Below are 48862 nucleotides of genomic sequence, written 5' to 3'. Positions count from 1 at the left end.
CCTTACCCACGAAAGAGCCGGATCAGACGATGAAGATTAATCCGGAATACGCAGCACCTGCCCCGGATAGATCTTGTCCGGATGCTTGAGCATCGGCTTGTTCGCCTCGAAGATCTTGTTGTACTTGTTGGCGTCGCCATACTCGGCCTTGGCGATGGCACTCAGCGTATCGCCCTTCTTGACCGTAACGAACCGCGCCGCCTGGGCGATGGGCCCGGTGACAGTGATCTGGTCATCCACCGAAGCCACCCCCGCGATATTGCCGGCGGCCAGTATGATCTTCTCCTTCTCTTCCTGGCTGGCCACCTCGCCCTTGAGAATGACCTTGTCACCCTCTACAGTGGCCGAAATGTTCGGGTTACCCAGGCCAACGTCCTGGACGTGCTTCTTCAACTGTTCCTCGGCATTGGCATTGCCCGGCGTCAGCAGGTCGATCAACTTCTCGCCGGCTTCCTTCACGAAACTGAACAGGCTCATGTGGCGCTCCTTTGATGGTGAATCCATGGAAGCAGGAGTCTAGGCCAGGATCCCTCATCCCGCCCCACTGCGACCAATCGACGCGCTCTATCACGGCATAGACGCTAGCGATTAGACGCCACCGGCACAGGGGCCTAGGCTTGTGGGGTCAAACTGCCAGCCGGTATTCGCCCCGATGAACAGCAAGCCACCGGTCTGCGCGGCGTCCACGTCTTTTGCGCTGCCCGCCGCCAGTAACACCTACGACTACGTCCAGCTCACCGACACAGCTCGCGAAAGCACGCCGTTGGCCGAGGAAGTGGCCCTGGCCATCGTCTACAACGGCCTGAACCAGGCGGTGATGCTGGTCAGCCCGACCGACCTGGAAGACTTCGCCGTCGGTTTCAGCGTGGGCAGTGGCATCGTCGCCGGTACCGAAGAAATCTACGACGTGAAGCTCTCCGGCAGCGGCTCGGCGCTGTATGCCGACCTGGAGATCTCCAGCCGCGCCTTCTGGAACCTGAAGAACCAGCGCCGTCAGCTGGCCGGCACCAGCGGCTGCGGCCTGTGCGGCGTCGAGGCCCTGGAGCAGGCATTGCCCGAGCTGGACGTGCTGCCTGGCGCGCCGCTGCCGCCCGCGCACTGGCTGAAGGACCTGCGCCAGCGCATCGACGCCTTCCAGCCCCTCGGCCAGCACTGCGGCGCGGTGCACGCGGCGCTGTTCATGGACCGCGACGGCCAGTTGCTGCTGGGCCGCGAAGACATCGGCCGGCACAACGCCCTGGACAAGCTGATCGGCGCCCTGCTGCGCCAGCGCATCGATACCGCGGGCGGCCTGGCCATCGTCACCAGCCGCTGCAGCCTGGAGCTGATCCAGAAAGTCCTGCGCGCCGGTATCCAGACCCTGGTCAGCCTCTCCGCACCTACGGGCCTGGCCCTGCAATGGGCGCGCAAGCACAACCTCAACCTTATCCATCTGCCCAAACACAGCGCACCGCGGGTGTTCAGCCCAGCGGCGGAGTAGCAACAGCCGTGACCTCCTACGAAAAACTGCCAGACAACGCCCCCGCCTCCACCCCTCGCTACAAGCCCTACCCCGGACCCGCCGGCGGCTGGGGCGCGCTGCGCAGCGTGGCCAAGGCCTGGGTGGGCAGCGACAACGCCCTGAAGAACATTCGCGCCCTGCTCAAGACCAACCAGAACGGTGGCTTCGACTGCCCCGGCTGCGCCTGGGGCGACTCGCCCGAAAGCGGCATGGTCAAGTTCTGCGAGAACGGCGCCAAGGCGGTCAACTGGGAGGCCACCAAGCGTCGCGTCGATGCGGCGTTCTTCGCCCGTTACAGCGTCAGCGCGCTGCTCGAGCAAAGCGACTACTGGCTCGAATACCAGGGCCGCCTGACCGAGCCGATGGTCTACGACCCAGTCACCGACCGTTACCGGCCGATCGACTGGGACGCGGCCTTCGCCCTGATCGCCCGTCACCTGAACAACCTGTCCAGCCCTGATCAGGCCGAGTTCTACACCTCCGGCCGGGCCAGCAACGAGGCGGCGTACCTGTACCAGCTGTTCGTGCGCGCCTACGGCACCAACAACTTCCCCGACTGCTCGAACATGTGCCACGAGGCCAGTGGCGTGGCGCTGGGTCAAAGCGTCGGCGTGGGCAAGGGCACGGTCACCTACGACGATTTCGAGCACGCCGACACGATCTTCGTCCTGGGTCAGAACCCCGGCACCAACCACCCGCGCATGCTCGACCCGCTGCGTGACGCGGTGAAGCGCGGTGCCCAGGTGGTCTGCGTCAACCCGCTCAAGGAGCGTGGCCTGGAGCGCTTCCAGCATCCGCAGAACCCGCTGGAAATGCTGACCAACACTGACCGCCCGACCAACACGGCGTTCTTCCGACCGGCCCTGGGCGGCGACATGGCGCTGCTGCGCGGCATGGCCAAGTTCCTGCTGCAGTGGGAGCGTGAAGCCCAGGCCAAGGGCGAGCCGGCGATCTTCGACCATGCCTTCATCGCCGAGCACGGCCATGGCGTGGACGAGTACCTGGCAGCGGTCGATGCCACCCCGTGGGAGCAGATCCAGGCGCAATCGGGCCTGACCCTGGCCGACATCGAACTGTCGGCGCGCATGTACTGCAAAGGCAAGCGGGTGATCATGTGCTGGGCCATGGGCATCACCCAGCACCGCCATTCGGTGCCGACCATCCAGGAAATCGTCAACCTGATGCTGCTGCGCGGCAACCTCGGCGTGCCGGGCGCCGGCCTGTGCCCGGTGCGCGGCCACAGCAACGTGCAGGGCGACCGCACCATGGGCATCAACGAACGCCCGCCAGTCTTCCTGCTCGACGCCCTCGAAAAGCGCTTCGGCTTCCCGGTGCCGCGCCACAACGGCCACAACACCGTCGAGGCGATCCACGCCATGCTCGACGGCCGGGCCAAGGTGTTCATCGGCCTGGGCGGCAACTTCGCCCAGGCCACGCCGGACACCGAGCGCACCGCGCAGGCGCTGCGCAACTGCGAGCTGACCGTGCACATCAGCACCAAGCTCAACCGCAGCCACCTGGTTCACGGTAAGCAAGCGCTGCTCCTGCCGTGCCTGGGCCGCACCGATATCGACCTGCAGGGCGAAGGCCCGCAGGCGGTGACGGTGGAGGACTCGTTCAGCATGGTCCATGCCTCCAACGGCCAGCTCAAGCCGCTGTCCCGGCAGATGCGCTCGGAGCCGGCCGTGGTCGCCGGCATCGCCGCCGCCACCTTGGGCAAGCAGCTGGTGGACTGGCACTGGCTGGTGGCCGACTACGCGCGCATCCGCGACCTGATCGCCGACACCATCCCCGGCTTTGCCGACTTCAATGAACGCCTGCGCCTGCCCGGCGGCTTCTACCTGGGCAACAGCGCCGGCAGCCGCCAGTGGAAGACCGCCAGCGGCCGCGCCAACTTCAAGGCCAACCTGCTGCCCGACAGCCTGCTCGACGAGCGCGTGCGCGCCAGCGGCCAGTTGCCGGACCTGATCATGCAGTCGATGCGTTCGCACGATCAGTACAACACCACCATCTATGGCATGGACGACCGCTACCGCGGCGTGCGCGGCCAGCGCGACGTGCTGTTCGTCAACGAAGCCGACATCGTCCGCCTGGGCTTCCAGCCAGGGCAGAAGGTCGACATCGTGTCGCTGTGGGGCGATGAGCATGTGCGCCGGGTGCATGGCTTCACCCTGCTGGCGTTCGACATTCCCGCCGGCCAGGCGGCGGCCTACTACCCGGAGGTGAACCCGCTGGTGCCGCTGGAAAGCATCGGCGACGGCAGCCATACGCCGACGTCGAAGTTCATCGCCATCAAGCTGGAGCGGGCGCGGGACGACGGGCGCATCATCTGAACCGTCCTGTAGGAGCGGCCTTGCCGAGGCGTCGGACCGGCCGGAAAGGGCCGCGCAGCGGCCCCGGCAATATCTGCTTGATGCACAAATCGTGGGGCTGCTTCGCACCCCTTTCGCGGTACAAGGCCGCTCCTACAGGGGCAAAGCGCTCCGCCCACAAAAAAGCCCTGTTCCGCAACGGTTCAGGGCTTCGTCATAAATAGCTCAGACAACCGAAAATCGAGAAAGTTTCATACATAATTCAATAACTTAGAGAATTGTGTACAACTCGTGCTACTCGTCGGATTCCGATTGCCAGGCGCCTCGGCGAGCCTCAAATTCCGCTTCGTCATCCCTCTGAGGCTCTCTTGATGAAGAAGTACTCCTCGATTCTGTTGTTGTCTTTTGGTCTGCTCAGCGGCGTTGCCATGGCAGGCGGCACCACCGAAGCCGGCATTGGCGGCGCATTGGGTGGGGTACTGGGCTCCGTGGTGGGCAACTCCATCGGCGGTAGCACCGGTGGCGCCATCGGTGCCGGTCTGGGCGGCGCGGCCGGCGGTGCGCTGGGTGCCGACAAGCGCCAGCGTGGCGAAGCGGCCATCGGTGGCGCACTGGGCGCCGCAGGCGGCAACGTGGTGGGTCGCTCCGTGGGCGGCACCACCGGTAGCTACATCGGCGCAGCCGCCGGTGGTGGCGCTGGTGGCGCACTGGGCAACTACATGGGCAACAAGGCCGACGAAGACGAACGCCACGAACGTCGCTACCGTCGCGACTACGACGATCGCCGCTACTACGACCGCGGCCACCACTACGGCCATCGCAAGCACAAGCGCCACTGGCGCCATGACTGATGGCCAGGCTTACGCCCGAGGCCTAAGGCCCTGCCCTCATCGGCAGGGCCTTTTCGTTTGCATACCCGCCAGAGGATTAGGGGCTGCCCCGATATGGAGGCCACTAGCCACTAGTTATCATCGCTGTTTCGATCAAGCACAGGACGCAGGGAATGCGCACGATCATCACCGACCCCGTCTGTCTGCCCCGGGCCAGGAGAGGCTGAAGGATGCCCGGTCGTCGCCCGCCACTGCTCGGCGAAGCCAGCTTTGCATCAATTCGCCAGCGGGTCGTGCAGGCCACCGGCGTGCAACTGGCCGACGATCGCCGTGCCGTGGTCGCGGCGCGCCTGCACAAGCGCCTCAAGGCCCTGGGCCTGACGGACTTCGAACGCTACCTCGCCCTGCTCGACAGCCCCCGAGGCGCGGAGGAGCACGAGCACCTGCTGCGCCTGCTGGTCGCCCGTGACAGCTACTTCTTTCGCGAGCATCGCCACTTCGAATGCCTGGCCCGCTGGCTGGCCGACCTTGACCACCCCGCACGCCTGTGGAGCGCCGCCTGCGCCACCGGGGAGGAAGCCTGGAGCCTGGCCATGGTCGCCGCCGAAAACGCCCGCCATCCCGACTGGCAGGTGCTGGCCAGCGACTTCGACCCACAACTGCTGGAGACCGCCGCTGCCGGCATCTACGACATCGCCCAGGCACGCTACTTCCCCGAAGGCTGGCTGGCCCGCCACTGCCTGTGCGGCGTCGACGAGATGGCTGGCCGGCTGCGGGTCACGGCGGCCCTGCGCGAGCAGGTGCGCTTCGAGGCGCTCAACCTGATCCGGCCCCTGCCCGAACAGCTCGGCCGCTTCGACGTCATCCTGCTGCGCAACCTGTTGTCGAACCTGGCGCCACGGTACAAGAACGAGGTACTCCAGCGCCTGCTGGCACACTTGCGCCCCGGTGGCCTGATGATCATCGGTCACAGCGAGAGCGTCCACGCCCTGGGCCTGCCCCTGCGTCCACTACTGCCGTCGGTGTTCGAACGCCTATGATAAGAGGCACTGCCGCGCCCATCGGCAGACAAGGACTGATCGCGCAACCGCGCGGCAGTGCGCTTTCGGATCGAGCAGGCCTGCCGCCCCCCTTCCCTTGCGAAACAGGCCCTTATCCATGCCCTGCCGAATCCTGCTTGCCGATCACTCGCCGCTCTTCCGCGCCGGCCTGCGTGCCCTGCTTGAACAGAAGAAAGATTTCGTCGTGGTGGGCGACACCGGCGATGCCATGACGGCCGTGAGCCTTGCGGAAAAACTCAAGCCGGACATCGTGGTGCTCGACATGAGCGGCGAGCTGGACAGCCAGCAGGCCCTGCAGGAGCTGTTCATCCGCGCCCCTGCCTGCCGGGTGCTGATGTTCTCGCCACGCTCGGAGCTCGAGCATGTGATGAGCTGCCTGCAACTGGGCGCCCATGGCTTCCTGCTCAAGAGCGCCACGGTGAGCGAACTGGAGCAGGCCCTGCAGACCCTGCGTGGTGGCGGCCAGTACCTGTCGTCGGCGGTGCTGCCGATGGTCATCGGCCAGGCCCTGAAGCACAGCCGCAAGCGCGTCGTCAGTCAGGTCCAGACACCGCCGCTGACCACCCGCCAACTGGAGATCCTGCGCCTGATCGCCCGTGGCGAGACCACTCGCTCCATCGCCGACGGCCTGGGCCTGAGCATCAAGACCGTCGAGGCTCACCGCTCGCAGATCATGCACCGCCTGCAGATCCACGACGTGCCCGGCCTGGTGCTGTTCGCCGTGCGCGAGGGGATCATTCGCCTCAACGATTGAGCGACAGCCCGGCGAGGATCAGCTGCAGCGTCTCCGGTAGCGCCACAGGACGCCCCGAGGCCCGCTCGATGAACACCTGCACCACACTCCCCGCCGCGCAGGCCTCGGCCTCGCCCGGGCGGAACAGCGCCAGGCGGAACTCCACGGTACTGCCCGCCAGGCGTGTCACGCCCAGGCCCACCTCGAGCACGTCGGGAAAGCCCGGCAAGGCGAAGAAGTCCGCCGCCGAGCTGACGACGAAGCCGGCCAGCTCACCGTCGCGCAGGTCCAGCTCGGCCTGTTCGACCAGGAAGGCCTGGATGGCGGTTTCGAAGAAGGCATGCACGGTGGCGCCGGCGAGGTGACCGTTATGGTCGTTGTCCTGCGGGCGCGTAAGGATGGGGTGAAAATGAGAGAAGGCGGAGCGTTGGGGGGATTCTGTCATGAGGCATCTGCTTTCTGGTGGGTGCCCTGCAAGTGAAACAGATTCTGGCCGTGCTGTATTGATGCGGCTATCCGACAAACCTTCAGGAACGGTGTGTAAATCCTGTAGGAGCTGGCCTTCCCTGCGATAGCCTCAGTAGACACAGCACCCAAAGCGGGCTTTCAGATACGAAAAAGCCGCCCCGAAGGGCGGCTTTTCTTCCGAACCGGCAGCAGCTTAGAGCTGCGGACCAGCGGCCTTGATGGCGTCGGAAACGTCGAACTTCTTGAAGTTCTCGGTGAACAGCGTGGCCAGGCCCTTGGCGGCTTCGTCGTAGGCAGCCTTGTCAGCCCAGGTGTTGCGTGGGTTGAGCAGTTCGGTCTCGACGCCTGGAACAGCCTTCGGCACGTCCAGGTTGATGATGTCCAGGTGCTCGGTTTCGGCACCGACCAGAGCGCCGCTCTGGATGGCAGCGATCACGCCACGGGTGGTCGGGATGCTGAAACGCTTGCCGACGCCGTAGCCACCACCGGTCCAGCCGGTGTTGACCAGGTAGACCTTGGAACCGAACGCCTTGATACGCTTGATCAGCAGTTCGGCGTAAACGCCGGCCGGACGCGGGAAGAACGGTGCGCCGAAGCAGGTGGAGAAGGTCGACTTGATGCCGCCGCCCGAACCCATTTCGGTGGAACCGACCAGCGCGGTGTAGCCGGACAGGAAGTGGTAGGCCGCCTGCTCGTTGTTCAGGATCGACACCGGAGGCAGTACGCCGGTCAGGTCGCAGGTCAGGAAGATGACCGCGTTCGGCTCGCCGCCCAGGTTCTCTGCCGAGACCTTCTCGACGTGCGCCAACGGATAGGCGGCACGGCTGTTCTGGGTCAGGCTCACGTCGGCGTAGTCGGCGTGCTTGTTGGCGTCGATCACGACGTTTTCCAGCACCGCGCCGTGCTTGATGGCTTTCCAGATGACCGGCTCGTTCTTCTCGGAGAGGTCGATGCACTTGGCATAGCAACCGCCTTCGATGTTGAACACCACGCCCTCACCCCAGCCGTGCTCGTCGTCACCGATCAGGTAACGGCTTTCGTCGGCCGACAGGGTGGTCTTGCCGGTGCCGGACAGGCCGAAGAACAGGGTGACGTCACCCTCTTCGCCGATGTTGGCGGCGCAGTGCATCGGCAGCACGTCGGCGGCCGGCAGCAGGAAGTTCTGCACCGAGAACATGGCTTTCTTCATTTCACCGGCGTAACGCATGCCGGCGATCAGCACCTTCTTCTGGGCGAAGTTGATGATCACGCAGCCATCGGAGTTGGTGCCGTCACGCTCAGGCACGCACTCGAAGTTGGCAACGTTGAGGATCTGCCACTCACCACGGCCAGCCGGGTTGTACTGCTCGGGGTTGATGAACAGGCAACGGCCGAACAGGTTCTGCCAGGCGGTCTGGGTGGTCATCTTGACCGGCAGGTAGTGCTCGGCCGCAGCGCCTACGTGAACGTAGGAAACGAAGTGATCCTGGGCGTTGTTGAACGCCTCGACGCGGTCCCACAGGGCATCGAACTTGTCGGCCGGGAACTTGCGGTTGATCGGGCCCCAGCCAATCTGGTCCTGGGTGGACGGTTCTTCGACGATGAAACGGTCAGCCGGCGAACGGCCGGTGCGATGACCGGTTTCCACCACCAGCGCGCCAGTATCGGCCAGCACGCCTTCACCGCGGGACAGCGCTTCTTTTACCAGCTCATCGACGCTCAGGTCGGTGTACACGGTGTTGTTGGCTTGCGTCATGAGATACCCCATCCGGCCCGAGGCCGAGTGCTCCAAACGTTTTGTAGTCGTCTCGAAAAAACTACTACAGCGAAAAAAGTGGCCGGATTATGCCAGAAACGCCCAAAAAAAGTAGGCCCCTCCTGTCAGAACTGCGTTTTTGCGCAATTCGACAGGAGTTTTTCCTGTAGTTAACCGTTTCAGTGCTGAGTTTCTGACGGCGCCTCGGTGCCGCCACCGGCAAACAATTGCGCGACATCGCTTGCATCGAAGAGATAGCGCTCGTTGCAGAACTGGCAATCGATCTCGACCTGGCCGCCGCATTCGGCCACCAGCGCCTTGGCATCCTGCTCGCCGAGGCTGACCAGGGCGTTGGCGGAACGCTCGCGCGAGCAGCTGCAACGGAAGCGTAGCGGCTGGATATCGAACAGGCGAACCGCGTCCTCGTGGTACAGGCGGTGCAGCACGGTTTCGTTGTCCAGACCGAGCAGTTCCTCGGTCTTCACGGTGCTGGCCAGGGCCTTGACGTGGGCCCAGCTTTCCTCGCGGTCCTCGCTGTCCTTGTGGATCTCGGCCGGCAGTTGCTGCACCAGCAGGCCACGGGCGCGAGCACCATCGGCGGCCAGGGAGATGCAGGTGTTCACCTGCTGTGACATGACGAAGTAGTTGGTGAAGCACTCCGACAAGTCCTTGCCGTCCAGTTCGACGGTGCCCTGGTAGCGCTGGCCGTTGACCGGAATGATGGTCAGCACCAGGTGACCGCCCGGCATCAGGTCGGCCAGATTGGCATCCACCTTGATCTGCTCGGCTTCATAGCGCGCCAGGCCACGGATGTCGTGCTCGCTGGTGTACTCGATGGCCAGCAGCGGCACCGGGCCCTGGGACTGCGCCTGGAGCACCAGCAGCCCGTCGAACTTCAGGGTGCCGACCAGCAGCGCGGCGGCGGCCATCAGTTCACCGAGCAGATGCTTTACCGGCTGCGGGTAGGCGTGCTTGGCCAGCACCTCGGCGTAGCTGCGTTCCAGCGCGACCATCTCGCCGCGCACGTCGCGGTCGTCGAACAGGAAGCGTTGAGTGAAATCGGTATCTGGCAAGTCGCTCATGGTTGTCTGGCTTTCTAAAAATGATTACAAAATAATTACAGGAGACCGAAAGGTCCGTCGCAGAGCGCTCACAAGGCGCTCACTTCCTGCTGGATATCGAGGTATTTTATGGACAATCGACCACTGTTCCAAGCAAGGTGGTCCTGGGGACCATTGGCAGCCTGCACCCTGCTGCCCATCGCACTACTGTGTTTCTGGTTGTGGCCCGTTGGCCAGATCCTGTGCCTGACTTTCGACGAATGGCTATTCCACAGCCTCAATGCGCCACTGGCCGACAACCTGGTCTGGCGGTCGATCTGGGCAGTCGGCAGCCTGCGCCCCTTCGACATCCTGGTCGGCCTGATCATGCTGTCGCTGCTGATCCGCGGCGATTGGGTATTCAGGGCTACCCAAGCGCGCCAGGCTTTTTTCGGCTTTTTGGTGACCCTACTCCTCTTAGTGGTGATTCGCGCGCTGTTTTCCAAGTGGGTCAGCGCAATGGGCTGGCAACACAACAGCCCGTCGATGGTGTTCGACGACGCCGTGCACCTGAGCGACTTCTATCCGCACATGGAAGCGAAGTGGGAACTGAAGGACCGCTCCAGCCAGAGTTTCCCGGGTGACCACGCCTCGGTGCTGCTGATCTGGGCGCTGTTCATGAGCCTGTTCAGCCGTCGCCTGGTGCAGCACCTGGTGATCTGGGCACTGGCCTTGCTGTTCATGCTGCCGCGCCTGGTGGCCGGCGCCCATTGGGGGCAGGACGACTACATCGGCGGCCTGTTGATGGCGGTGCTGGCACTGGGCTGGAGCTGCCACACGCCCCTGGCGGCCAAGGCCAGCGAGGCGTTGGTGCGCTGGACGGTGCCGCTGTTCGGCCTGCTCGGCAAGCTGCCGCTGGTCGGGCGCATGAGCGTGATGCGCACCGCCTGATCCATTGCCGGGGCCGCCAGGCGGCCCCGGCCCTCAAGCCCTGGCCAGCTCCGGCAAGTCCCCGGACAACCCCAGGGCCTGGCGCACGAACAGCGCCTTGGCCTCGGGCATCTGCTCTACCAGCTTCAAGCCGCTGTTGCGCAGCCAGCGCAGGGGCAGCGGATTGGCCTGGAACAAACGCTCGAAGCCCTCCATCGCCGCCATCAACGCCAGGTTGTGCGGCATCCGTCGCCGCTCGAAGCGGCTCAGCACCTTCACATCGGCCAGGCGCTCGCCACGCTCGCAGGCACGGACCAGTTCCTCGGCCAGCACCGCGGCGTCGAGAAAGCCCAGGTTGACTCCCTGCCCGGCCAATGGGTGGATGGTGTGAGCCGCATCACCGATCAGCGCCAGCCCCTCCTCCACGTAGCGCTTGGCATGGCGCTGGCGCAGCGGCACGCAGACCCGCGGATCTGCCTCCAGCACATCGCCCAGACGCCCCTCGAAAGCCCGCTCAAGAGCCTGACGGAAGGCCGCGTCGTCCATCGCCATGGCCTGCTCGGCCTGCTCCGGGGTGGTCGACCAGACGATCGAGCACCAGTCCTGGCGACCATCGCGGCTGAGCGGCAGGAACGCCAGCGGGCCTTCGTCGGTGAAACGCTGCCAGGCCGTGGCCCTGTGTGCCTCGCTGCAGCGCACGCTGGTGACGATGGCGTGGTGCAGGTAATCCCACTCACGTGTTGCACAGCCGGCCAGGCGGCGTACCGCCGAGTTGGCGCCATCGGCGGCGATCACCAGCGGCGCGCGCAGCTTGCGGCCATCGGCCAGGGTCAGCAGCCACTCATCACCGGAGCGGCGCAGTTGCTCCAGGCGAGCGTTGGCCAGCAGCCCGACATCGCTGTCGTGCAGACGCTCCAGCAGGCCATCCTGGACCACGCGGTTCTCGACGATATGACCCAGCACCTCGGCATGCACGCTGGCCGCGGAGAAATGGATCTCGCCAGTGCCGCTGCCGTCCCAGACATGCATGTCCGAGTACGGCGAGACACGCCGCCGGGCGATGCCGTCCCAGGCGCCGAGGCGCTCGAGAATGCGCTGGCTGGCGGCCGACAGGGCACTGACCCGTGGTTCGAAAGGTGCCTCGCCGTCAAACGGCTTGACCGTCATCGGGCCGCCATCAAGCAGGAGCACCTCCAGACCACTGTGGCGCAAGGCCAGGGCCAGGGCGCTGCCGACCATACCGGCACCGACAATCAACAGATCTGCGCGCATTTCCATGCCTTACGCCTGCCTCGCTTGCGGCTTGAGCCGCACGTATAGGGTTTTGTCGACCCGCGCCACCAGCTCACCGGCGCCGTCGCGAATCTCCACCTGCAACCGCGGCAGGTATTTCTTGCCGCTGGCGGTCTGCTGGCGGATCTCGTCCAGCAGCGCGTCGTCGACGTGGAATTGGGCATACACCGGGCCCTTGCCCGGCGAGATGAAATCGATGCTGGCGGCCTTGTCCCAGACGATGTATTCACGCCCCAACTGCTCGATCAGCAGCAGCATGTAGAACGGATCGACCATCGCGTACAGGCTGCCGCCGAACTGGGTGCCGACGTAGTTGCGATTCCACCGTGTCAGCTTCATGCGCACCTTGACGCTGCGCATGTCCGGGCTGATTTCCTGGATATGGATGCCGGCGCCCAGGTAGGGCGGGTAGAAGTTCAACAACCAGCGCAGCATCCGTGCCCGCCGTGCGAACCGGCGAACATCGCTCATGGGCGGCCTCGCGGGTCGGGACGGGTACCCAGGCCCATGGCCTGGCGGGCGAACCAGCTTTTTGCCGGCGGCAGCAGGTCCAGGCCAAGCAGGCCGAGGTTGCGCCCGGCCGCCAGCAACGGCTGGCTGCTGCCGAACAGACGGGTGACCTGGTCGGAGAAGCCGATGGTCAGGGCCTGGTCGAGGCGCTGGCGCTGGTGATAGGCCTGCAGCGTGGCCAGGTCGCCCGGCAGGGCCGGGCCGGCCAGCAGGGCGTCCGCCAGCGACTGCACGTCGCGCAACGACAGGTTGAAGCCCTGGCCGGCGATGGGGTGCAGGCTGTGGGCGGCATTGCCCAGCACCACCAGGTGCGGGCGTACCTGCTCCTCGGCCTCGACCAGCGACAGTGGGTAGAGATGACGGGCACCGACCTGGCGCAGGGCGCCGAGGCGGTAGCCAAAGGCCTCCTGCAGCTCGCGCAGGAAGCTGCGCTCGTCGAGCTCGGCCAGGCGCCTGGCGTCCATCCCCTGGCGGGTCCAGACCAGCGCGCAGCGGTTGTCCGCCAGTGGCAGCAAGGCCATCGGGCCTTGCTCGGTGAAACGCTCGAAAGCCTGGCCGGCGTGGGCTTCACCCGGGGTGATGTTGGCGATCAGCGCGCTCTGGTCATAGGGCGTGTTGCGCACATGGATGCCCAGCTGCTCGCGCAGGCCCGAACGGCCGCCGTCGGCCAGCACCGCCAGATCGCACTCCAGCGAGGTGTCGTCATCCAACTGCAGGCGGTAGCCACCGGCGATGGCCTGCATCGCCTGCACCTGCGCCGGGCAGCGCCAGCTGATCACTTCGTTGTCGATCGCCTGCCACAGGCACTGGCCAAGCCAGGCGTTCTCGACCACGTAGCCGAGTGCCGGCACGCCCTCCTCCAGGGCGTCCAGGCGGGTGCCGCCAAAGCGGCCGCGGTCGGACACCTGGATCTGCCGGATCGGCTCGGCGCGGCGGCTGATGGTCTGCCACAGCCCCAGGCGCTCATAGATCTGCCGGGTGCCGTAGGACAGCGCCGAGGACCGTGCGTCATAGCTGGGCTGGAAGCTGTCGCCGGGGGCGAACGGCTCGATCAGCAGGATCTTCCAGCCACGGGCCTTGGCCGCGGCCTGCAGCGTCAGGGCCAGGCTCGCGCCCACCAGGCCGCCACCGATGATCGCCAGGTTGACCCGGTTCATGCGGCGTCCTTGCGGGCGTCGTGCATCAGCGCCTCGATCTCGGCGACCGTGCGCGGCACGCCTGAAGTCAGGATTTCACAGCCTTGCCTGGTCACCACCACGTCGTCCTCGATCCTTACCCCGATGCCACGCCACTTCTTCGCCACCGCCTGGTTGTCGGCGGCGATGTAGATGCCGGGTTCGACGGTCAGCGCCATGCCCGGTTCGAGCACGCGCCACTGGCCACCGACCTTGTATTCGCCCACGTCGTGCACATCCATGCCCAGCCAGTGTCCGGCGCGGTGCATGTAGAAGGCACGGTAGGCCTCGCTGTCGATCAAGGCCTGCACCTCACCCTTGAGCAGCCCCAGCGTCACCAACCCTTCGGTGATCACCCGCACGGTCGCCTCGTGGGCGTGGTTCCAGTGCTTGCCCGGGGCAATCTCGGCGAACGCCGCGGCCTGGGCCGCCAGCACCAGCTCGTAGATGGCTTTCTGTTCCGGCGAGAACCGCCCGCTGACCGGGAAGGTGCGGGTGATGTCGCTGGCGTAGCAGTCGATCTCGCAACCGGCGTCGATCAGGACCAGGTCGCCGTCCTTGAGCGGCGCGTCGTTCTGCTGGTAGTGCAGGATGCAGCCATTGCGCCCGGCGGCGACGATCGAGCCGTAGGCCGGCATCTTCGCTCCGCCCTTGCGGAACTCGTAGTCCAGCTCGGCTTCCAGGCTGTACTCGTGCAGCCCGGCGCGGCAGGCCTGCATGGCACGCACGTGGGCTCGGGCGGAGATCGCCGCGGCCTCGCGCATGACCTTCACTTCCGCCGCCGATTTATACAGGCGCATGTCGTGCAGCAGATGATCCAGGGCAACGAACTCGTTCGGCGGCTGGGCGCCGAGGCGGGCCTTGGAGCGGATCACGTTGATCCACTCCATCAGCCGGCGGTCGAACTCGGCGTTGCTGCCCATGTTGCTGTAGACCCGCTCGCGGCCTTCGATCAGGCCCGGCAGGATCTCGTCGATATCACTGATGGGGAAGGCATCGTCGGCGCCGAAATCACGCACTGCGCCTTCCTGGCCAGCACGCAGGCCGTCCCACTGCTCGCGCTCGGGGTTGCGCTCGCGGCAGAACAATACGTACTCGCCATGCTCGCGCCCCGGAATCAGGGCAATCACCGCCTCGGGTTCGGGGAAGCCGCTCAGGTACTGGAAATCGCTGTCCTGGCGATAGACATGCTCGACGTCGCGGTTGCGGATAGCGACCGCCGCGGCCGGCAGGATGGCGATGCTGTTGGGGACCATCTGCGCCATCAGCGCCTTGCGCCGACGGGCGTACTCCGCCTTGGGTATGTGGCTCATGGGCAAACGACCCCGTTCAGATCAGTGCAGCGATGGCTTTGGCGCGGGCGCGGCGGGTGCGGCCAGCTCCGTGTACAGCAGCAGCGGGGCGACGCGCAGGTACTCCATGACCTCCATGTAGTCGCTCTCGCCGTCCTCGGACTCTTCCAGCGCTTCCTGGACCTGGGAGATGGCCACCAGGTCCTGGAGCACTTCCTTGGCATCGGTGGACAGGTCCTTGCCGCCGGCGTTCAGGCCGAAGCCGGTGATGAAGCCCTGGCACCACTGCCCCAGCGCGGTGGCGCGGTCGCTGAGTGCGGCATCATCGGAAGGCAGCAGCAGGACGATGGCGACGTCCTCGCCGGTCAGCTCGGCCTTGACCATCTCTTGCAGGCCGACCAGGGCATTGCGCACCGAGTCACCGGGCTCGGTCTCGAGCAACTGGGCGGCATCGGCCAGCCAGGCATCGGCATCGAAGCCGGCGCCGGCGCAACTGCGACCGATCAGCAGGCCATGCAGCTCGGCAGGGGTGACGGGGTGGCCATTGCTCGAAAGCAACATGGCGAAGGCGATGTAGGGCGATTGGGTATTGGGCATGGGCAGCTAGGCGCCAGACGGCGCAATGACTAGAATGGAGACCTTGTATCCTAGCACCGGCAGGCGCGCCAAGACCATCGGCACTGGCCGTCGCGCCCTTGGGGCAGGCATGATCGCCAGGCGAGTGAAGGAATCGAGTGCAACCCATGCAAGAGAACGACCTGCAAGCACTGATGAGCCGGTTCGAGTTGCTGATCGAACGGGTCGAGCAACTAAAGCGGCAAAACGCACTCTTAGTAGCTCAGGAACGATCCTGGCGCGAGGAACGCGCCCACCTGATCGAAAAGAACGAGATCGCCAAACGCAAGATCGAATCGATGATCCTGCGCCTCAAGGCCCTGGAGCAAGACTCATGAGTTCAAGCAATAGCGTCACCGTCCAGATCCTCGACAAGGAATACTCGATCATCTGCCCGCCCGAGGAGCGCAACAACCTGGTCGGCGCCGCTCGTTACCTGGACGGCAAGATGCGCGAGATCCGCAGCAGCGGCAAGGTGATCGGCGCTGACCGCATCGCCGTGATGGCCGCGCTGAACATCACCCACGAGCTGCTGCACCGCCAGGAACGCCCCGAAGCGACCAGCGGCGGCACCACCCGCGAGCAGGTGCGCGACCTGCTGGAACGGGTCGATCAGGCCCTGTCCGACGATCCGGTTAGCAAAAGCGACTGAGATTGGTATACTGGCGCCACTCCCTGGGGGATGCGCCAGTCGGTTATGTCCCTGAGCCGATACGCACAACCACGGGGGTTGCACGCTGGGGCCGGTGTGCATGTCCGCCCGACGGAAAGCCTTAACGCCCCCTGCAATCTCCACCTTGAACTTTCGGGTTCAAGGGCTACACCGATAGCGGTCTTGTCGGGGAGCCTGCATTCAGAACTGCCCGCCTCCAACGGCGGGCTTTTCGTTTCTTCTGGGATCGCCCGTGCCATGACCGACACCGCGCCGCTCACCCGCCCCCAGCTTCGCCGATTCCTGCGCAATGCCCGCCGCGCACTTACACCCGCCCAGCAACGCCAGGCCGCCGAAGGTCTGTATCGCCAACTGGCGCAGGATCCGCTGTTCCGCCGCGCCCGGCATATCGCCCTGTACCTGCCCAATGACGGCGAGATCGACCCACGCCTGCTGCTGCGCGAAGCGCACAAGCGCGGCAAGCGCGTCTACCTGCCGGTGCTGCATGCCTGGCCGCGCACGCGCATGGTGTTCCAGCGCTTCGAGGCCGGCGAGGCACTGCGGCCCAACCGTTTTCGCATCCTGGAGCCGGTGATCGAACGCAAGCGGCAACGGCCGATCTGGGCGCTGGACCTGATCCTGCTGCCGCTGGTCGGTTTCGACGAGGTGGGGGGGCGCCTGGGCATGGGCGGTGGCTTCTATGACCGCAGCCTGGCCTACCAGGGCCGGCGCCAGACATGGAAAAAGCCATTGCTGCTGGGGCTGGCGCACGAATGCCAGAAAGTGGAGCGACTCAACCAGGCGAGCTGGGATGTACCGTTGCAAGGCACGGTCTCGGACCGTGGCTGGTACCTGGCGCCGAAGTGAGGTGCGATCAGCGGTGCTGTTGCTGCGTCGGATCAACAGGCGCCTGCTGGTAGGCGGCATCCAGCTTGCGCTCCCAGAAGCCTTGCGCGTAACCGGTGGTGACCACGCCCAGCCCGAAGACGAAGGCCAGGATCCAGAGCAGGTCCGGTTTACGTTGTTTCATTGATCGTCCCCCAAGAACAACTGTCCAGGCTCGGCGGCTTTCTTGATGGCGGCCGGAGCGTATAGCTTAAAATCGGCGCATTTTCCGACAACATGAGTCGCCAGGCAAACGTTGACGCCAACCGACTGTCGGTTTCATGCAACGAGTTATTTCAAACTCTTTCAGGAGCAGCATCCATGGCCTACTGGCTGATGAAATCCGAGCCCGACGAGCTCTCCATCGAAGCCTTGGCACGCCTGGGCAACGCCCGTTGGGACGGGGTGCGCAACTACCAGGCACGCAATTTCCTGCGGGCCATGAGCGTAGGCGACGAATTCTTCTTCTACCACTCCAGCTGCCCGCAACCGGGGATCGCCGGCATCGCCCGGATCAGCGCCGCCGCCTACCCGGATCCAACCGCCCTGGATCCGCACAGCCACTACCACGACGCCAAGGCCAGCGCCGAGAAGAACCCGTGGAGCGCGGTGGACGTCGAGCATGTGCGGACCTTCCGCCAGGTGCTTGGCCTGGGCCTGCTCAAGCAGCAGGCGGCGCTCGAGGAACTGCCACTGGTGCAAAAGGGCAGCCGCCTGTCGGTGATGCCGGTGACCGCAGAACAATGGGCGGCGATCCTCGCGCTGAGCTGATTGTGCGGCTATTGTCAGGGGTTTGACCAATATCAACGCGCAAGGAAGCGCGTCGCGCCAGGATAAGGCGTGCTAGCCGCAGGATGCAGACCGATGAATCGAAAAGCCCCCAGAATCTTCGCCTCCGCCTTGGTATTGCTGTTGCTGGCGGCAGGCGGGCTGGGCTACTGGAAGTCCCTTCACGATCGCCTGCCCGAAGGCCTGAGCATGGGTAACGGGCGCCTCGAATCCACCGAGGTGCAGATCGCCAGCAAGATCCCCGGGCGCCTGGCCGAGGTGCTGGTCGATGAAGGCGACAAGGTCACCCGCGGCCAGTTGCTGGCACGCATCGACACCCGCACGATGGAGGCCCAGCGTAGCCAGGCCGAGGCCGAAGTGCTGCGCGCCCGCGAGAATTATGCCGCCGCCCAGGCCAGCGTGCAGCTGCGCCAGAGCGAACTGTTGCTGGCCAGCCAGGAACTCAAGCGGGTGCGCGAGATCTACCAGCGCAAGTTCGCCAGCCAGCAGTTGCTCGACCAGCAGCAGGCCCGCTACGACACCGCCACCGCGGCCGTGGTCGCGGCCCGGGCCCAGTTGGCGGCGATCAAGGCCGCCATCGGCGCCGCCGAGGCCCAGGTCGCCCAGCTCACCAGCGAGATCGACGACAGCAGCCTGCGCGCGCCCATCGACGGCATCATCCAGCTGCGCCTGGCCGAACCCGGCGAAGTGCTCGGCGCCGGTGGCCGGGTGCTGATGCTGATCGACCCCAGCGACCAGTACATGAACCTCTACCTGCCCGCCGCCACCACCGGCCGGCTGACCGTCGGCGACCAGGCGCGGATCGTGCTCGACGCCCTGCCGGACAAGGCCCTGCCGGCCAAGGTGGCGTTCGTCGCGGCCAAGGCGCAGTTCACTCCGAAACAGGTCGAGACCCGCGATGAGCGGCAGAAGCTGGTGTTCCGGGTCAAGCTGCGCCTGACCGAACCAAGTGCCGTGCCCCAGGCCAAGCCAGGCATGCCCGGCGCCGGGTACGTGCGCACCGCCGATGTGGGCTGGCCGGCCAACCTGCAATGAACGCGGCGATCGCCCTGCGGGCCGAGGGTGTCAGCCATCGCTATGGCGACCTGCAGTCCTTGCACACCCTCGCGTTCAGCCTGCCGGCCGGGACCCGCTGCGGCCTGATCGGCCCGGACGGCGCCGGCAAGTCGACCCTGCTCGGACTGATCGCCGGGGTCAAGCGCCTGCAACAAGGCGAGTTGCAGGTGCTCGGTGGCTCGATCCGCCAGCGCCGCCACCGCACCGCGCTGTATCCCAAGGTTGCCTTCATGCCCCAGGGCCTGGGCAACAACCTGTACCCGGAGCTGTCGATCCGCGAGAACATCCGTTTCTTCGCCACCCTGTTCGGCCTGGGCCGCGCCGAATGCGAGCAACGCATGGCCAGCCTGCTACGCGCCACCGACCTGGAGCGCTTCGCCGAGCGCCCGGCCGGCAAGCTCTCGGGCGGCATGAAGCAGAAGCTGGGGCTGTGCTGCGCGCTGATCCACGAGCCGGACCTGCTGATCCTCGACGAGCCGACCACCGGCGTCGACCCGCTGTCGCGACGGCGCTTCTGGGAGCTGGTCGAGCAGGTGCGCGCCCAGCGCCCGCAGCTGACCCTGCTGGTGGCCACCGCCTACATGGAAGAGGCCGAGCAGTTCGAGCATTGCCTGATGCTCGACGCTGGCCGCCTGCTGGCCGCCGGCCTCAGCCGCGAACTGGCGGCGGTTACGCCCAGCGGCAAGCTGGACGACGCCTTCACCCACTTCCAGGGCGCCGGCCGCGCACAGCCCGAGCCCCTGCGCATTCCGCAACGCCAGGCCGACGACGGGCCGATCGCCATCGAGGCCCACGACCTGACCCTGCGCTTCGGTGACTTCACTGCAGTGAACAAGGTCAGCTTCGCCATCGGCCGCGGCGAGATCTTCGGTTTCCTCGGCTCCAACGGCTGCGGCAAGACCACCACCATGAAGGTGCTCACCGGCCTGATGCCGGCCAGCGAGGGTAGCGCCAGCCTGCTCGGCCGCCCGGTGGATGCCGGCGACCTGGCCACGCGCAAGCGGGTCGGCTTCATGTCCCAGAGCTATTCGCTGTATGGCGAACTGAGCGCCCGACAGAACCTCGAACTGCACGCCCGCCTGTTCGACCTGGCCAAGGCCGACAGCGCGCCGCGCATCGCCGAGCTCATCGAACGCTTCGACTTAGGCGCCATTGCCGACCAGCCGTCCGGCGCCCTGCCCCTGGGCCTGCGCCAACGCCTGTCGCTGGCCGTGGCGGTATTGCACCGCCCGGAAGTGCTGATCCTCGACGAGCCGACCTCGGGGGTCGACCCGGCGGCCCGCGACGACTTCTGGCGCCTGCTGGTGGAGTTGTCCCGCGAGCAGGGCGTAACCATCTTCCTGTCCACCCATTTCATGAACGAGGCCCTGCGCTGCGACCGCATCTCGCTGATGCACGCCGGTCGGGTGCTGGCCTGCGACACCCCGCTGGCGCTGCAGCGCCAGTTCGGCGGCGAGACCCTGGAAGACGCCTTCGTGCGCTGCCTCGAACAAGCCCAGGACGCGCCCGCCCAGGCGCAGGCCGATGCAGGGTTGGAACAGGCCGCCGCCCCAGCGCCCGCCTTGCGCCAGGCCTTCAGCCTGCGCCGCCTGCTGGCGGTGGCCAGCCGCGAAGGCAAGGAGCTGCTGCGCGACAAGGTGCGCCTGGCCTTCGCCCTGCTTGGCGCGCTGTTCATGATGGTGATCTTCGGCTACGGCATCTCGCTGGATGTAGAGAACCTCGCCTTCGCCGTATACGACCAGGACCAAAGTCCGCAGAGCCGCACCTACCTCGAGGCCTTCCGGGGCTCGCGCTACTTCGCCGAGCAGGCGCCGATTCGCGATGCCCGCCAGCTGCACCAGCGCCTGCAACGCTCGGAGATCAAGCTGGCCCTGGAAATCCCGCCGGGTTTCGGCCGCGACCTGCATGCCGGGCGCCAGCCGGTGGTGGCCGCCTGGCTGGATGGCGGCATGCCGTTTCGCGCCGAGACCAGCCGCAACTATGTGGAGGCCGTGCACCAGGCCAACCTTGAGCAGCTGGCCGCCCTCGGCCCGCACCCGGTGGCGCGCCAGCAGCCGGTACGCCTGGAAACACGCTTTCGCTACAACCAGGACGTGGTCAGCGTGAACGCCATCGGCCCCGGGGTCATGGCGCTGATCCTGGCCTTCATCCCGGCCATGCTCACCGCGCTGGGCATCGTGCGGGAAAAGGAACTGGGCTCGATCACCAATTTCTACGCCACCCCGCTGACCCGCCTGGAGTTCCTGCTCGGCAAGCAGGCGCCCTATCTCGCGGTGAGCCTGGTCAACCTGGCGCTGCTGGTGGCGATGAACCGCTGGCTGTTCGGCGTGCCGCTCAAGGGCAGCCCGCTGGCCCTGGCCTGCGGCGGCCTGGCCTACCTGCTGGCGACCACCAGCCTGGGCCTGCTGATCTCGGCCTTCACCCGCACGCAGATCGCGGCGATCCTCGGCACCATGATCATCACCAGCCTGCCGACCATCCAGTTCTCCGGCCTGATCGTGCCGCGCTCGTCGCTGGACGGCGCGGCGGCGCTGATGGGCCAGCTGTTCCCGGCCGGCTATTTCCTCGACATCGCCGTCGGCACCTTCACCAAGGCCCTGGGCCTGCGTGAGCTGTGGCCGCAGTGCCTGGCGCTGCTGGGCTTCTTCGCCGCCTTCACCGGGCTGAGCCTGGCCATGCTGAAAAAACAGGAGGCCTGAGATGAGCCGCCTCTCCCACACCCTGCGCCTGGGCCTGAAGGAACTCACCAGCCTGCGCCACGACAGCGTGTTGCTGCTGTTCCTGCTGTACGCCTTCAGCGTGGCGATCTACATGCCCGCCGCCGGCTCCGTGATCGGCGTGCACAACGCCAGTGTCGCGGTGGTCGACGAAGACCACGGCGCCGTCTCGCGCAAGCTCGCCGAATCGCTGCAGCCGCCGGAGTTCCAGCCCGCCGTGGCACTGCCGGCGGATCGCCTGGACCAGGCCATGGACAGCGGCCAGTACACCTTCGTGGTCAACGTGCCGGTGAACTTCCAGGCCGACCTGCTGGCCGGGCGCTCACCGGAGCTGCAGGTCAACGTCGATGCCACGGCCATGAGCCAGGCCTTCATGGGGGCCGGCTACATCGGCCGGATCTTCGAACGCGAACTGCTGGAGTATGCAGGCCGCAGCACCGGCAGCCCGGCCCTGCTCAACCCGAAAGCCCTGTTCAACCCCAACCTGGAAGGCGGCTGGTTCCTGGCGGTGATCCAGATCGTCAACAACATCACCATCCTGGCCATCGTCCTCACCGGCACCGCGCTGCTGCGCGAGCGTGAGCACGGCACCCTCGATCACCTGCTGGTGCTGCCGCTGACGGCGCTGGAAATCATGCTGGCGAAGATCGCCAGCAACGCCCTGGTGGTGGTGGCCTGTACCTGGATATCGCTTGAAGTGGTGGTCAAGGGCGCCCTGGGCGTGCCGCTGGCGGGCTCCATGGGGCTGTTCCTGGGGGTGACCGCGCTGTACCTGTTCGCCAGCACGGCGCTGGGTATCTTCCTCGCCACCCTGGCGCGCTCGACGCCGCAGTTCGGCCTGTTGGCGATCCCGGTGATCATCCCGATGCTGCTGCTCTCGGGGGGCAGCACGCCGCTGGACAGCATGCCGCAGTGGCTGCAGTGGGTCATGCAGGGCTCGCCCTCGACCCACTTCGTCAGCCTCGGCGCGGCGATCCTGTTCCGCGACGCCGGACTGAACGTGGTGTGGCCGGATGTGGCGGCCCTGGCCGCGATCGGCCTGGTGTTCTTCGGCGTGGCCCTGGCGCGCTTTCGCCGCAGCCTCGCCGCCTGATCACTGCACGATCAGGTTGTTGAACAGCAGGTCCTCGACGATCGGCTTGCCCTCTTCGGACTCCATCACCTGCTGCACCTGCTTCAGGGCTTCCTGGCGCAGTTTTTCCTTGGCCTCGACGTTGCTCATGTTATCCACGCCCTGCTGGGTGAACAGCGCCACCAGCTGGTTGCGGATCAGCGGCTCGTGGTGCTTGACCGCGGTGGCGGCGGCATCGCCAGTCACGCGCAGGGCGACGTCGGCCTTGAACACACGCAGCTTGGGGCTGCCGTCGAGGGCGTAGTTGCCGACGAAGGGCGGGCTGAGGCTGATGTAGGCGACCTTGGGCTCGCCTTCCTTTTCCTCGGCCATCGCCGCCACTGGCAGCATCAGGGCCAGCACCATCAAGATCCACGCTTTCACGAATTCGCTCCTCAATACAGTTGGCGCCAGCTTACCCAGCGCGCCGGCCAAACCCAAGCCCGGGCTTATGCCGGCTCATCAGGGCCGGCCATGCTCGTTGACCCTGGGGGTGGCCCTCCTACACTTATCGGCCACCACACGCAAAGGAATAGCCCTGATGAAAGCCTTGTTGTGCAAAGCCCTGGGCCCGGCGCGGGACCTGGTCCTGGAAGAGGTCGCCAGCCCCGCGCCCAAGAAGAACGAGATCCTCCTCGACGTGCACGCCGCCGGGGTCAACTTCCCCGACACCCTGATCATCGAAGGCAAGTACCAGTTCCAGCCGCCGCTGCCGTTCGCCCCGGGTGGTGAGGCGGCCGGCGTGGTGGCCGCGGTCGGCGAGAAGGCCGGCGCGTTCAAGGTCGGCGACCGGGTCATGGCCCTGACCGGCTGGGGCGCCTTCGCCGAGCGGGTGGCGGTGCCGTTCTACAACGTGCTGCCGATCCCGGCGGGCATGGACTTCACCACCGCCGCCGCGTTCGGCATGACCTACGGCACCTCGATGCACGCCCTGACCCAGCGCGGCCAGCTCAAGGCCGGCGAAACCCTGCTGGTGCTCGGCGCCTCGGGCGGCGTCGGGCTGGCGGCGGTGGAAATCGGCAAGGCCCTGGGCGCGCGGGTGATCGCCGCGGCCAGCAGCGCCGAGAAACTGGCAATCGCCCAGGCGGCCGGGGCCGACGAACTGATCGACTACAGCCAGGCCAACCTCAAGGACGAGATCAAGCGCCTGACCGGCGGCCAGGGCGTGGACGTGATCTACGACCCGGTCGGCGGCGCGCTGTTCGACCAGGCCGTGCGCGGGCTGGCGTGGAACGGGCGGTTGCTGGTGGTGGGCTTTGCCAGCGGCACGATCCCGCAACTACCGGTGAACCTGACCCTGCTCAAGGGCGCGGCGGTGCTCGGGGTGTTCTGGGGCGCCTTCGCCCAGCGCCAGCCGGAGGACAACGCGGCCAACTTCCGCCAGCTGTTCGCCTGGCACGCCGAAGGCAAGTTGAAGCCCCTGGTGTCGCAGACCTTTGCACTGGCCGAGGGTGGCGCGGCGATCGAACGCCTGGCGCAGCGCCAGGCGGTGGGCAAGCTGGTGGTGACGATCCGGTAACGCCATACGACGTGGGAGCAACTGTCTTGCCGAGACCTCTCAACTGGCGTGATCTCTGTAGGAGCGGCCTTGCGCCGCGAAAGGGCTGCGCAGCAGCCCCGGGATTTTAGCGGTGTTGCAAAGATCGCCGGGGCCGCGTTGCGGCCCTTTCGCGGCGCAAGGCCGCTCCTACAGGTTGGCGTGATACCTGTGGGAGCATCGCCTGAATCGCGGGGCTAGCCCGCTCCCACGACAGGTACACTTCTATCCATATTCCTAAACGGTAGTTCATAAACTTTTTCTAAACGAATAGGGTATATCGACCGGACCACCGGACCAGCAAACGTCTGTCGCCATCAGCTGAGGCGACGCTTTCAACTTTGTGAGGTTAGGAATGGTCAGGATCACAATCACCCCAGTGCATAACGCCAGGGCATTGAGTGCAGCCAAGGAGCGGTACTGATGTCCAGCCAACCAACTACTACCCGATTCCACAGCGATCTCGACAGCTCGCCGCTGCTGCTGCCGGCCACGGTGTTGCGCAACGACGAAGAGGCCCTGCAGGCCGCCCGCGAACTGGCCGAGGTGGCCCGCCAGCAGGCCGCCAAACGTGACCAGCAGCGCAAGCTGCCCTGGGCCGAGATCGAACAGTTCACCCGCAGCGGCCTGGGCAGCATCAGCGTGCCCAAGGCCTTCGGCGGCCCCGAGGTGTCCTTCGCCACCATCGCCGAAGTGTTCCGCCTGATCAGTGCCGCCGACCCGGCGCTGGGGCAGATTCCGCAGAACCAGTTCGGCATCCTGCAACTGGTCCGCCTGACCGCCACCCAGGCCCAGCAGGAACTGATCTTCCGCTCGGTGCTCGACGGCTGGCGCATCGGCAATGCCGGCCCCGAGCGCGGGACCAAGGACACCCTGACGCTCAAGGCGCGCCTTACCCGTGATGGCGATGGCTATCGCATCAGCGGCGAGAAGTTCTATTCCACCGGTGCCTTGTACGCCCACTGGGTGGCGGTCAAGGCGCTGGACGACGATGGTCGCCAGCGCCTGGCGTTCGTCCGTCGCGGCAGCCCTGGGCTGCGCATCGTCGACGACTGGTCCGGCTTCGGCCAGCGCACCACCGCCAGCGGCACCGTGCTGCTCGACCAGGTGCCGGTGGACGCCGACCTGGTGGTGGACAACTGGCGCCTGCGTGAGGAACCCAGCATCCAGGGCGCCGCCTCGCAGTTGATCCAGGCGGCGATCGACGCCGGCATCGCCGAAGCGGCGATCGAGGACACAATCCAGTTCGTTCGGGAGAAGTCCCGGCCGTGGATCGAGGCCAAGGTCGAACGCAACAGCGACGACCCCTATGTGATCGCCGACATCGGTCGCCTGAAGCTCGAACTGCATGCCGCCGAGGCCCTGCTGCGCAAGGCTGCCAAGGTGCTCGACGAGGTGAACGCCGGCGTGATCGATGCCGCCGCCGCGGCCCGTGCCTCGATTGCCGTGGCCGAAGCCAAGGTGCTCACCACCGAGATCTCGCTGCAGGCCAGCGAGAAGCTGTTCGAGCTGGCCGGCAGCCGCGCCAGCCTGGCCGAGTTCAACCTCGACCGGCACTGGCGCAACGCCCGGGTCCACACCCTGCACGACCCGGTGCGCTGGAAGTACCACGCCGTCGGCGCCTACCACCTCAACGGCACCCTGCCTGCCCGCCATTCCTGGATCTGATTTCGAGCCTTGGGGCTGCTGCGCAGCCCTTCGCGGGTAAACCCGCTCCCACAGGGATCGCACTGATTCCGATAACAGCGCTGTACCTGTGGGAGCGGGTTTACCCGTGAAGAGGCGCACGACGTCCCCAGGCTCCGGAGAGCAAAATGACTGCATCCATCATCACCACCGACGCCCAGGCCCTGGCCGTCGCCGACGAACTCGCCCAACACCTGCGCCAGGACAGCGCCCTGCGCGACCGCGAGCGCCGCCTGCCCCATGCCGAACTCGAACGCTTCGTGCAATCTGGCCTGTGGGGCATCAGCGTGCCCAAGGCCTTTGGCGGCGCCGGGGTGTCCAACGTCACCCTGGCCAAGGTCATCGCCCGCATCGCCCAGGCCGACGCCTCGCTCGGGCAGATCCCGCAGAACCACTTCTACGCCCTGGAAGTGCTGCGGGTGAACGGCAGCCCCGAACAGCAGAAACGCCTCTACGCCGAAGTCCTCGCTGGCCGCCGCTTCGGCAACGCCCTGGCCGAGCTAGGCACCAAGAACGCCCACGAGCGCACCACCCGCCTGAGCCGCGACGGCGACCACTATCGCATCGACGGCCGCAAGTTCTATTGCACCGGCGCGATCTACGCCCAGCGCATCCCGACCCTGGTGATCGACGAGCAGGATGTGTCGCACCTGGCCTTCGTGCCCGCCGACAGCCAAGGCATCGAGGTGATCGACGACTGGAGCGGCTTCGGCCAGCGCACCACCGGCAGCGGCTCGGTGGTGTTCAACCACGTGGCGGTCCGCGCCGAGGACGTGGTGCCGTTCCAGAGCGCCTTCGAACGCCCGACCACGGTCGGCCCGCTGGCGCAGATCCTCCATGCCGCCATCGACACCGGTATCGCCCGCGCCGCCTACGAGGACGCCCTGCACTTCGTGCGCACCCGCAGCCGCCCCTGGATCGACTCCGGCCTCGACAAGGCCAGCGACGACCCGCTGACCCTGAAGAGCTTCGGCCACCTGGCGATCCGCCTGCACGCCACCGAGGCGCTGCTCGAGCGCGCCGGGGAAATCCTCGACATTGCCCAGGCCGACAGCAACGCCCAGACCCTGGCCGCCGCTTCCATCGCCGTGGCCGAGGCCCGGGCGATCAGCACCGAGATTTCCCTGGCCGCCGGTACCACGCTGTTCGAGCTGGCCGGCAGCCAGGCCACCCTGGCCGAGCACAACCTCGACCGCCACTGGCGCAACGCCCGGGTGCACACCCTGCACGACCCGGTGCGCTGGAAGTACCACGCCATTGGCAACTACTACCTCAACGACGAGAAGCCGCCGCGCCGGGGGACCATCTGATGGCCAAGGAGATCCTGCTCAATGCCTTCAACATGAACTGCATCGGGCACATCAACCACGGTTTGTGGACCCACCCACGGGACACCTCCACGCGCTACAAGACCCTCGACTACTGGACCGACCTGGCTCGCCTGCTGGAGCGGGGGCTGTTTGACGGGCTGTTCATCGCCGATATCGTCGGCACCTACGACGTCTATGGCCAGTCGCTGGACGTGACGCTAAAGGAGTCGATCCAGCTGCCAGTCAACGATCCGCTGCTGCTGGTTTCGGCCATGGCGGCGGTGACGAAGCACCTGGGCTTCGGCCTTACCGCCAACCTGACCTACGAGGCGCCCTACCTGTTCGCCCGCCGCCTTTCCACCCTCGACCACCTGAGCAATGGCCGGGTCGGCTGGAACATCGTCACCGGCTACCTCGACAGCGCCGCCCGGGCCATGGGCCTGGAGCAGCAACCCGAGCACGACCGCCGCTACGACCAGGCCGACGAGTACCTGCAGGTGCTGTACAAGCTGCTCGAAGGCAGCTGGGCCGACGATGCCGTGGTCGCCGACCGCGAGCAGCGGGTCTATGCCCGCCCCGACAGGGTGCGCAAGGTCGAGCACCACGGCGAGTTCTACAAGGTCGAGGGCTACCACCTGTGCGAGCCTTCGCCGCAGCGCACGCCCGTGCTGTTCCAGGCCGGCAGTTCGCCACGCGGGCTGGCCTTCGCCGGCAACCATGCCGAGTGCGTGTTCATCAGCGGCCAGAACAAGGTCGCCACCCGCGCCCAGGTCGACAAGGTGCGCGCCGCGGCCAAGGCGGCCGGGCGCGACCCACAGGCGGTCAAGGTGTTCATGGGCATCACCGTGATCGTCGCCTCGACCGAGGCCCAGGCACAGGCCAAGCACGCCGAGTACCTGCATTACGCCAGCGCCGAGGCCGGGGTCGCGCACTTTGCCAGCTCCACCGGTATCGACTTCTCGCGCTACGAACTGGACGAGCCCATCGGTTTCGCCAAGGGCAACGCCATCCAGTCCGCCACCCGCCAGTTGCAGGAAAGCGCATGGACCCGCCGCCGCCTGCTCGAACAGCACGCCCTGGGCGGTCGCTACGTGACCCTGGTAGGCGACGCCGAGCAGGTGGCCGAGCAACTGATCGCCTGGATCGACGAAACCGGCCTGGACGGTTTCAACCTGACCCGCACCGTCACCCCGGAAAGCTACGAGGACTTCATCGAGCTGGTGGTCCCCGCCCTGCAACGCCGCGGGCGCTACAAGACCGCCTACGCCGAGGGCACCCTGCGCGAGAAGCTGTTCGCCAGCGGCGAGCCGCGCCTGCCCGGCGGACACCCCGGCGCCCGCTACCGCAACACCCCCGACCCTGCCCCGACTGGAGCCCTGCACCATGCTTGAGAAACTGTTCCGGCCCGTCGCGGCCATTGCCCTGGGCCTCGGCCTGTCCGCCGCCGCCTTTGCCGCCGAGCCGCTGAAGATCGGCACCACCGCCGCCTTTGCCATCCCCCTGGAGGCGGCGGTGGAGGAGGCCCATAAACAAGGCCTGGAAGTGAAACTGATCGAGTTCAGCGACTGGATCGCGCCCAACGTCAGCCTCAACAGCGGCGATATCGACGTGAACTACTTCCAGCACATCCCGTTCCTGGAAAACGCCAAGGCCGCCGCCGGCTTCGACCTGGTCCCGTACGCGCCGGGGATCATCAACAACGTCGGCCTGTACTCGAAAAAATACAAGAGTCTCCAGGAACTGCCCGAGGGCGCCAGCGTGGCCATCGCCAACGACCCGATCAACAGTGGCCGTGGCCTGCAGTTGCTGGCCAAGGCCGGGCTGATCACCCTCAAGCCGGGCGTGGGCTACAAAGCCACCGAGGACGACATTGTCGCCAACCCGAAGCAGATCCGGATTCTCCAGGTCGAAGCCGTGCAGCTGGTACGCGCCTACGATGACGCCGACCTGGTCCAGGGCTACCCGGCCTACATCCGCCTGGCCAACAGCTTCGACGCCACCTCGGCGCTGCTGTTCGACGGCCTGGAGAACAAGGAATACGTGATCCAGTTCGTCATCCGCCCGCAGGAGAAGAACGACCCGCGCCTGGCCAAGTTCGTCGATATCTACCAACACTCGCCGGTCGTGCGCGCCGCCCTGGACAAGGCCCATGGCAAGCTCTACCAGGCCGGGTGGGAAGGCTGACATGGCCCAGGCCAGCGCCCTCAGGGCGCCCATCCCGCCCGCCGAACCGCTCAAGGCCGAGGAAACGGCCCTGCGCCCGGAGGTGAACCAGGCGCACATACGTTTCCTCGGCCTGGGAAAGACTTATCCGGGCCAGGGCCAGCCGGCACTGCAAGGCATCGACCTGAACATCCGCCGGGGCGAGATCTTCGGCATCATCGGCCGCAGCGGCGCCGGCAAGTCCTCGCTGCTGCGCACCATCAACCGCCTGGAGCAACCCAGCCAGGGCCGGGTGCTGATCGACCAGGTGGATATCGCGCCGTTCGACGAGGACCGCCTGGTGGCCTTGCGCCAGCGCATCGGCATGATTTTCCAGCACTTCAACCTGATGTCGGCCAAGACCGTGTGGCAGAACGTCGAGCTCCCGCTGAAGGTGGCCGGCGTGGCCAAGGCCAAGCGCCAGCGCAAGGTGCGCGAGCTGCTGGAGCTGGTCGGCCTGGCGGAAAAACATCACGTCTACCCGGCGCAGCTGTCAGGTGGGCAGAAGCAGCGCGTCGGCATCGCCCGGGCCCTGGTACATGACCCCGAGATCCTGCTGTGCGACGAGGCCACCTCGGCGCTGGACCCGGAAACCACCGCCTCGATCCTCGAACTGCTGCGCGACATCAACCGGCGCCTGGGCCTGACCGTGGTGCTGATCACCCACGAGATGGCGGTGATCCGCGACATCTGCCAGCGCGTGGTGGTGCTCGAACGTGGCGAGATCGTCGAGCAGGGCGAGGTCTGGCAGGTATTCGGTACGCCGCGCCACGACGTCACTCGCACCCTGCTCGCACCGCTGCAGACCAAGCTGCCGGCACCCTTGCAGGCCAGCCTGCGCGCCCAGCCGGTCAGCCGCGACGCGGCCGTGGTGCTTAAGCTCACCCTGGTCGGCGAACCGGAGCTGAGCGCCCTGTTCAACGACCTGGGCGGGCGCGTGCGGCTGCTCCAGGGCGGCGTCGAGACCATCGGCGAGCATGCCCTGGGGCAGTTCATCCTGTCCGTGCGCGGCTCGCCGCTGGACACTCACCAATTGCTCGAACGCGCCCGTCGCTGGGCCGCGGATGTGGAGGTACTCGGCCATGTGGATTGATCGCCTGCTGCAAGGCCTGCTCGACACCCTGCTGATGGTCGGCGTGTCCTCGCTGGTCGCGCTGCTCGTCGGGGTGCCGATGGCGGTGCTGCTGGTCACCAGCGACAAGGGCGGGATCTTCGAGGCCCCGGCGCTGAACCGGGTGCTGGGCGCCATCGTCAACCTGTTCCGCTCGATCCCGTTCCTGATCCTGATGGTCGCGCTGATCCCCTTCACCCGCCTGGTGGTCGGCACCACCTATGGCGTGTGGGCGGCCGTGGTGCCGCTGACCATCGCCGCCACGCCGTTCTTCGCGCGGATCGCCGAGGTCAGCCTGCGCGAGGTCGACCATGGTTTGATCGAAGCCGCCCAGGCCATGGGCTGCCGGCGCTGGCACATCGTCTGGCACGTGTTGTTGCCCGAGGCCCTGCCGGGCATCGTCGGCGGCTTCACCATCACCCTGGTGACACTGATCAACTCGTCGGCCATGGCCGGCGCGATCGGCGCCGGAGGCCTGGGGGATATAGCCTACCGGTATGGATACCAGCGCTTCGACAGCCAGATCATGCTGACCGTGATCGTGATGCTGGTGGCATTGGTGGCAGTGATCCAGCTGGGCGGGGACCGTTTGGCCAAGGGATTGAACAAGCGTTGATGTATTACGGGCGTAGGAGCGGCCTTGTGCCGCGAAAGGGCCGCAAAGCGGCCCCGGCAATTTTTGTATCAACGCTGAAATCCTGGGGCCGCCTCGCAGCCCTTTCCGGCCGGTCCGACGCCTCGGCAAGGCCGCTCCTACAACGGTATGCACAAGGCTTAGCCCCAGTGCAGCTCCGCCGCCGGCACCGGCCGCCCGAACCAGTAGCCCTGCCCCAGCTGGCATTGCTGTTCCAGCAGGAACCGCGCCTGCTCCGCCTGCTCGACCCCTTCGGCGTGCACCTGCATGCCCATGCTCCGGGCCAGGGCGATGATTACCCGCACGATGGCGATATCGTCCTCGTCATGGGGCAGGCCCGCGACGAAGCCCTGGTCGATCTTGAGCTTCTGCACGGGCATCCGCTTAAGCCGCAGCAATGACGAATAGCCCGTGCCGAAGTCATCGATGGCCAATGTCACGCCCAGTTCGCGCAGGCGGTGCAACTGCTCCAGAGCGACTTCAGGGTCTTCCATCACCGCGCTCTCGGTCACTTCGAGTTCGAGCAGCGCAGGATCCAGCCCGGTGTCGTGCAATGCATCGGCCACCTGCCGGTACAGGTCACGCTGGCTGAACAGGCGGCTGGAAATGTTCACCGCGACGAACGCCAGCTGTCGCCCCTCGGTCTGCCATTGCACCATCTGCCGACAGGCCTGGTGCAGGACCCAGGCGTCGATCTCGGCGATCAGCCCGGTGCGCTCGGCGATGGGGATGAATTCCCCGGGCGGGACCAGGCCGCGCTGGGGATGCTGCCAACGCACCAGCGCCTCGACGCCGATCATCCGGGCGGTGAACAGGTCGTGTACCGGCTGGAAGAACACCCGCAACTCCTGCTGCTCCAGGGCACGGCGCAACTCGCCGGCGGTCTCGACCCGCTGCTGGGCATGGGCGGTGAGCTCCTCGGTGTACAGCGCGTAACAGGCGCGGCCGTTGCTCTTGGCCTTGAACAGCGCCGAGTCGGCGTTGCGCAGCAACTGCTCGGCGCTCAGTGCATCGCTGGGGAACAGGCTGATGCCGATGCTGACACTGATGAACAGGCGGTTGCCTTCGAAGCAGAACGGTTCCTTCAAACGCTCGATGATCGATTGCGCCAGCTTGCCGGCCTGGCCGACCTGCTGGCAGTTCTCGGCCAGCACGCCGAACTCGTCGCCGCCCAGCCGGGCCAGGGTCACGCCACTGCCCAGCACCTCGCGCAGACGCTCGCCGACCAGCTTGAGCAGTTGGTCGCCGATGGTGTGGCCGAGGCCGTCATTGATGCTCTGGAAATGGTCGAGGTCGAGCAGCAGCAGGGCACAGCCGCGCTTGTTGGCCTGGGCCGCGGCCATGGCCTGCATGGCGCGGTCATTGAACAGCAGGCGGTTGGGCAGGCCGGTCAGCGGGTCGTGATGGACGAGATAGGCCAGTTCTTCCTCGGTGTGCTTGATCGCGCTGATGTCGCTGAAGACCGCGACGTAATGGCTGAGCGCGCCACTGTCATCGCGAATGGCGCAGATCGTCTGCCATTGCGGGTAGATCTCCCCGCTTTTACGGCGGTTCCAGATCTCCCCGCTCCACTCGCCCTGCTCCGCCAGGGCGGCGTAGATCTGCTGGTAGAACGGCGCGCCATGCCGACCGGACTTGAACTTGCTCGGGCGCTGGCCGATGACTTCGTCCTGCTGGTAACCGGTGATGCGCATGAAGGCCCGGTTGACGTGCACGATCAGGCCATTGCGGTCGGTCACCAGCACACCCTCCAGGGTGCTGTCGAACACCGCCGCGGCCATGCGCAGGCGCTCGCGGTCTTCACTGCGCAGGCGCGCGCCGATGCCGATGAAGTTCAGCAGCCGGGCGCGCGAGACGAAGATCAGCAGGGCGCTGAGCAGCACCCACACCACGACGTTGATCTGACGCCCCACGGTCAGTGCCAGCGGGTCCTCGGTCATGCTGTGCAGAACCCCCTCGGACGCTGCCAGCCAGAGGATCGAGAACACCACGTAGAGCCCGGCCATGCGCAAGGCGTCGCGAACGGAAACAGACATGTCGGGTGGATGAGCCCATGAAAAAGGAAGGGGCATTATAAGGGCTGAAACACCCTGTGACCTCCTATCTAAAAGAGCGACTGGTTTTATTTACCCACCCGGGGATAATGCGAGCGCTGTTCCCCCTGAGTTTTCGAGGGTCTTTCCCGTTATGTGGTACTACGGTCTACTCGACTTGTCGGCCTGGCAACTGGTCGCCGTCACCCTGCTGATGACCCATTTGACCATCGTCAGCGTCACCATCTACCTGCACCGCTACTCGGCGCACCGCGCCCTGGAGCTGAACGCGGGGCTCAAGCATTTCTTCCGTTTCTGGCTGTGGCTCACCACCGCGCAGAACACCCGCGAGTGGACCGCCATCCACCGCAAGCACCACGCCAAGTGCGAAACCCCGGACGACCCGCACAGCCCGGTGCACAAGGGCCTGGGCACCGTGTTGCGCAAGGGCGCCGAGCTGTACCGTGAAGAGGCGCGCAACGAGGAAACGCTGCGCATCTACGGCAAGAACTGCCCGGACGACTGGATCGAGCGCAACCTCTACAGCCGCTTCAAGCTCGGCGGCATCGCCCTGATGGCGGTGATCGACCTGCTGCTGTTCGGCACCATCGGCATCACCATCTGGGCGATCCAGATGATGTGGATCCCGTTCTGGGCCGCCGGCGTGGTCAACGGCCTGGGCCATGCCGTGGGCTACCGCAACTTCGAATGCCGCGACGCCGCCACCAACCTGGTGCCGTGGGGCATCATCATTGGCGGCGAGGAACTGCACAACAACCACCACACCTACCCCAACTCAGCGAAGCTCTCGGTGCGCCGCTGGGAGTTTGACATGGGCTGGATGTGGATCCGCCTGCTGAGCCTGCTGCGCCTGGCCAAGGTGCAGCGCGTCGCGCCCATCGCCCATCGCGTGGAGGGCAAGGCGTCGCTGGACATGGACACCGCCATGGCGATCCTCAACAACCGCTTCCAGATCATGGCCCAGTACCGCAAGCTGGTGATCGGCCCGCTGGTCAAGCAGGAGCTGGACAAGGTCGACGCCTCGGTGCGCCACCGTTTCCGCCGTGCCAAGCGCCTGCTCTCGCGGGAGACCAGCCTGCTGCAGGACCGCCACCACGTGCGCATCGAGTCGATGCTGGCCCACAGCCAGGCACTCAAGACCATCTACGAAAAGCGTCTGGCACTGCAGCAGATCTGGGCGCGCACCAGCGCCAACGGCCACGACATGCTCGCCGCAATGAAGGATTGGGTGCACGAGGCCGAGGCCAGTGGCATCCACTCGCTGCGTGACTTCGCCGCCCAGCTCAAGACTTACTCGCTGCGCCCCAACGGCGCCTGAGCACCGTTGATCGGCATGCCCCGCAACGGGGCGTGCCGGCCGGAACTTCCCCCCCGAAAACCGACTCAAACCCGGCATATCGCCCGCGTGGCGGGCCGGACCGTGGCCGCACGCCCATCGTCGAGAAACGTTCCGTGCTCATGGCCAAAGACCTCCCACCTACACCTGCCGGCACTCCCCGCCCAGAAGCCGCCCAGACCCTGCTGGCCTTGCTCCATGCCCAAGGTGAAGTGGCCCGCCTGAGCGAACGCGAGCAGCTGTACAGCTCGCTGCTCGACAGCGTCAACGCCGTGCTCTGGGCCTTCGACTGGGAAACCCGCCAGGTGCTCTACGTCAGCCCCGCCTACGAGCGCATTTTCGGCCGCCCGGCCAGCCTGGTACTGGCCGACTACAACGAATGGCGCGACGCCATCTACCCGGACGACCTGGAGTACGCCGAGCGCAGCCTGGCCCAGGTGCTGGTCAAGGGCACCGTCGAGGACCGCGAGTACCGCATCCTCAATGCCGCCGGCGAGGTGCGCTGGCTCAGCGACAAGTGCTACATCAACCAGCAGCGCGAGGGCGACCAGCGGGTGATCATCGTCGGCATCGCCGAGGACATCACCGAAAAGAAACAGCTCGAAGGCGAGTTGCAACGCCTGGCCACCACCGATGTGCTCACCCAGAGCAGCAACCGCCGACACTTCTTCGAGTGCGCCCAGCAGGCCTTCGACAGCGCCCGCGAGGACGGCACGCCAATGGCCTTCCTGCTGCTGGACATCGACGATTTCAAGCACATCAACGACACCTACGGCCACCAGGAAGGCGACCAGGTACTACAGCGCATCGCCGACAGCGGCAAGGCCGTGCTGCGCCGTGGCGATCAGTTCGGGCGAATCGGTGGCGAGGAGTTTGCCGCCGTGTTCCCCGGCTGCACCGCGCAGGTGGCCGAGCAGATTGCCGAGCGTCTGCAGCGGGAAATCCAGCGGTTGAGCTTCAGCCATGGGCAGCAGACCTACGGTGTGACGGTTAGCCAGGGGCTGACCGGGCTGACCGACGAAGACGACACCCTCGACAGCCTGTTCGCCCGGGCCGATGCGGCGATGTACAGAGCCAAGCGTCAGGGCAAAAACCAGATTGTCCGCGGATGATCCTCTTACCTGCCGAACGGTGAATAGCCTGACAGAGGCTCTCTTCTACCGCGCAGGACCCAGGTACGAACTTTCTCTTTTGCCTGTGCGGCCACGTTTCTAGAATCTGAGGATGTCATCCTGAACCCCTGGAACTGTACCAGGGTGGTGTATGGCAATCAGATTCGAGCCTAGGATCGGGCAGTTGCTGGAATGCAACTTCGGTGATTATCGTCTCGAGCAGGGCGGTACCTGCTCAAGCCGCTTTGACTTCCGATTGCGACCGGAGATGGTCAAGCACCGCCTTGTCGTGGTGATCAACAGCAAGATCAATTCGAACGCCTGCATTGTCGTGCCACTGTCCACCACGAAAGATATGCACAAGGCTGGTCGAGGTTGGCATGTCCACCTTCCTGCCGACCTGATTCAAGACCTTCCATACTTCAAGCAGCAAGAGCGCTGGGCCAAAGCGGATCTGGTCGCACAGGTAAGTCGTGAGCGCCTGTTCAAACCGCGCGCCCTGAACCGAGGGTACCTGGATCAGGTTCTGGACCGTGAGTTAATCGAGCGGATTCAGCGCGCCATGGTGAAAGTCATAAACGCTGGAAGTCTGCTCAAAAATTGACAGATTCCACCGTTTTACCTATCGTGAGTCGCGTAGCCCTTAGAGGCACTCTGCGTCTTATCCCCCTTGAGGGACCTGCAAAAACCCAGCCCATGCTGGGTTTTTTGCCCTCTCAAATCTGTTTTTCCTCTCCAGCGCCTTCAGCTGCGCTCGCCATTGGCACGACCTCCAATTCGCTTTCGGCAGCCTGTGCTTCCTGACGCTCGACCTCCTCCCGCGCCAGCGCCTCAGGGTCCACCTTGCGCAGCCGCGACAGCTCCGGCAACCCAAGCTTGAGCAAGCGCGCCGTCTTGCTGCTGGCGACCTTCTCCAGCCCTTCGCTGGGCTTGAGCCGCGACAGCTGCCCGGCCAGGTTCATCGCCAGGATCTCCCGGGAGTAGACGCCGCCGCCCAGCTGGTACACCGCGGCGATCAGCTCGCGCAGGTCCAGCGGCAGGCGCCAGCGGGTGCGCAGCGCCGAGCCGAACGGCGCGCCGAATTCGTTGAGCGACAGCTCCACCTGGTCCTCGTCCAGCTCGCCACCGGCCAGGCGCCACTCCTGCAAGGTGCGCAGCACCGCCAGGTCACCCAGGCAGTGCAGCAGCCCCGCACAGTAACAGCGTGCTTCGTCCACCTCGAGCATGCGCGCCAGGGTGCGGCCGTACTCGGCGGTGTGCAGCGACAGGTTCCAGTAATGGGTGGCGTGCCGCGCCAGCAGCGGGTCGGTCAAACGGGCGCTGCGCTTGAGCGTCAGGCCGAGGATGAGGTTCATGCTCTGGGTGCTGCCAAGCTTGTTCAGTGCCTGCAGCAGGGTCTGTACCGGCGCTTCGCGGTGCAGGGCGGCACTGTTGGCGGCGGCGATGAGCACGCCGGTGATCTGCGGGTCGTTGCGCACCTCTTCCTCAAGCACCTTGAGGTTGAGGCCGTGAGGGTTGAGGGCACGCTTGACCGCCAATTGCACATCGGCGAACAGCGGGCCGCCATCGGCGCTGGCCCGGCGCTGTTCCAGGTAGGCCGGCAGTTGCGCGCCCGGCTGCAACGGCGGTACCGGGCAGGCGATCTGCTCACCCACCGCCAGCAGCAGGTTTTCCAGGCGCTTGCGCAGGTTATCCAGGTCGAGTGGCTTGCTCAGGTAGGCGGTCGGGTGCAACGGCAGCGCCTCGCGCACACTGGCGCTATCGGTGCGGTCACTCATCAGGATGAACGGCAAGCCGGGCTTGTCGCCCTTGGCGCGCACCTTGCGCAGCAGATCGAGGCCGTCGAACCCTGAGAGTTCACGGGCGGCGATGATCAGGTCGGGTTTGGCCGCCAGCGCGCTCAGCGCCTCGGAGCCATCGGCACAGACCTGCAGGCGGGCGTCGCAGCGCACGCTGAGCAGCATTTCGCTGAGCATGTCGCGCACCCAGGGATCGCCTTCGGCAATCAGCACGCAGGGGGGGACGGGGTCGACAGCGCTCATGGGCTATTCTCCAGGCTATGACGCGCGATCCATCGCAGCTTCCACGGAATCCTCGTACAACCTTAGCGCCTGATGCCGGCCAACGGCACAAAAAAAACCCGCCGAGGCGGGTTTTTTTCTGAAGCGTGTCACATTTTTCAGGCCAGTTCGGCGAAGCACTCTTCGATGATGGCCAGGCCTTTGTCCAGCAGCGCGTCTTCGGCGGTCAGCGGAACCAGGATCCGCAGGACGTTGCCGTAGGTGCCGCAAGACAGCAGGATCAGGCCCTTGTCGCGAGCCTTGGCGACCACCTGGGCAACGGCGGCGGCGTTCGGGGTGTGGGTGCCTTTCTCGAAGACTTCCACGGCGATCATCGAGCCCAGACCACGGACATCGCCGATGATCGAATGCTTCTTCTGGATTTCACGCAGGCCGGCGGTCAGGCGCTCGCCGACAGCCTTGCTGCGATCCAGCAGTTTCTCTTCCTCGAACACTTCGATCACGGCCAGGGCCGCGGCGCAGGCGATCGGCGAACCGGCATAGGTGCCGCCCAGGCCGCCCGGGGCGATGGCGTCCATGTACTCGGCCTTGCCGCACACACCGGCCAGCGGGAAGCCGCCGGCGATCGACTTGGCGAAGGTGGTCAGGTCAGGCGCGACGCCCATCTGTTCCATGGCGAAGAAGGTACCGGTACGGCCGGCGCCGGTCTGCACTTCGTCGGCGATCAGCAGGATGCCGTGCTGGTCGCACAGCGCGCGCAGGCGCTGCATCAGCTCTTTCGGCGCTGGCAGGAAGCCGCCTTCGCCTTGTACCGGCTCGAGGATGATCGCGGCGATATCACGCGGCTCGGCGTCGTTCTTGAAGATGCGCTCGACCGAGGCGATGGCGTCGTCGACGCTGATACCGTGCAGTTCGCTCGGGAACAGGGCGCGGAAGATGCCGCCTGGCATCAGGCCCATGCCAGCGGAGTACGGCACAACCTTGCCGGTCAGGCCCAGGGTCATCATGGTGCGGCCGTGGTAGCCGCCGGTGAAGGCGATCACGCCGGCACGGCCGGTGGCGGCACGGGCGATCTTCACGGCGTTTTCAACGGCTTCGGAGCCGGTGGTGACCAGCAGGGTCTTCTTGTCGAAGTTGCCTGGGACCAGCTTGTTGATCTTCTCGCATAGCTCGACGTAGGGCTCGTAGGCCAGCACCTGGAAGCAGGTGTGGCTGACCTTGGTCAGCTGCTCTTGCACGGCGGCTACCACTTTCGGGTGCAGGTGGCCGGTGTTCAGTACCGCGATGCCGCCGGCGAAGTCGATCAGTTCGCGGCCTTCGACGTCGATCACCGTCGAGTTCTTCGCGGTATCGACGAAGATCGGGTGGATCTGGCCGACGCCACGTGGGACGGCGGCGACACGGCGTTGCATCAGGGATTCGTTGGTCTTGCTCATAGTGCCCTCAATTGCGCCGGTTCTGCGGCGCTTTTATTCGGGGGTGGCTGGATGCAGGCGTGCACAGTATTCGTTGATCGACTGCCACACATGCCCTGGCCACCAGGTACCGCTATGTCAAAAAGGCCAGCGAGACGTCGCTCTCGCGCCCCGCTGGCAGAGGTAAAAGCGTTTACCTGGCGATCAGACGCTGATGCACAGGTATTTGATTTCGAGGTAGTCCTCGATACCGTACTTGGAGCCTTCACGGCCCAGGCCCGAAGCCTTGATGCCGCCGAACGGCGCCACTTCATTGGAGATCAGGCCGGTGTTGATACCCACCATGCCGTATTCCAGGGCCTCGGCGACGCGGAACACGCGGCTCATGTCGCGGGCGTAGAAGTACGAGGCCAGGCCGAATTCGGTGTCGTTGGACATGGCGATGACTTCGGCCTCGTCCTTGAAGCGGAACAGCGGCGCCAGCGGGCCGAAGGTCTCTTCCTTGGCGACGGCGGCGGTTTTCGGCACGTCGACCAGGATGGTCGGCTCGAAGAAGTTGCCTTCGATGATCTTGCCACCGGACAGCACCTTGGCGCCCTTGGCGACGGCGTCCTCGATGTGCTCCTGGACCTTGGCGACAGCCTTGCCGTCGATCAGCGGACCAGTGGTGGTGCCTTCTTCCAGGCCGTTGCCGATCTTCAGCTTGGCCACGGCGGCCTTCAGCTTCTCGGCAAACGCGTCGTAGACACCGTCCTGCACGTAGATGCGGTTGGCGCAGACGCAGGTCTGGCCGTTGTTGCGGTACTTGGAGATGATCGCGCCTTCGACCGCCTTGTCCAGGTCGGCGTCGTCGAACACGATGAACGGCGCGTTGCCGCCCAGCTCCAGGGACACCTTCTTGATGTCCTTGGCGCATTCTTCCATCAGCTGGCGGCCGATTTCGGTGGAGCCGGTGAAGGACAGCTTGCGCACCAGGGAGTTGCCGGTCAGCTCGGAGCCGACTTCGCCGGCGCTGCCGGTGATCACGCTCAGCACACCGGCCGGGATGCCGGCGCGGGTAGCCAGCTCGACCAGGGCCAGGGCGGAGTACGGGGTCTGCGAGGCGGGCTTGAGCACCATGGTGCAACCGGCGGCCAGGGCCGGGCCGGCTTTACGGGTGATCATCGCGGCCGGGAAGTTCCACGGGGTGATGGCGGCGGTGACACCGATCGGCTGCTTGATGACGATCAGGCGCTTGTCCGGCTGGTGGCCAGGGATGACGTCGCCGTACACGCGCTTGGCTTCCTCGGCGAACCACTCGATGAACGAGGCGGCATAGGCGATCTCGCCCTTGGCTTCAGCCAGTGGCTTGCCCTGCTCGGTGGTCATCAGGCGGGCCAGGTCGTCCTGGTGCTCGATCATCAGCTCGAACCAGCGACGCAGCTTGCCAGCACGCTCCTTGGCAGTCAGTGCGCGCCAGGCCGGCAGCGCCTTGTCGGCGGCCTCGATGGCGCGGCGGGTCTCGGCGGCGCCCATCTTCGGCACGGTACCGATCACCTCACCGGTGGCCGGGTTGGTCACCTTGATGGTCTGACCGCTGTCCGCATCCAGCCATTCACCGTTGATGAAGGCCTGCTGGCGGAACAACTGAGCGTCTTTGAGCTGCATGTCGGCTTCCCTTTACTGCGAATTATTGATTGTTGAAAAGGCGCCCCCGAGCGGGGGCGGCCGTCACAAATTCGTGCACCAGGGTGTTCGACGCCTGGGTGCCGAGCGTTTGAAATCTCAAACGGAATGCTAAGCGGGGGTTGGGGTGTTGGACAATAGGCTGTTCGAAAAAAAGAACGAATGGTTGAACACCCTGTCCGAAATTCGCGTCGCCCATTCGCGGGTAAACCCGCTCCCACAGGATCGGCGGTGAACCTGTGGGAGCGGGTTTACCCGCGAAGAGGCCAGCACAGGTTAGTCGATAACCTGCCGGGGGAAGGATTGGATCAGAACGCCTTGTCGAGATCGATCACCAGCGCCCGGTAGCCCACGCTGCCCGGCTGGCGACTGTGCACTTTCAGCTCCACCGCCACCTCCTGGGTGCCGCGACGCACTTCACTGAGCACGCTGGTCGTCAGCTTCTCGGGCGTCAGGAAATTCACCGAAGCCGAGTAGATGAACTGGGTATCAGTCTCCGCCCGGTACGCCACCACCGAGGTGATCGGGCTGTACCACTCGTCACCGCGCTCCTTGCCGTACTGCCACACCTGCTCGACCGTGCCCTTGGCCTCGTCGATGCGGTACTCCACCGCCCGGCTGTAGTTTCCGCTCAGTTTCGTCGGCCCGAAGTCGCGGCCCCAGCCGTTGTCGAACACGGTCAGCGTGCCGCGCCCGGTCAGCCAGGCAGTGTGCTGGGTCCAGGACCATTCGAAACCCTCGCCCACCGGATTGAGAACTTTGCCCTGCAAACGTGCCGGCCAGCCTTGCGGCGCGGCGAGAATCCACTTCACCTGCTTGTCGCGGCCGATCTTCACCACGCCCTGGTGCCGTGCTGAAACGATGATGCTGTCGTCATCGGCATCGTAGTCGATGGCATTGACGTGGGCCCAGTTGCGCCCGGTACCGACGCCGGGAGTGTCGCCGAACGGCAGGTCGCCTTCGGCCAATTCGTTGGCCAGCCGGTCGTCCTGTTTCTGCACACCGTCCGGCAGCTGGATCGCGGCCTTGCCCAGGGTTTCCAGCAGCTCGCCGCGGTACGGGTCGAGGATCTGGTTCAGGTCCCAGAAGTCCAGCACGTCGCCGGCCTCGTTGACCTCGATGATATGGTCGCGGATCGAGCGCACGCGCTTGCCGTCCGGGCGACGGTAGTCACTGGTGCCGACCCGCAGCAGGTAGCTGCCGTTCACCGTCTCGCGGATCTCGTGGGAGAAGTCGGCGAACTTGTCCGGCAGGTTGCGCTGCCACACCTTGCGCCCCAGCAGGTCGTACTTGGAGTAGGTCTGGCCTTGGCCCCAGATCAACTTGCCGTCGCGGGTCTGGTGGAAGCCCATGGTGCCGCCCAGGCCGTCGCGGTGGTTGGAATCATGGATCTGCTCGATGTCCAGGTACCAGCGCACGTCACCGTTGCTGTCGGCGATCCAGTTGTTGCCCACCGAGTCCCACTCGGCGGCGCCGCCCAGGCCGTTCCACTTGAAGGCGCGCCCGCCGGGGATCTCGGCCAGCAGGTGGTTGAACAGGTACAGGCGCTGCTCGAAACCGGGCGCGACCTTGACCGGCTCCACCTCGGGCAGCGCGGCGGTCTGCTTCGCCACCACCGGCAGGCGCACCGCCGGGGCGTAGATTTCGTAACGCTCGCGGATGCGTTCGCCATCGAGCTTGTAGCTCACCTCGACCTGGTTGACGTGGTCGGGGTACAGGCCGAACACCGGGATGCCGCCGTAGGTCCACAGCGAGCGGTCGGACACGTCGTAGACGATATCGACACCGCCCTCGCCGCGGCCCAGCACCCGCACATGAGCGGCGCTCAGGGTGCGCCCGCCGTCACGGATGATCGCGGTCAACGGCGCCAGGCGGTACGGGTTGACCACCACGTCGCCGAGCAGGGCTTGGTCGCGGTCGGGTACCTTGGCGGTGAGGCAGGCGCCTTCGGGCAGGTCGTGCGGTTGGGTCTTGGCATTCATGGCAAAGCTCCTTGTGCTCAGAAGTCGTAACGGGCGGTGGCGCCCACGGTGCGCGGAGTGCCCAGCACGCCGGCATAGCCGCCGTTGGCGGAGTTCCACAGGCTGGTGAAGTAGGTCTTGTCGCCGGCGTTCTTCACCCACAGCGACAGGTCGAGCACGCCGTCGCCCTGGTCCAGGCGCACGCCGGTGGACAGGTTGACGATGCCGTAGCTGGGGATCTGGCCGTAGTCGGAATCGTCGATGGTGCCGACGGCCTTGGAGCGGAACGCGTAGCTGGCGGTGACGTAGGGCTCGATGCGTTCGCTGAGCTGCCACTTGTACTGGCCGTTGAGGTTGGCGATGTACTTGGAAGCACCAACCACCTGGTGACCGGAGAGGTCGCAGGTGGCCGCAGGGTTGGCCAGGCTCACCTCGGGCGGGCACGGCGCATCCTTGTAGTCGGTGTAGCGCACGTCGTTCCATGAACCGTTGAAGTTCAGCGTCAGGCCTCGGATCGGCAGGGCCGTGGCTTCGAACTCCAGGCCGCGAGAACGCACGCTGCCAGCGTTGGCCAGGTACTGCACACGGTTGGCTTCGTCGTAGACGTTGGCCTGGTAGCCGTGCACTTCGGTCCAGAACAGGTTGGTGTTCAGCTGCAGGCGGTTGTCGAACAGGGTGCTCTTGAGCCCGAGTTCGGCGTTGTTGGCCCGCTCGGTACCCACCAGCAGCGAATCGGTGCCCAAGCGTGGGGCGGCACCGACGGTCAGATTGACACCCCCGGACTTCTCGCCGTGGGACAGGCTGGCATAACCCAACAGGTCATCAGTGAAGCGGTAGCTCAGGCTGAGCAGCCCGGACGGGGCGAAGCTGTACTGGTTGAGGTCACCTGAATCGTAGGCGCCCACCCGGCCCTGACGGGCGCGCCACCGGACGGCGCATCGCGGGTAACCCAGGCGCTTTTCTCCTCGTAGGTGCCACGCACCCCGGCGGTGAAGTCCAGGCGCTCGGTCAGGTGCCAGGTGCCCTGGGCGAACAGCGCGTAGCTGTCGGTATCGATATGGCCATTGCCGATGGTGTTCACGTTGGCCAGGGCGCCGGCCGGGGTCAGGTTCCAGACGTCGGCCTGCGGCCCGTAGTAAGTGAACGATTTATTGTCCAGGTCCTGCTTGAAGTAGTACGCGCCCAGTACGTAGTCGAAGAAGCCGCCGGTGGGTGAGGCCAGCCGAATTTCTTGCGAGTACTGCTTGTCCCGCACCGAGACCCCGGCACTGTAGAACACCGGCACGTTGAGGCCGTCGTCGTTGCGCGGGGTGAAGTCCCACCAGCGGTAGGCGCTGATCGAGGTGAGGGTGAAGTCGTTGGGCAGGGTCCAGTTGGCTTCCACCGAGGTGCCGCCCTGGAACACCTTGACCATCTGGTCGGCGTCGAAGTTGACCTTGCGGTCCTTGCCCGACACCAGGGTGGCGCCGGCCTGCGCAGCCAGGCTTTCATAACGGTTCACGCCATTGATGGTCGGGCCGGTGCTGTACAGGCTGAGGATGCCATTATCGGAGTCTTCTTCGTTGTACTCGCCGATCCAGCGCAGGTTGAAGGTTTCGCTGGGCTTGAACAGCAACTGGGTACGAAAGCCCTGGCGCTTGCCGCCATTGAGGTCGTGGCCGTTGTAGACGTTCTTCACATAGCCGTCATCCTCGGTGTGGTAGGCGCTGATGCGCCCGGCGAGGGTGTCGCTCAGGGGGCCGGAGAAACTGCCCTGGGTCTGCCAGTAGCCATCCTCGCCCAGTGACGACTGCACGCTGCCTTCCTGGTGGAAGGTCGGCTTGCGGGTGGTGATGTTGAGCACCCCGGCGGTGGTGTTCTTGCCGAACAGTGTGCCTTGCGGCCCGCGCAGCACCTCCAGCTGCTCGACATCGAGCAGGTCGAACACCGCCATGCCCGGGCGCCCCAGGTAGACGTTATCCAGGTACACGCCGACGCTGCCTTCCAGGCCATCACTGGCCGGGTTGTTGCCCAGGCCGCGAATGGAAATGCTCGACTGTCGGGCGTGGACATAGGCGACGTTGGTACTCGGCACCAGCTGTTGCAGGTCCTGCACGCGGTAGATGCGCTGGGTCTCCAGGGTTTCGCTGCCCAGCACGCTGATCGGCGTGGGCACGCTCTGGGCGGTCTCCTCACGGCGCCGGGCATTGACGGTGACGGTGCCGAGCTTGGCTTCCTGCTCCACGGCCGGTGCGGGGCTGGGCTCGTCGGCGAAGCTGCCGCCGGCGGCGCCCAGCAGCATCCCGGCAGCCAGGGGTTGTAGGACGAACAACGAGGCGCGCGCGGGCCAACGGGAAAGTCGGGACATGCAGATGCTCCTTGAGGCAAGGGCCCAGGCGAGCATTTCCGTTGGCGGAACCGAATCGCGGTCAGGCTGGCTTATATTCTTTTAGGAAATATAAATATTTGTATTTCATATTTTGTGGAATAAGTGACTCCCTTTATAAGGTTCCCAACCCTTCCCAGCAATTGCATTCCACCGAAAGTTTCCATGTAGAAAATGCATATCGACCTGCGCCAGCTCCGCCACTTCATCGCCCTTGTCGAGCACCGCAGCTTCGTCGCCGCGGCGGCGGCGGTGAACCTCTCGCAATCGGCCTTCAGCCGCAGCATCCAGACGCTGGAACACAACGTCGGCTGCCGCCTGGTCGACCGCGCCAGCAAGGAGCTGGCGCCGACCCGCCAGGGCCTGCTGGTGCTGGAGCATTCGCGGCGGCTGGTGCATGGGGCGCACAACCTGGTCAACGAGATCAACCAGTTCAATGGCGCCACCACCGGCGTGGTGCGCTTCGGCTCGGGGCCGGCGCCCGCCGGCGGGCTGGTGCCGCGGGCGGTGGCGCGGTTCGTTGCCGAATACCCGGCGGCGCGTACCTGCTTCCAGGTGGACAACTGGCAGGCGCTGAACCGGCGGCTGATCGCCGAGGAGATCGAATTCTTCGTCGCCGATACCCGCCAGTTCGAGGCCGACCCGGACTACCAGGTGCACAAGCTCAAGCCACAGCGCTGGCACTTCTGCTGCCGCCGGGGGCATCCATTGACCGAGCTGGACGAGGTCAGGGCGCGGGACCTGTTCGATTACCCGCTGGCCACCACCTTTCGCCCGCCGAACATCCGCAAGATCCTCAGCGACCTGAGCGGGCGGCAGGATTTTCTGCCCAGCGTGGAGTGCGAGCATGGCTATGCGCTGCTCAATGTTGTGCTGCATTCGGACACCATCGGCATCGCCTGCAGTGCGAACCTGCGGCCCTATGACGGCCTGGTGGCCCTCAAGCTGGTGGACCTGGCGCCGGAGCAGGAAGAGGCGTTCTACACCCGTTATGGGGTGGTGAGCCGGGTGGGGTATGGGTTGTCGGCACTGGCGCAGGGGTTGGTGAGGCAGTTGGTGGCCTGTGATACCGAGTTGTAGCGGATAGGGGCTGCTGCGCAGCCCTTTCGCGGCGCAAGGCCGCTCCTACAGGGGAACAAGATCTCCTGTAGGAGCGGCCTCGTGCCGCGAAAGGGCCGCAAAGCGGCCCCAACGATCTCAGCCCTTGCGCGTGGTCCGGCTCAGTTGCCCATCCACCCCCACCGGCACCTCGCCAGCCAGGGTCACGCGGCGCACGATGCGCGGCTGGGTACCGTAGTCATCCACCGCATAGTGCTGCGTCGCGCGGTTGTCCCAGATCGCCACGTCCCCCGCCTGCCAGCGCCAGCGCACGGTGTTTTCCAGGCGTGTCACATGCCCCTGCAGCAGCGCGAACAGATGCTGCGAGTCCGCCAGCGGGTAACCCTTGATACGTTTGACGAAATGCCCCAGCTGCAACGCCCGCTCGCCGCTGATCGGATGCACCCGCACCACCGGGTGCTCGGTCTCGTAAACCGTCGAGGTAAACACCTTGCGGTAACGCTCCAGCTTGGCCGGATCGACATCCGGCTTCACGCTGGCATAGTCGTATTCGTTGCTGTGCACCGCCCACAGCTTGTCGGCCAGTTCGCGCAGTGGCTCGGGCAGTTCCTGGTAAGCCGCGGCGGTGTTGGCCCACACCGTGTCGCCACCGGCAGCCGGGGCCACCACGCTGCGCAGGATCGAGGCCTTGGGGTAGGCGTCGACGAAGGTCACGTCGGTGTGCCAGGAGTTGGCCCGCTGCCCCTCGGCGCCATCGAGCTGCAGCAGGTAGCTGGTGCCATCGACCACCGGCACCGTGGGGTGGGCGATCGGCTCGCCGAGCAACTGGGCGAAGGCCTCCTGGCCCACGTCGTCCAGGTGCTCCTGGGCCCGGAAGAAGATCACCTTGTGGCGCACCAACGCCGCCTGGATGGCATCGATGGTGGCCGGATCGAGGTCGGCGGACAGCTTGATACCACGGATCTCGGCGCCGATGCGCCCGGCAACGGGGTGGATGTCGAGTTCGAGGGTTTGCGGCGCGGTGGCCAGTGCGGCGTTGCTCATGGTCGTGCTCCTCAGGGTTGTTGTCGGGTCAGCGAGCGGCCTGGACGACCTGGTCCTGGCGCTGGGCGGCATCGATGAAACGCGGTTCGATCCAGTCGGCCACCTGGAAGCCGCGGCGGATCAGGCGCTCCTTGACGGCCAGGTCCACGCCCTGTTGCAGCAGGCCGACGAAGCCGGCATCCAGGCGTGGGTCGAAGTAGTTGGCAAGGTTCTCCTGGGCAAGGTCGTCGCGCAGGATCGCCTTCGGCCAGTTGGCGGTGTTCGCCACCAGGTCCACATAAGCTTCGCGGTTGCGTTCGTCGCGCAGCCACTTCACCGCCTGCTCCTGGGCGTTGACCACCCGCTGCACCAGGTCGGGGTGCTGGCGGATGAACTCGCCGGTACCGAGCAGCACCGCCTGGGTGCTGCCGGCGCCCTTGAGGTCCCGGGAGTTGACCGGCAGCTCGACCAATCCGCGCTCGCGCAGCGACAGCAGGCTGGACAGGCCCCAGGTGGCGTCGATCTGCTTGGCGGCCAGGGCGGCGTTGGCCGCGTTGAAATCGAGGTTGATGACTTTCAGCTCACGTTCGGACAGCCCCTGACTGGCCAGGGCGCTGGCGAACGACAGCTGGTTGGCGGTGCCGCGGAACACCGCTACGCGCTTGCCCTTGAGGTCCTGCAGGCTGTGGATGCCCGAGCCCGGCACCACGCCGAGGTAGCTCTTCACCCCACGCACCCCGGCCGACAGCACACGGGTGTCGAGGCCGTTGGCCTTGCCGATGATCGCGGCCAGGTCGCCCAGGTAGGCGAAGTCCGCCTGGCCGTTGGCCAGGGCCTCGTTGACCACGGGGCCGGCGCCCTTGAAGAAGCGCCAGTCGATACGGATGCCGTCCTTGGCGAACTCTTTCTCCAGCAGTTGCTGGTCGCGAAGCACATCCACCACGCCGCCGGCGCTGGGCTTGCTGCCGGCGCTGAGGTCGGGCACGGCGATGCGGATCACATCCGGCTGGGCGGCATGGGCTGCCACGGGCATGGCGCTCAACACGGCGGCGAGCAACGGGCTGAGCAGATGGCGGAAGGCGGTTTTCATGGCAAGGCTCCTTGGCAGGCTGCCACCGGCGATGGCCGGCGCTATGGGCCAGAAGCTAGGCAGGTCCGGTTAGAACCTACAAAGATCAAAACTTCATTTTTTAGTAACCAGAAGACATAAACCAGGCGTCATGCGGGCCTGCGGCTGGCTTGCAGGAAACGCATGGAAAATATGAGGAAAACGCAACGGGACGGGGCTTTCGCATGCACCGGGCGCATGCTCTTATCTCTTGAGTTTCGCTTGTGACAATTTTTAATTCCATAAGCGAATAAACAAGGAACGGTTTGAGAGGTGCCCTGATGAGCGAAGTCTTGAGCGTAAGCCTACGCCGTCTATGGGGGCCGCTGCGCGGCCCTTTCGCGGCGCAAGGCCGCTCCTACCTGCCGTGGATCGTGCCACTGGCGGTGGCGGCCTTGTGGGTCGTCGCCAGCCGTGAGCACTGGATGAGCGAGCAGATCCTGCCTGCCCCCGCGCTGGTCTGGCAAAGCGCGCTGGAGTTCGGCTCCGGCGAACTCTGGGCTCACCTGTGGATAAGTCTGCAACGCCTGATCTGGGGGTTGCTGGCAGGGATCACCA

43 protein-coding genes, 1 other RNA gene and 1 pseudogene (1 of these 45 only partly in view) are annotated in these 48862 nt (G+C 65.8%); 26 read left to right on the top strand and 19 right to left on the bottom strand.

What is annotated here, in order from left to right; genetic code table 11:
- Positions 1–36 precede the first annotated feature (36 nt).
- Positions 37–477 (bottom strand): peptidoglycan-binding protein LysM, encoded by a 441-nt coding sequence (gene lysM, locus NMG10_RS04925; RefSeq protein ID WP_050703342.1) that lies wholly within the window; start codon positions 475–477, stop codon positions 37–39.
- Positions 478–652: 175 nt separating this feature from the next.
- On the opposite strand from lysM, the gene fdhD reads away from it, so the two are divergent.
- From fdhD to NMG10_RS04900, 5 genes are all read left to right on the top strand, one after another.
- The gene (fdhD, locus tag NMG10_RS04920) at positions 653–1480 is read left to right on the top strand and encodes a formate dehydrogenase accessory sulfurtransferase FdhD (RefSeq protein ID WP_254463901.1); all 828 of its coding nucleotides are present in this window, start codon (positions 653–655) and stop codon (positions 1478–1480) included.
- An 8-nt stretch (positions 1481–1488) separates the two neighbouring features.
- On the top strand, positions 1489–3834 hold the full coding sequence (locus NMG10_RS04915; protein WP_254463900.1) for an FdhF/YdeP family oxidoreductase: 2346 nt from the start codon (positions 1489–1491) through the stop codon (positions 3832–3834).
- A gap of 350 nt (positions 3835–4184) precedes the next feature.
- Entirely contained in the window at positions 4185–4664 is a 480-nt protein-coding gene (locus NMG10_RS04910; protein WP_050703337.1) for a glycine zipper domain-containing protein, read from the top strand.
- Between the two features lie 209 nt (positions 4665–4873).
- Entirely contained in the window at positions 4874–5683 is an 810-nt protein-coding gene (locus tag NMG10_RS04905; RefSeq protein WP_232854828.1) for a protein-glutamate O-methyltransferase CheR, read from the top strand.
- 118 nt (positions 5684–5801) lie between these two features.
- On the top strand, positions 5802–6458 hold the full coding sequence (locus NMG10_RS04900) for a response regulator transcription factor (RefSeq protein WP_232854827.1): 657 nt from the start codon (positions 5802–5804) through the stop codon (positions 6456–6458).
- Here the strand turns inward: NMG10_RS04900 and NMG10_RS04895 are convergent.
- The 3 genes from NMG10_RS04895 to hslO form a co-directional block, all read right to left on the bottom strand.
- Positions 6448–6882, bottom strand: a complete 435-nt coding sequence (locus NMG10_RS04895) for a thioesterase family protein (RefSeq protein ID WP_186712110.1) — start codon at positions 6880–6882, stop codon at positions 6448–6450. The two genes, NMG10_RS04900 and NMG10_RS04895, sit on opposite strands and share 11 nt — an antisense overlap.
- 216 nt (positions 6883–7098) lie before the next feature.
- Positions 7099–8640, bottom strand: coding sequence for a phosphoenolpyruvate carboxykinase (locus tag NMG10_RS04890; RefSeq protein ID WP_186712112.1), 1542 nt, complete (start codon positions 8638–8640; stop codon positions 7099–7101).
- A 179-nt stretch (positions 8641–8819) separates the two neighbouring features.
- On the bottom strand, positions 8820–9722 hold the full coding sequence (gene hslO, locus NMG10_RS04885; protein WP_232854826.1) for an Hsp33 family molecular chaperone HslO: 903 nt from the start codon (positions 9720–9722) through the stop codon (positions 8820–8822).
- A 108-nt stretch (positions 9723–9830) separates the two neighbouring features.
- On the opposite strand from hslO, the gene NMG10_RS04880 reads away from it, so the two are divergent.
- On the top strand, positions 9831–10631 hold the full coding sequence (locus NMG10_RS04880) for a phosphatase PAP2 family protein (RefSeq protein ID WP_254463899.1): 801 nt from the start codon (positions 9831–9833) through the stop codon (positions 10629–10631).
- 33 nt (positions 10632–10664) lie between these two features.
- Here NMG10_RS04880 and NMG10_RS04875 read toward each other — a convergent pair whose 3' ends face one another.
- From NMG10_RS04875 to NMG10_RS04855, 5 genes are read right to left on the bottom strand one after another with little or no spacing between them, the layout of a single operon-like run.
- Positions 10665–11882, bottom strand: coding sequence for a 2-octaprenyl-3-methyl-6-methoxy-1,4-benzoquinol hydroxylase (locus NMG10_RS04875; protein ID WP_203652568.1), 1218 nt, complete (start codon positions 11880–11882; stop codon positions 10665–10667).
- A 9-nt stretch (positions 11883–11891) separates the two neighbouring features.
- Positions 11892–12374: a DUF4442 domain-containing protein gene (locus tag NMG10_RS04870; RefSeq protein ID WP_254463898.1), complete on the bottom strand. Its 483-nt coding sequence runs from the start codon at positions 12372–12374 to the stop codon at positions 11892–11894.
- The gene (gene ubiH / locus NMG10_RS04865) at positions 12371–13570 is read right to left on the bottom strand and encodes a 2-octaprenyl-6-methoxyphenyl hydroxylase (protein ID WP_186712116.1); all 1200 of its coding nucleotides are present in this window, start codon (positions 13568–13570) and stop codon (positions 12371–12373) included. The genes NMG10_RS04870 and ubiH overlap by 4 nt, the downstream gene beginning before the upstream one ends.
- Positions 13567–14901 carry a Xaa-Pro aminopeptidase gene (gene pepP, locus NMG10_RS04860; RefSeq protein WP_234561237.1) on the bottom strand — a complete coding sequence of 445 codons (1335 nt, stop codon included), beginning with the start codon at positions 14899–14901 and terminating at the stop codon, positions 13567–13569. The genes ubiH and pepP overlap by 4 nt, the downstream gene beginning before the upstream one ends.
- Positions 14902–14922: 21 nt before the next feature.
- Positions 14923–15477, bottom strand: a complete 555-nt coding sequence (locus NMG10_RS04855) for a YecA family protein (RefSeq protein ID WP_232854823.1) — start codon at positions 15475–15477, stop codon at positions 14923–14925.
- Positions 15478–15623: 146 nt separating this feature from the next.
- Here NMG10_RS04855 and NMG10_RS04850 point away from each other — a divergent pair, with 146 nt between their 5' ends.
- From NMG10_RS04850 to NMG10_RS04835, 4 genes are all read left to right on the top strand, one after another.
- Complete coding sequence (locus tag NMG10_RS04850) at positions 15624–15833, top strand: TIGR02449 family protein (RefSeq protein WP_023631616.1); 210 nt, start codon at positions 15624–15626, stop codon at positions 15831–15833.
- The gene (locus NMG10_RS04845) at positions 15830–16147 is read left to right on the top strand and encodes a cell division protein ZapA (protein ID WP_203648834.1); all 318 of its coding nucleotides are present in this window, start codon (positions 15830–15832) and stop codon (positions 16145–16147) included. The genes NMG10_RS04850 and NMG10_RS04845 overlap by 4 nt, the downstream gene beginning before the upstream one ends.
- Before the next feature lie 17 nt (positions 16148–16164).
- Positions 16165–16344: non-coding RNA, 6S RNA (gene ssrS, locus NMG10_RS04840), on the top strand.
- A gap of 61 nt (positions 16345–16405) precedes the next feature.
- Entirely contained in the window at positions 16406–17014 is a 609-nt protein-coding gene (locus tag NMG10_RS04835; protein WP_232854822.1) for a 5-formyltetrahydrofolate cyclo-ligase, read from the top strand.
- Positions 17015–17021: 7 nt separating this feature from the next.
- Here NMG10_RS04835 and NMG10_RS04830 read toward each other — a convergent pair whose 3' ends face one another.
- Complete coding sequence (locus NMG10_RS04830) at positions 17022–17177, bottom strand: hypothetical protein (protein WP_254463897.1); 156 nt, start codon at positions 17175–17177, stop codon at positions 17022–17024.
- Between the two features lie 176 nt (positions 17178–17353).
- Here NMG10_RS04830 and NMG10_RS04825 point away from each other — a divergent pair, with 176 nt between their 5' ends.
- From NMG10_RS04825 to NMG10_RS04810, 4 genes are all read left to right on the top strand, one after another.
- Positions 17354–17803 carry an EVE domain-containing protein gene (locus NMG10_RS04825; protein ID WP_232854821.1) on the top strand — a complete coding sequence of 150 codons (450 nt, stop codon included), beginning with the start codon at positions 17354–17356 and terminating at the stop codon, positions 17801–17803.
- Positions 17804–17896: 93 nt separating this feature from the next.
- A complete protein-coding gene (locus tag NMG10_RS04820) occupies positions 17897–18856 on the top strand; it encodes an HlyD family secretion protein (protein WP_050703321.1) in 960 nt (319 codons plus the stop codon).
- Positions 18853–21576: a ribosome-associated ATPase/putative transporter RbbA gene (gene rbbA, locus NMG10_RS04815; protein ID WP_254463896.1), complete on the top strand. Its 2724-nt coding sequence runs from the start codon at positions 18853–18855 to the stop codon at positions 21574–21576. The genes NMG10_RS04820 and rbbA overlap by 4 nt, the downstream gene beginning before the upstream one ends.
- A 1-nt stretch (position 21577) precedes the next feature.
- Positions 21578–22687 (top strand): ABC transporter permease, encoded by a 1110-nt coding sequence (locus tag NMG10_RS04810; RefSeq protein ID WP_254463895.1) that lies wholly within the window; start codon positions 21578–21580, stop codon positions 22685–22687.
- Here NMG10_RS04810 and NMG10_RS04805 read toward each other — a convergent pair whose 3' ends face one another.
- Positions 22688–23089: a flagellar basal body-associated protein FliL gene (locus NMG10_RS04805; RefSeq protein ID WP_110734175.1), complete on the bottom strand. Its 402-nt coding sequence runs from the start codon at positions 23087–23089 to the stop codon at positions 22688–22690.
- A gap of 157 nt (positions 23090–23246) precedes the next feature.
- Here NMG10_RS04805 and NMG10_RS04800 point away from each other — a divergent pair, with 157 nt between their 5' ends.
- The 7 genes from NMG10_RS04800 (at position 23247) to NMG10_RS04770 (ending at position 31167) form a co-directional block, all read left to right on the top strand.
- The gene (locus tag NMG10_RS04800; protein ID WP_254463894.1) at positions 23247–24224 is read left to right on the top strand and encodes an NADPH:quinone oxidoreductase family protein; all 978 of its coding nucleotides are present in this window, start codon (positions 23247–23249) and stop codon (positions 24222–24224) included.
- A 441-nt stretch (positions 24225–24665) separates the two neighbouring features.
- On the top strand, positions 24666–25910 hold the full coding sequence (locus NMG10_RS04795; RefSeq protein ID WP_203648860.1) for an SfnB family sulfur acquisition oxidoreductase: 1245 nt from the start codon (positions 24666–24668) through the stop codon (positions 25908–25910).
- Between the two features lie 146 nt (positions 25911–26056).
- Positions 26057–27238 (top strand): SfnB family sulfur acquisition oxidoreductase, encoded by a 1182-nt coding sequence (locus NMG10_RS04790; RefSeq protein ID WP_203648868.1) that lies wholly within the window; start codon positions 26057–26059, stop codon positions 27236–27238.
- A complete protein-coding gene (locus tag NMG10_RS04785; protein ID WP_203648870.1) occupies positions 27238–28629 on the top strand; it encodes an LLM class flavin-dependent oxidoreductase in 1392 nt (463 codons plus the stop codon). Before NMG10_RS04790 ends, NMG10_RS04785 begins: the two co-directional genes overlap by 1 nt.
- The gene (locus tag NMG10_RS04780) at positions 28622–29422 is read left to right on the top strand and encodes a MetQ/NlpA family ABC transporter substrate-binding protein (protein ID WP_232854817.1); all 801 of its coding nucleotides are present in this window, start codon (positions 28622–28624) and stop codon (positions 29420–29422) included. Before NMG10_RS04785 ends, NMG10_RS04780 begins: the two co-directional genes overlap by 8 nt.
- A gap of 1 nt (position 29423) precedes the next feature.
- Positions 29424–30533 (top strand): methionine ABC transporter ATP-binding protein, encoded by a 1110-nt coding sequence (locus tag NMG10_RS04775; RefSeq protein WP_254463893.1) that lies wholly within the window; start codon positions 29424–29426, stop codon positions 30531–30533.
- Positions 30523–31167 (top strand): methionine ABC transporter permease, encoded by a 645-nt coding sequence (locus NMG10_RS04770; protein ID WP_125466000.1) that lies wholly within the window; start codon positions 30523–30525, stop codon positions 31165–31167. The genes NMG10_RS04775 and NMG10_RS04770 overlap by 11 nt, the downstream gene beginning before the upstream one ends.
- 158 nt (positions 31168–31325) lie before the next feature.
- On the opposite strand, the gene dibA is transcribed toward NMG10_RS04770, so the two are convergent.
- Entirely contained in the window at positions 31326–33221 is a 1896-nt protein-coding gene (gene dibA / locus NMG10_RS04765; protein WP_254463892.1) for a phosphodiesterase DibA, read from the bottom strand.
- Positions 33222–33372: 151 nt separating this feature from the next.
- Here dibA and desA point away from each other — a divergent pair, with 151 nt between their 5' ends.
- From desA to NMG10_RS04750, 3 genes are all read left to right on the top strand, one after another.
- Positions 33373–34557 carry a delta-9 fatty acid desaturase DesA gene (desA, locus tag NMG10_RS04760; RefSeq protein WP_203648880.1) on the top strand — a complete coding sequence of 395 codons (1185 nt, stop codon included), beginning with the start codon at positions 33373–33375 and terminating at the stop codon, positions 34555–34557.
- Positions 34558–34697: 140 nt separating this feature from the next.
- A complete protein-coding gene (locus NMG10_RS04755) occupies positions 34698–35687 on the top strand; it encodes a sensor domain-containing diguanylate cyclase (RefSeq protein ID WP_198743396.1) in 990 nt (329 codons plus the stop codon).
- Between the two features lie 151 nt (positions 35688–35838).
- Complete coding sequence (locus tag NMG10_RS04750; protein WP_232854813.1) at positions 35839–36291, top strand: type II toxin-antitoxin system PemK/MazF family toxin; 453 nt, start codon at positions 35839–35841, stop codon at positions 36289–36291.
- Positions 36292–36403: 112 nt separating this feature from the next.
- Here the strand turns inward: NMG10_RS04750 and NMG10_RS04745 are convergent, their stop codons facing one another.
- The 5 genes and pseudogenes from NMG10_RS04745 to NMG10_RS04725 form a co-directional block, all read right to left on the bottom strand.
- On the bottom strand, positions 36404–37729 hold the full coding sequence (locus NMG10_RS04745) for a response regulator (RefSeq protein WP_254463891.1): 1326 nt from the start codon (positions 37727–37729) through the stop codon (positions 36404–36406).
- 137 nt (positions 37730–37866) lie between these two features.
- Positions 37867–39144 (bottom strand): 4-aminobutyrate--2-oxoglutarate transaminase, encoded by a 1278-nt coding sequence (gabT, locus tag NMG10_RS04740; RefSeq protein WP_203648896.1) that lies wholly within the window; start codon positions 39142–39144, stop codon positions 37867–37869.
- Between the two features lie 183 nt (positions 39145–39327).
- Positions 39328–40770, bottom strand: a complete 1443-nt coding sequence (gabD, locus tag NMG10_RS04735) for an NADP-dependent succinate-semialdehyde dehydrogenase (RefSeq protein WP_028688580.1) — start codon at positions 40768–40770, stop codon at positions 39328–39330.
- A 326-nt stretch (positions 40771–41096) separates the two neighbouring features.
- Entirely contained in the window at positions 41097–42770 is a 1674-nt protein-coding gene (locus tag NMG10_RS04730; protein ID WP_254463890.1) for an aryl-sulfate sulfotransferase, read from the bottom strand.
- A 17-nt stretch (positions 42771–42787) separates the two neighbouring features.
- Positions 42788–45096, bottom strand: a pseudogene (locus NMG10_RS04725) (TonB-dependent receptor).
- 192 nt (positions 45097–45288) lie between these two features.
- Here NMG10_RS04725 and NMG10_RS04720 point away from each other — a divergent pair.
- On the top strand, positions 45289–46194 hold the full coding sequence (locus NMG10_RS04720; protein WP_203648901.1) for a LysR family transcriptional regulator: 906 nt from the start codon (positions 45289–45291) through the stop codon (positions 46192–46194).
- A gap of 117 nt (positions 46195–46311) precedes the next feature.
- Here the strand turns inward: NMG10_RS04720 and NMG10_RS04715 are convergent, their stop codons facing one another.
- The gene (locus NMG10_RS04715) at positions 46312–47217 is read right to left on the bottom strand and encodes a TauD/TfdA family dioxygenase (protein WP_254463889.1); all 906 of its coding nucleotides are present in this window, start codon (positions 47215–47217) and stop codon (positions 46312–46314) included.
- 28 nt (positions 47218–47245) lie between these two features.
- Complete coding sequence (locus NMG10_RS04710) at positions 47246–48286, bottom strand: ABC transporter substrate-binding protein (RefSeq protein WP_254463888.1); 1041 nt, start codon at positions 48284–48286, stop codon at positions 47246–47248.
- Between the two features lie 299 nt (positions 48287–48585).
- On the opposite strand from NMG10_RS04710, the gene NMG10_RS04705 reads away from it, so the two are divergent.
- Positions 48586–48862, top strand: partial view of an ABC transporter permease gene (locus tag NMG10_RS04705; RefSeq protein ID WP_203648903.1) — the start only. It continues 1307 nt past the right edge of the window; only the first 277 of its 1584 coding nucleotides appear in the window; it begins with the start codon at positions 48586–48588; its stop codon lies beyond the right edge, outside the window.

This window comes from Pseudomonas sp. DVZ6 (genome assembly GCF_024259445.1).
In the GTDB taxonomy this organism is placed as follows: domain Bacteria; phylum Pseudomonadota; class Gammaproteobacteria; order Pseudomonadales; family Pseudomonadaceae; genus Aquipseudomonas; species Aquipseudomonas peradeniyensis.
Note: the sequence above shows the minus strand (reverse complement) of the source record. Positions and strands in the feature narration are given on the sequence as shown.

Coding starts and splice junctions, on each gene's coding strand:
- lysM (WP_050703342.1), bottom strand. CDS start 477: ATGAGCCTGTTCAGTTTCGTGAAGGAAGCCGGCGAGAAGTTGATCGAC.
- fdhD (WP_254463901.1), top strand. CDS start 653: ATGAACAGCAAGCCACCGGTCTGCGCGGCGTCCACGTCTTTTGCGCTG.
- NMG10_RS04910 (WP_050703337.1), top strand. CDS start 4,185: ATGAAGAAGTACTCCTCGATTCTGTTGTTGTCTTTTGGTCTGCTCAGC.
- NMG10_RS04905 (WP_232854828.1), top strand. CDS start 4,874: ATGCCCGGTCGTCGCCCGCCACTGCTCGGCGAAGCCAGCTTTGCATCA.
- NMG10_RS04900 (WP_232854827.1), top strand. CDS start 5,802: ATGCCCTGCCGAATCCTGCTTGCCGATCACTCGCCGCTCTTCCGCGCC.
- NMG10_RS04895 (WP_186712110.1), bottom strand. CDS start 6,882: ATGACAGAATCCCCCCAACGCTCCGCCTTCTCTCATTTTCACCCCATC.
- NMG10_RS04890 (WP_186712112.1), bottom strand. CDS start 8,640: ATGACGCAAGCCAACAACACCGTGTACACCGACCTGAGCGTCGATGAG.
- hslO (WP_232854826.1), bottom strand. CDS start 9,722: ATGAGCGACTTGCCAGATACCGATTTCACTCAACGCTTCCTGTTCGAC.
- NMG10_RS04880 (WP_254463899.1), top strand. CDS start 9,831: ATGGACAATCGACCACTGTTCCAAGCAAGGTGGTCCTGGGGACCATTG.
- NMG10_RS04875 (WP_203652568.1), bottom strand. CDS start 11,882: ATGCGCGCAGATCTGTTGATTGTCGGTGCCGGTATGGTCGGCAGCGCC.
- NMG10_RS04870 (WP_254463898.1), bottom strand. CDS start 12,374: ATGAGCGATGTTCGCCGGTTCGCACGGCGGGCACGGATGCTGCGCTGG.
- ubiH (WP_186712116.1), bottom strand. CDS start 13,570: ATGAACCGGGTCAACCTGGCGATCATCGGTGGCGGCCTGGTGGGCGCG.
- pepP (WP_234561237.1), bottom strand. CDS start 14,901: ATGAGCCACATACCCAAGGCGGAGTACGCCCGTCGGCGCAAGGCGCTG.
- NMG10_RS04855 (WP_232854823.1), bottom strand. CDS start 15,477: ATGCCCAATACCCAATCGCCCTACATCGCCTTCGCCATGTTGCTTTCG.
- NMG10_RS04850 (WP_023631616.1), top strand. CDS start 15,624: ATGCAAGAGAACGACCTGCAAGCACTGATGAGCCGGTTCGAGTTGCTG.
- NMG10_RS04845 (WP_203648834.1), top strand. CDS start 15,830: ATGAGTTCAAGCAATAGCGTCACCGTCCAGATCCTCGACAAGGAATAC.
- NMG10_RS04835 (WP_232854822.1), top strand. CDS start 16,406: ATGACCGACACCGCGCCGCTCACCCGCCCCCAGCTTCGCCGATTCCTG.
- NMG10_RS04830 (WP_254463897.1), bottom strand. CDS start 17,177: ATGAAACAACGTAAACCGGACCTGCTCTGGATCCTGGCCTTCGTCTTC.
- NMG10_RS04825 (WP_232854821.1), top strand. CDS start 17,354: ATGGCCTACTGGCTGATGAAATCCGAGCCCGACGAGCTCTCCATCGAA.
- NMG10_RS04820 (WP_050703321.1), top strand. CDS start 17,897: ATGAATCGAAAAGCCCCCAGAATCTTCGCCTCCGCCTTGGTATTGCTG.
- rbbA (WP_254463896.1), top strand. CDS start 18,853: ATGAACGCGGCGATCGCCCTGCGGGCCGAGGGTGTCAGCCATCGCTAT.
- NMG10_RS04810 (WP_254463895.1), top strand. CDS start 21,578: ATGAGCCGCCTCTCCCACACCCTGCGCCTGGGCCTGAAGGAACTCACC.
- NMG10_RS04800 (WP_254463894.1), top strand. CDS start 23,247: ATGAAAGCCTTGTTGTGCAAAGCCCTGGGCCCGGCGCGGGACCTGGTC.
- NMG10_RS04795 (WP_203648860.1), top strand. CDS start 24,666: ATGTCCAGCCAACCAACTACTACCCGATTCCACAGCGATCTCGACAGC.
- NMG10_RS04790 (WP_203648868.1), top strand. CDS start 26,057: ATGACTGCATCCATCATCACCACCGACGCCCAGGCCCTGGCCGTCGCC.
- NMG10_RS04785 (WP_203648870.1), top strand. CDS start 27,238: ATGGCCAAGGAGATCCTGCTCAATGCCTTCAACATGAACTGCATCGGG.
- NMG10_RS04780 (WP_232854817.1), top strand. CDS start 28,622: ATGCTTGAGAAACTGTTCCGGCCCGTCGCGGCCATTGCCCTGGGCCTC.
- NMG10_RS04775 (WP_254463893.1), top strand. CDS start 29,424: ATGGCCCAGGCCAGCGCCCTCAGGGCGCCCATCCCGCCCGCCGAACCG.
- NMG10_RS04770 (WP_125466000.1), top strand. CDS start 30,523: ATGTGGATTGATCGCCTGCTGCAAGGCCTGCTCGACACCCTGCTGATG.
- dibA (WP_254463892.1), bottom strand. CDS start 33,221: ATGTCTGTTTCCGTTCGCGACGCCTTGCGCATGGCCGGGCTCTACGTG.
- desA (WP_203648880.1), top strand. CDS start 33,373: ATGTGGTACTACGGTCTACTCGACTTGTCGGCCTGGCAACTGGTCGCC.
- NMG10_RS04755 (WP_198743396.1), top strand. CDS start 34,698: ATGGCCAAAGACCTCCCACCTACACCTGCCGGCACTCCCCGCCCAGAA.
- NMG10_RS04750 (WP_232854813.1), top strand. CDS start 35,839: ATGGCAATCAGATTCGAGCCTAGGATCGGGCAGTTGCTGGAATGCAAC.
- NMG10_RS04745 (WP_254463891.1), bottom strand. CDS start 37,729: ATGAGCGCTGTCGACCCCGTCCCCCCCTGCGTGCTGATTGCCGAAGGC.
- gabT (WP_203648896.1), bottom strand. CDS start 39,144: ATGAGCAAGACCAACGAATCCCTGATGCAACGCCGTGTCGCCGCCGTC.
- gabD (WP_028688580.1), bottom strand. CDS start 40,770: ATGCAGCTCAAAGACGCTCAGTTGTTCCGCCAGCAGGCCTTCATCAAC.
- NMG10_RS04730 (WP_254463890.1), bottom strand. CDS start 42,770: ATGAATGCCAAGACCCAACCGCACGACCTGCCCGAAGGCGCCTGCCTC.
- NMG10_RS04720 (WP_203648901.1), top strand. CDS start 45,289: ATGCATATCGACCTGCGCCAGCTCCGCCACTTCATCGCCCTTGTCGAG.
- NMG10_RS04715 (WP_254463889.1), bottom strand. CDS start 47,217: ATGAGCAACGCCGCACTGGCCACCGCGCCGCAAACCCTCGAACTCGAC.
- NMG10_RS04710 (WP_254463888.1), bottom strand. CDS start 48,286: ATGAAAACCGCCTTCCGCCATCTGCTCAGCCCGTTGCTCGCCGCCGTG.